22 protein-coding genes (2 of these 22 running past the window's edge) are annotated in these 57,671 nt (G+C 69.3%); 17 read left to right on the forward strand and 5 right to left on the reverse strand.

Translation table 11 applies throughout. The features are described 5' to 3' along the window. A protein-coding gene (locus NLX83_RS35290) for an amidase family protein (RefSeq protein ID WP_254239598.1) crosses the window boundary here: on the forward strand, positions 1 to 491 show its end. The gene continues 982 nt to the left of window position 1, outside the view; the window shows 491 of its 1,473 coding nt (coding positions 983-1,473); its start codon lies beyond the left edge, outside the window; the stop codon is at positions 489 to 491. A gap of 26 nt (positions 492 to 517) precedes the next feature. Then, positions 518 to 805: a hypothetical protein gene (locus NLX83_RS35295; RefSeq protein ID WP_254239599.1), complete on the forward strand. Its 288-nt coding sequence runs from the start codon at positions 518 to 520 to the stop codon at positions 803 to 805. 208 nt (positions 806 to 1,013) lie between these two features. On the opposite strand, the gene NLX83_RS35300 is transcribed toward NLX83_RS35295, so the two are convergent. Continuing rightward, entirely contained in the window at positions 1,014 to 1,937 is a 924-nt protein-coding gene (locus NLX83_RS35300) for an ornithine carbamoyltransferase (RefSeq protein ID WP_254239600.1), read from the reverse strand. A 200-nt stretch (positions 1,938 to 2,137) separates the two neighbouring features. On the opposite strand from NLX83_RS35300, the gene NLX83_RS35305 reads away from it, so the two are divergent. The 14 genes from NLX83_RS35305 (at position 2,138) to NLX83_RS35370 (ending at position 50,843) form a co-directional block, all read left to right on the forward strand. Further along, a complete protein-coding gene (locus tag NLX83_RS35305) occupies positions 2,138 to 24,394 on the forward strand; it encodes a non-ribosomal peptide synthase/polyketide synthase (RefSeq protein ID WP_254239601.1) in 22,257 nt (7,418 codons plus the stop codon). Continuing rightward, entirely contained in the window at positions 24,394 to 34,362 is a 9,969-nt protein-coding gene (locus NLX83_RS35310; RefSeq protein WP_254239602.1) for an amino acid adenylation domain-containing protein, read from the forward strand. Before NLX83_RS35305 ends, NLX83_RS35310 begins: the two co-directional genes overlap by 1 nt. 303 nt (positions 34,363 to 34,665) lie before the next feature. Continuing rightward, positions 34,666 to 35,442 carry a thioesterase II family protein gene (locus tag NLX83_RS35315; RefSeq protein WP_254239603.1) on the forward strand — a complete coding sequence of 259 codons (777 nt, stop codon included), beginning with the start codon at positions 34,666 to 34,668 and terminating at the stop codon, positions 35,440 to 35,442. A 12-nt stretch (positions 35,443 to 35,454) separates the two neighbouring features. Further along, positions 35,455 to 39,165, forward strand: a complete 3,711-nt coding sequence (locus NLX83_RS35320) for a non-ribosomal peptide synthetase (protein ID WP_254239604.1) — start codon at positions 35,455 to 35,457, stop codon at positions 39,163 to 39,165. Between the two features lie 14 nt (positions 39,166 to 39,179). After that, complete coding sequence (locus NLX83_RS35325; RefSeq protein WP_254239605.1) at positions 39,180 to 39,395, forward strand: MbtH family protein; 216 nt, start codon at positions 39,180 to 39,182, stop codon at positions 39,393 to 39,395. Positions 39,396 to 39,411: 16 nt separating this feature from the next. Then, a complete protein-coding gene (locus NLX83_RS35330) occupies positions 39,412 to 40,383 on the forward strand; it encodes an ATP-binding cassette domain-containing protein (RefSeq protein WP_254239606.1) in 972 nt (323 codons plus the stop codon). Then, the gene (locus NLX83_RS35335; protein WP_254239607.1) at positions 40,380 to 41,255 is read left to right on the forward strand and encodes an ABC transporter permease; all 876 of its coding nucleotides are present in this window, start codon (positions 40,380 to 40,382) and stop codon (positions 41,253 to 41,255) included. Before NLX83_RS35330 ends, NLX83_RS35335 begins: the two co-directional genes overlap by 4 nt. Positions 41,256 to 41,360: 105 nt before the next feature. Next, positions 41,361 to 44,483, forward strand: coding sequence for a non-ribosomal peptide synthetase (locus NLX83_RS35340; RefSeq protein WP_254239608.1), 3,123 nt, complete (start codon positions 41,361 to 41,363; stop codon positions 44,481 to 44,483). After that, the gene (locus NLX83_RS35345; protein WP_254239609.1) at positions 44,483 to 45,490 is read left to right on the forward strand and encodes a TauD/TfdA family dioxygenase; all 1,008 of its coding nucleotides are present in this window, start codon (positions 44,483 to 44,485) and stop codon (positions 45,488 to 45,490) included. The genes NLX83_RS35340 and NLX83_RS35345 overlap by 1 nt, the downstream gene beginning before the upstream one ends. A gap of 26 nt (positions 45,491 to 45,516) precedes the next feature. Next, the gene (gene sbnB / locus NLX83_RS35350) at positions 45,517 to 46,545 is read left to right on the forward strand and encodes a 2,3-diaminopropionate biosynthesis protein SbnB (RefSeq protein ID WP_254239610.1); all 1,029 of its coding nucleotides are present in this window, start codon (positions 45,517 to 45,519) and stop codon (positions 46,543 to 46,545) included. Between the two features lie 13 nt (positions 46,546 to 46,558). Next, positions 46,559 to 47,563, forward strand: a complete 1,005-nt coding sequence (gene sbnA, locus NLX83_RS35355) for a 2,3-diaminopropionate biosynthesis protein SbnA (RefSeq protein ID WP_254239611.1) — start codon at positions 46,559 to 46,561, stop codon at positions 47,561 to 47,563. Between the two features lie 20 nt (positions 47,564 to 47,583). Further along, positions 47,584 to 48,549, forward strand: coding sequence for a clavaminate synthase family protein (locus NLX83_RS35360; protein ID WP_254239612.1), 966 nt, complete (start codon positions 47,584 to 47,586; stop codon positions 48,547 to 48,549). A gap of 239 nt (positions 48,550 to 48,788) precedes the next feature. Beyond that, on the forward strand, positions 48,789 to 50,333 hold the full coding sequence (locus NLX83_RS35365) for a tryptophan halogenase family protein (protein ID WP_254239613.1): 1,545 nt from the start codon (positions 48,789 to 48,791) through the stop codon (positions 50,331 to 50,333). A gap of 3 nt (positions 50,334 to 50,336) precedes the next feature. Then, positions 50,337 to 50,843, forward strand: coding sequence for a flavin reductase family protein (locus tag NLX83_RS35370; RefSeq protein WP_308209437.1), 507 nt, complete (start codon positions 50,337 to 50,339; stop codon positions 50,841 to 50,843). Positions 50,844 to 50,868: 25 nt separating this feature from the next. Here NLX83_RS35370 and NLX83_RS35375 read toward each other — a convergent pair whose 3' ends face one another. Beyond that, positions 50,869 to 51,246, reverse strand: coding sequence for a winged helix-turn-helix transcriptional regulator (locus NLX83_RS35375; protein WP_254239614.1), 378 nt, complete (start codon positions 51,244 to 51,246; stop codon positions 50,869 to 50,871). 134 nt (positions 51,247 to 51,380) lie between these two features. Here NLX83_RS35375 and NLX83_RS35380 point away from each other — a divergent pair, with 134 nt between their 5' ends. After that, positions 51,381 to 52,226, forward strand: coding sequence for an SDR family oxidoreductase (locus tag NLX83_RS35380; protein ID WP_254239615.1), 846 nt, complete (start codon positions 51,381 to 51,383; stop codon positions 52,224 to 52,226). A gap of 3 nt (positions 52,227 to 52,229) precedes the next feature. Here NLX83_RS35380 and NLX83_RS35385 read toward each other — a convergent pair whose 3' ends face one another. The 3 genes from NLX83_RS35385 to hrpA form a co-directional block, all read right to left on the reverse strand. Continuing rightward, a complete protein-coding gene (locus tag NLX83_RS35385; RefSeq protein ID WP_254239616.1) occupies positions 52,230 to 52,817 on the reverse strand; it encodes an HdeD family acid-resistance protein in 588 nt (195 codons plus the stop codon). Between the two features lie 278 nt (positions 52,818 to 53,095). Next, the gene (locus tag NLX83_RS35390) at positions 53,096 to 54,664 is read right to left on the reverse strand and encodes an alpha/beta hydrolase (RefSeq protein WP_254239617.1); all 1,569 of its coding nucleotides are present in this window, start codon (positions 54,662 to 54,664) and stop codon (positions 53,096 to 53,098) included. Between the two features lie 162 nt (positions 54,665 to 54,826). Next, on the reverse strand, positions 54,827 to 57,671 hold the 3' portion of the coding sequence (gene hrpA / locus NLX83_RS35395) for an ATP-dependent RNA helicase HrpA (protein ID WP_254239618.1). It continues 1,028 nt past the right edge of the window; the window shows 2,845 of its 3,873 coding nt (coding positions 1,029-3,873); its start codon lies beyond the right edge, outside the window — the gene reads right to left on this strand; its stop codon occupies positions 54,827 to 54,829.

Consider the following 57,671-nt stretch of genomic DNA (forward strand, 5'->3'; position numbering starts at 1 on the left):
TGGAGCGCTACCTCGCCGACACCCCGGGCGACCACCCGAAGAGCATCGCCGAACTCGTGGAGTTCAACCGCAGCAATGCTTCCGTCGAACTCGTCCACTTCGGACAGGGCTCGCTGGAGATGCTCGCCGGGTTCGGCGACGTCGACCTGGACTCCCCGGCCTACCACGAGGCGCTCGCGACCGTGCGGTCCCTCGCGGGCGTCGACGAGGTGCTGCGCCAGCACGGCCTCGACGCGCTCGTGATGCCCACGTGCCCGCCCGCGTGGCCGATCGACCTGGTCGAGGGCGACCCCGAGCCGCGCGGCGCCGCGGTTCCCGCCGGGGTGGCCGGGTATCCGGCGGTGAGCGTGCCCGCGGGCTTCGCGGACGGGCTGCCGGTCGGGATCACCTTCACCGGCACCGCGTGGAGCGAGCCCACCCTGTTCCGCCTCGCCAACGGTTTCGAGCAGGCGCTCCCGGTGCGCAGGGCGCCTCGCCTGGCAGAGCGCTGATCCGCTGATCGGGAGGAGTCACGCCGGTGTCCGCACCCCCGCAGGTTGACCGTGGTTCCGTGCTCGCCGAGGTCCTCGGCCGCGAGCTGGCCGTGCTGCGCGCGACCGCCGACCGCGCCGATCCGGTGGAGGAGACGGTGTTGAGCCTCGTCGAGTGCGCGGCGCTCGCGGCGGAAGCGGTGCGGGAACTGCGGTCCGGTGTTCCGGCTTCACGGTCGGCCGAGCTGCTGGAAGAGGTGCTGGCGACCGCGCGGGCCGCGGTGCTGACCGCCTCGCACGCGGTGATCGAGTCACGCGGCGGACTCCGCTCGTAACCCCCTGGCCCTAGTCGCCCTCCCGGACCCACGTCCGTTTTCCTGTTTCGTACTCATAGCGGCCTATGGGAGCGCTCTATTTCCCGCTATGAGTACGAAACGGGATTGGTTTGGACCACGCGCGCCCGGGGATGAGGGGTACGGGGCGTGGAGGGCATGGGAGAAGTCTAGCTGGGGATGGAAATGCGGGGTGCCTTTGTGGTGGACGTCAGGCGATGCACCATTCGAGGACGGCCTTCGCGCTGTGGAACTTCGCCTCGGCCTGGTCGAAGGCGATGGAGCGGGGGCCGTCGAGCACTCCGGCGCTGACCTCTTCGCCGCGGTGCGCGGGCAGGTCGTGCATGAACACCGCGCCGGGACTGGTCGCCAGCACGGACTCGTCCACGTGGAACGGCGCGAAGATCGTCCGCCAGTCGGGGTCGTTCTTCGACGTGCCGGTCGTCTGCCAGCGCGTGGTGTAGACGACGTCCACAGGGGACGGTAGGTCGAGCACGTCGTGCCGCTCGGAGATCAGCGATCCGCTCTGCGCCGCGTAGTGCTTGGCCTGCACCAGGATCTCCGGTTCCAGGCCGAAGCCGGCGGGCGTGCGCAGGTGCAGCTCGGTGCCGGGGTAGCGGGTCAGGCCGAGCGCCAGTGCGGCGGCGGTGTTGTTGCCCTCGCCCAGGTAGAGCACGCGCAGTCCGTCGACGGAGCCGAAGTGGGCGGCCATGGTGGTGAGGTCGGCCAGCGCCTGGGTCGGGTGCTCGCGCGCGCTCATCGCGTTGACCACGGACATCCGGTCCTGGGCGGCGAGCGCGCGCAGTTCCTCGGTGGTTCCGGCGGTCCTGGCGACCAGGCCGTCGAGCATGCGGGACATCACCTCGGCGGTGTCCTCGATCGTCTCGCCCGTGTTGAGCTGCAGGTCGTCGGGGCCGTAGCTGATGATCCGCGCGCCGAGCCGGAGCGCGGCGGAGGAGAACGCGGTCCTGGTGCGCGTGGAGGTCTTGCGGAAGTAGACGCCGAGAACCGTGCCGGACAAGGGTTCCCCGGTCGCGACGCCTTTCACGTGCTCGACGCCCCGCGCGACGATCCGGCGCAGATCCGCGTCGGACAGGTCGGCGAGGGAGATCAGGTGCTTGCGCGTCGGGGTCATCTGCTCCGCTCCTGGCTTCGCGCGGGGAAGGGACCGCCAAGGTAACCGCGGGGCATATCGAACCGGCATCGCACGGCCACTGCCTCGGAAAATGCGGCAATAACGGGACGAAATTGCTGGTCTATAGCCTCCCTTTCAACGGTGGAGAACTCTGGTTCCCGACCGTGGTGCGGTTTTCGGTCTACACGGGAGTCGGTAACGTGGATGGTCTGGCGATGCGCGGCCCGCTTTCTCCGTACAGCGGCGGGGACGTGACCCCCGCGCCGATCCCGGTGCTGGTTCAGGAGCAGGCCAGCCGCACGCCGGACGCCGTCGCGGTGGTGTTCCGCGACCAGCGGCTGACCTACGCGGAGCTGAACGCGCGCGCGAACCGCTTGGCGCGCAAGCTGATGGAGCACGGTGTCGGGCGCGAGCGCACGGTGGCCCTTGCGCTGCCGCGTTCGGCGGACGTGGTCGTGGCGATGCTCGCGGTGCTCAAAGCCGGTGCCGCGTACCTGCCGATCGACCCGGACTACCCCGCCGAGCGCGTGGCGTTCATGCTCAGCGACGGCGATCCCGCTTGCTTGATCACCACCGCGGACATCGCGGGTTCCCTGCCGGTGACGACCGCCCCGGTGCTGTTGCTCGACACGATCGAGCCCGGCGACGAGTCCGATCTCGCTGCTGTGCCACTGGATCCCGCCAACGCCGCGTACGTCATCTACACCTCCGGTTCCACGGGGCGCCCGAAGGGTGCTGTCCTGCCGCACCACGGTGTGGTCAACCACATGCTGTGGCAGGCCGAGGAATGGGGCATCGGAGCCTCGGACGTGGTGCTCGCCAGGACCGCGTTCAGCTTCGACGCGTCGGGCTCGGAGATCTGGCTGCCGTTGCTGACCGGCGCGACGATCTGCATGGCGCCGGGCGATGTCACTCGCGAGCCGGAGCGCCTTGTCGCGTACGCGGCCGAGCACGGTGTGACCGTCGCCCAGTTCGTTCCGTCGCTGCTCGCCGTGACGGCTCCGGCGATCCGGGCCAATGCTGACCTCGCGCTGCGCGTCGTTTTCGTGGCGGGCGAGGTGCTTCCGACCGCGCTCGCCGAAGAAGTCGTTTCCCAGTGGGGCGTGCGGCTTGCCCACCACTACGGCCCTACGGAGGCGTCGATCGACGTCACTGCGTGGGATGTGGAGCCGGGCCTCGGGGATCGTTCGGTGCCGATCGGCACGCCGGTGTGGAACACGCAGGCCTACATCCTCGACGCCGCACTGCGGCCCGCGGATGAAGGCGAGCTGTACGTCGCGGGTGTGCAGCTCGCGCGTGGCTACCTGAACCGGCCGGGGCTGACCGCGGAGCGCTTCGTCGCCTCGCCTTTCGTTGCTGGCCAAAGGATGTACCGCACGGGTGACCTCGCGCGGTGGGGCGCGAACGGGCTGATCGAGTTCACCGGCCGGGCCGACGACCAGGTCAAGATCCGCGGCTTCCGCATCGAGCTGGGCGAGATCGAGTCCGTTGTGCTCGACGCTCCCGGGGTCACCCAGGCCGCCGTTCTCGCGCGCGAGGACCGCCCTGGAGACAAGCGACTCGTGGCTTATGTAGTGTCCGAAGTGGACAGTGTGGTGGTTCGGGAGCACGTTGCCGAGCACCTGCCCAGTCACATGGTGCCTAGCGCCTTCGTCGTGCTCGATGCGCTGCCGTTGGCGCCCAACGGAAAGCTTGACCGGCGAGCGCTTCCGGCTCCTGACCTCGGTGCCGCTTCGACCGGCCGCGCCGCGAGGAACCCGCGCGAGGAGATCCTGTGTGGACTCTTCGTCGACGTCCTCGGTGTGGAGCAGGCCGGGATCGACGACGGCTTCTTCGAGCTGGGCGGTGACTCGCTGCTGGCCGCGCGACTGATCAGCCGCATTCGCTCCACTATGGACGTCGAGGTCTCGGTCCGGGCCCTGTTCGAGGCACCGACCGTGGCCGAGTTGGCCGAGCGGCTGGACGAGTCCACGGGTGCGCGTCCCGCGTTGGTTCCCGCCGCCAGGCCCGAGCCGCTGCCGTTGTCCGCGGCGCAGCGCGGCCTGTGGTTCCTCCACCGCCTTGAGGGACCGAGCGCGACCTACAACATTCCTTTGGTGCTGCGGATGACCGGCACCGTCGACCACGAGGCGCTGCGTGCCGCGGTGCGGGATGTGGTCGCTCGGCACGAGACGCTGCGCACGATCTTCCCCGACGTGGACGGCGTTGCGCGGCAGCAGGTTCTCGACGCTACGCCCGATGTGTCCTTTGTGGACACCGATGACCTTGAGGGCGCGGTCGCCGAGGCGGCCCGCTACCCGTTCGACCTGGACAACGAAACCTCGTTGCGGGTCAGCCTGTTCTCCCGGGCGGACGGCGAGCACGTGCTGCTCCTGCTCATGCACCACATCGCCAGTGACGGGTGGTCGGAGCGGCCGCTGATCAACGACCTCGCCGTCGCCTACACCGCCCGCCTGGACGGTCGCGCGCCGGAGTGGCCCGAGCTTCCAGTCAGCTACTCCGACTACACCCTGTGGCAGCAGGCGGTTCTCGGAGCCGAGCACGACCGGCAGCTGGAGTTCTGGCGGACGGCGTTGGACGGGCTGCCGCAGCTCGTCGAGCTGCCGACCGACCGGCCGCGTCTGGCGACCGCAAGCCACCGCGGTGCGGAGCTGCGGCTGACCCTCGACGCGGAACTGCACCGCGGTGTCACCGAACTCGCCAGGAGCACCGGCAGCACCGTGTTCATGGTGGTGCAGGCCGCGCTCGCCGCGCTGATGACCCGCCTCGGCGCGGGCACCGACGTGCCGCTGGGCACCCCGGCCGCGGGCCGAGCTGACGAACAGCTCGACCAGCTCGTCGGCTACTTCGTCAACACGTTGGTACTGCGCACGGACACCTCGGGCGACCCGACGTTCCGCGAGCTGCTGGACCGCGTCCGCCAGGCCGACCTCGCCGCGTACGCGCACCAGGACCTGCCGTTCGAGCGCCTCGTCGAGGTGCTGAACCCGGACCGGTCGCTCGCGTACCACCCGCTGTTCCAGGTGATGCTGACCTTCGAGAACCTCGGTGAGGCGCGGCCGGAGCTGCCCGGTCTGCTCGCCGAGGTCGACGAGGTGCCGACGGGGGTCGCGAAGTTCGACATCGACCTCCGCCTCCAGGAGCGCTTCGCCTCGGACGGCGCGCCGACCGGTGTGGACGCGATCGTCGAGTACGCGACGGATCTGTTCGACGGTGCGAGCGTCGAGCTGCTGGTTCGTCGACTCGCGCAGCTGCTGCGCGGCGCGGTGGCGGACCCGGCCACGCGCATCGGTTCGCTAGATGTCCTGCTCTCCGACGAGGAACTGGAGCGCTTGGCCCGCACCGAGGACCAGCTCCTCGTTCGGGGTGTGCGAATCGACTCCGACCGCATCAGGTCCGTCCTCTGTGGACACCCGGCGCTTGTCGAGGCCGTTGTCGGAACTTTCGTCAGCGAAGGTCGCGAGCAGCTGGTCGGCTACGTGGTGCCGGAGACGGGTCGCTCAGTTCGCGCCGTGGACTTGCGGGAGCACGCGGCGCGGTCGTTGCCGGACTACTTGGTGCCACAGGCTTTCGTGGTGCTCGACGCACTGCCGTTGACCGCTGACGGGCAGCTGGACCGGGCCGCGTTGCCCGCGCCGGAACTCGTTTCGGGCGAGGACGTTGAGCCGCGCACCGTGCAGGAGAAGGTGCTGGCGGGGCTGTTCGCCGAAGTCCTGGGGCTGTCGGAAGTCGGCCTGAACCAGGGCTTCTTCGACCTCGGTGGCGACAGCATCGTTTCCATCCAGCTCGTCAGCCGTGCACGCAAGGCCGGTCTGCGGATCACGCCGCGCGATGTCTTCGAGCACAAGACCGTCGCGCGGATCGCGGCCGTCGCCGGTGTTGTGGAGTCGACTTCTCCTGCGACTCCGGACGTTGCCGTTGGTGCTGTCCTGCCGACGCCGATCATCGCTGATCTTCGTGAGCTGGACGGACCGATCGACGGCTACCACCAGTCGATGTTGGTCTACGTGCCCGCCGGGCTCGGGGTCGAGAACCTGACCGTCGCGCTTCAGGCGGTGCTCGACCGGCACGACGCGCTGCGGGCTCGACTGTCCGATGTGGACTGGTCGCTCAACGTTCCCGAGATCGGTGCGGTCGACGCGGCTACCTGTGTTCGTCGCGTTGCCGGGTTCGACGAGGAGGCCCTGCGTTCGGCAGCCGCACAGGCGCAAGCCGAACTGGACCCGTGGTCCGGTGCGATGGTCCGCGCGGTGTGGTTCGACGCGGGCGCCGACGAGCCGGGTCGCTTGCTGCTGCTGGTCCATCACCTTGTGGTGGACGGTGTTTCGTGGCGGGTGCTGCTGCCCGATCTCCGTGCCGCGTGGGAGGCCGTTTCGGCGGGCAAGGCCCCGGAGCTGGCCCCGGTCGGGACTTCGGTTCGTCGGTGGCGTGAACACCTTGGCGCGCAGGCGATCGAGCGCGCTTACGAGCTGGACCTGTGGAAGTCCGTTCTCGACACCGCCGATCCGCTGCTCGGTGAGCGTGCGCTCGACCGGACTCGTGACGTGCGGTCGACCACGAAGTCGCTGACCCTGTCGCTGCCGACCGCGATCACCGCTCCGCTGCTGGGCGCTGTCCCCGCTTCGGTGCACGGTGGCGTGAACGACGTGCTGTTGAGCGGCCTTGCGCTGACGGTCGCGGACTGGCGCCGTCGCCGTGGAGTGGACGAGACCGCGCTTGTGCTCGAACTTGAGGGGCACGGTCGCGAGGACATCGCCGAGGGCGTCGATCTCGCCAGGACGGTTGGTTGGTTCACCAGCGCCTACCCGGTTCGCCTCGATCCCGGCACGCATGAGCTTGGTGATGTGCGCGCTGCCGCGCGAGTGCTCAAGCGCGTCAAGGAGCAGCTGAGGTCCTTGCCGGACAACGGCATCGGCTACGGGTTGCTGCGGCACCTGAACGCTGAGACCTCGGCGGAGCTGGCCGCGTTCGCCCGCCCGCAGATCGGGTTCAACTACCTCGGCCGGTTCGCCGCGGCGGAGCGCGCCGACTGGGCCGCCGCTCCCGAGGCACCGGCGCTGGGCGCGGGCTTCGACGCCGACATGCCGCTGGGGCTGGCGTTGGAGCTGGACGCGGTCACCGAGGACGACGTCGACGGACCGCGTCTGGTCGCCACCTGGACGTGGGCCGGAGAGCTGCTGTCCGAAAAGGACGTTCGTGAGCTGGCCGATGGCTGGTTCACCGCGCTGGAGGCGCTGTCCGCGTTGGCGGCGCAGCCGGAGCTCGGCGGGCTCACCCCGTCCGACCTGCCGCTTGTCTCCTTGTCGCAGAACGACATCGAGAGCCTTGAGCAGGCCATGCCCGGGTTGGCCGACGCGTTGCCGCTCGCGCCGCTTCAGGAAGGTCTGCTGTTCCACTCGCTTTACGACGAGCAGGCCACGGACGTCTACTCCGTCCAGGAGGTCTACTCGTTCCACGGTTCGCTCGACGCGGGCGCACTGCGCACCGCGGCGGCTGAACTGCTTGAGCGGCACCCGAACCTCCGCGCCGGGTTCTGGCACGAGGGCCTGTCGCAGCCGGTCCAGGTCGTGCCCGGCGACGTCGACCTGCCGTGGGCGGAGGTGGACCTGTCCGGGCTCGACACCGCCGCGTGCGACGCGGAGCTATTGCGGGTCACCAGCGCCGACCGCGCGCACCGCTTCGACCTGACCAAGCCGCCGCTGCTGCGCTTCACGCTGGTCAAGCTCGGCGAGGACGACCACCGCTTCGTCATCACCAACCACCACATCCTCTTCGACGGTTGGTCGATGCAGCTACTGCTCGACGAGCTTTTCGCGCTCTACCAAGGGAAGTCGCTGCCCGCCGTGGCCGCTTTCCGCGACCACCTCGCGTGGCTGGGGCGGCAGGACAAGGCGGCCGGGGACGCGGTGTGGCGCGAGGCCCTGGACGGCCTCACCGCACCGACTCTGCTCGCCAAGGGCACTCCGGGGACTCAGCAGACGCCAGAGCAGTTGCTGCTCACGCTGCCCGCCGAGTTGACCGAGAGGCTTCAGGACCGCCTGCGGTTGAACGGCCTCACGCTGAACACGGTCGTCCAGGGCGTGTGGAGCCTGTTGCTGGGCAAGCAGACCGGCCGCGACGACGTTGTGTTCGGCGCGACGTTCTCGGGTCGTTCTTCCGCACTGCCCGGTGTCGAGTCGATGATCGGCATGTTCATCAACACGCTGCCGGTGCGCGTGCGACTGCGGTCGGACGAGTCCATTGTGGACCTCCTCACGCGCGTGCAGGATGAGCAGTCGAAGCTCATCGAGTTCCAGCACCTCGGCCTCAACGACGTGCAGCGGATTGCCGGGCTGGGCGAGCTGTTCGACACCCTGACCGTGGTGGAGAACTACCCGCACGACGACGATGACGTGTGGACCCCCGCACCCGGCCTGCGGGTCAGTGTGCTGGAGGACCACGACGCCACGCACTACCCGTTGACGCTGTCCGTGCTACCCGGCAAGAACCTCCGCCTGCGCCTGGAGTACCGGCCGGACCTGTTCTCCACCAAGGAGATCCAGCAGCTGGCCGACGAGCTCATGCGGCTGGTCGAGACCGTGGTAGAGGACCCGACGCAGCTCGTGTCGGTCTCCTCCACCGCGGGGGCGGTGGAGGAAGTCGTCGCCGAGGAGGACGGTCCCGCGCAGCTGTCCTGGCGTGCTCCGCGCACCCCTGAGCAGGAAATCCTTTGTGGACTGTTCTCCACTGTGCTCGGTGTGCCGACCGTGGGCATCGACGACAACTTCTTCGAGCTGGGCGGGCACTCGCTGACCGCGATCCGGTTGCTGAGCCGCATCCGGTCGATGTTCGGCGTCGAGCTGGCGATCCGGCACCTGTTCGAGGCGCCCACCGTCGAAGCCCTCGCGGAGCGGATGAAGGGCGCCAGCGAGGCTCGTGTCGCGCTCGCGCCGATGGAGCGCCCGGAGATGATCCCGCTTTCCGCCGCGCAGTGGCGGCTGTGGTTCCTGTACCGGCTTGAAGGCCGCAGCGCGACGTACACGGTTCCGTTGCTGCTGCGCATGTCCGGCGAACTCGACCGCGCTGCGCTTCAGGTCGCGATCGGCGACATCGTGGAGCGGCACGAGACGCTGCGCACGATCTTCCCCGAGGTCGACGGCACCCCGCACCAGCTGATCATCGACTCCGCCCGGGCGCGGCCCGAGTTCAGCTTCGTGGAGACCGACGAGGCCGGGCTCGCGGAAGAGCTGAAGACCGCGACGCGGCACGGCTTCGACCTCGCCACCGAGCTTCCGTTGCGGGTCACGCTGTTCTCGTTGGGCAACGACGAGCACGTGTTGTTGTTCCTGCTGCACCACATCGCCAGCGATGGTTGGTCGGACGCGCCGTTCGCTCGCGACCTCTCGGCGGCGTACGGAGCGCGGCGCAAGGGACTTGAGCCGTCGTGGCCCGAGCTTCCCGTGCAGTACGCGGACTACACGCTGTGGCAGCAGGAGCTGCTGGGCAGCGAGGACGACCCGGAGAGCCTGCTCTCGCAGCAGGTCGCCTTCTGGGGCAAGCAGTTGGCGGGTCTGCCGGAGCAGCTGGAGCTGCCGACCGACCGGCCGCGTCCCGCCGCCGCGAGCTTCAAGGGCGACGAGGTCCACTTCGAGCTGGACGCGCAGCTGCACCGCGATCTGCTGGAGTTGGCGCGCCACACCAACACCACGCTGTTCATGGTGTTCCAGGCCGCCGTGTCCGCGTTGCTCACGAGGCTCGGCGCGGGCACGGACATCCCGCTGGGCGGGGTGATCGCGGGTCGCACCGACGAGGCGCTGGACGAGCTGATCGGCTTCTTCGTCAACACCCTGGTGCTGCGCACGGACACCTCGGGCAACCCGACGTTCCGCGAGCTGCTGGCGCGGGTCCGGGACACCGACCTGGCCGCGTACGCGCACCAGGAGATCCCGTTCGAGCGGCTGGTCGAGGTGCTGAACCCGGTGCGCTCGCTCGCGCACCACCCGCTGTTCCAGGTGATGATCCTCTTCCAGAACAACGCCGAGGCCGAGCTGGACATGCCGGGCCTGCGCGCGAGCCTGGAGGACGTCGGTTCCGGTGTGTCCAAGTTCGACCTCGATTTCGACATGCAGGAGTGCCACACCGAAGCCGGCGATCCGGACGGCCTCAAGGGTCTCGTCGAGTACGCGACCGACCTGTTCGACCGGAGCACGGTGGAGCGGATCGTCGCGCGGCTGGCCCGATTGCTGCGCGCGGTCGTCGCTGACCCGGACAGGCCGATCTGGCAGACCGACATCCTGGAGCCGGTCGAGCGCCGGAGCCTCACCGAGGAGTGGGCCGCGTCGGTCGCCGAGGTCACCCAGACCACCGTGCCCGCGCTGTTCGAGGCCGCCGTCGCGGCCAACCCTTCGAGCACCGCTGTGGTCTACGACGACACTCGTCTGTCCTATGTAGAGCTGAACGAGCGCGCGAACCAGTTGGCGCACAAGTTGATCGCCGAGGGGGTTGGGCCGGAGCGCATCGTCGCGCTGGCGCTGCCGCGTTCGGCGGAGCTGGTCGTCGCGGTGCTGGCCGTGCTCAAGGCCGGTGGCGCTTACCTGCCGCTCGACCCGAACTACCCGGCGGAGCGCATCGCGTTCGTCATCGAGGACGCGCGGCCCACGGTCGTGGTGACCAGTTCCAAGGTGGCGGTGGAGCTTCCCGGGAATGTCACGCGGATCGTGGTGGAGGAGCAGGAAGGCGGCTCGGTCGAGAACCCGGTTCGCTCCGACCTGTGCCCGGACAACGCCGCCTACGTCATCTACACGTCGGGCTCGACCGGCAAGCCCAAGGGTGTGCTGATCCCGCACCAGAACGTCGTGCGGTTGTTCGATCAGACCGAGCACTGGTTCCACTTTGGACAATCCGACGTGTGGACGCTGTTCCACTCCTACGCGTTCGACTTCTCGGTGTGGGAGCTGTGGGGCCCGCTGCTCAACGGCGGCAAGCTCGTTGTTGTGCCGCACGAGGTTTCCCGCGCGCCCGCTGACTTCCTGGCGCTGATGGAGCGCGAGCGGGTCACGGTGCTCAACCAGACGCCGTCCGCCTTCTACCAGTTGGTGCAGGCCGATCTGGAGAACCCGGGCACGGACCTCGCGCTGCGCTACGTGATCTTCGGTGGCGAAGCCCTTGAGCTGTCCCGGCTTTCGGCCTGGTACGAGCGGCACGCCGACGACGCGCCGGTCCTGGTCAACATGTACGGCATCACCGAGACCACGGTGCACGTCACGCACCTCGCGCTCGATGAGGCCAGCGCCGCGGCGAGCGTCAACAGCACCATCGGCACGGCGATCCCCGACCTTCGGGTTTACGTGCTGGACCAGGGGCTCCAGCCGGTGCCGCCCGGTGTCACGGGCGAGATGTACGTTGCGGGCGCCGGTCTGGCGCGCGGGTACCTCGGCCGGGCCGGGCTGAGCGCTCACCGCTTCGTCGCCGATCCGTTCGGCCCGGCGGGTTCTCGGATGTACCGCACCGGTGACCTGGCGCGCCGGACCGGAGCACCGCTTGCGGGTGCGACCAGTGTTACTGCCAACGGCGTCCTTGAATTCTTCGGCCGCGCGGACGACCAGGTCAAGATCCGTGGCTTCCGCATCGAGCTGGGCGAGATCGAGGCCGCTGTCCTCGATGGGCCCGGTGTCGCGCAGGCCGCCGTCATCGTTCGCGAGGACCGGCCGGGCGACAAGCGGCTTGTTGCATACGTCGTGGGTTCCTGCGATGGGTTGCGTGAGCACGTCGCGGCGAACCTGCCGGTGCACATGGTGCCCAGCGCGTTCGTCGAGGTTGAAGCGCTTCCGTTGACGCCCAACGGGAAGCTCGACCGCAAGGCGCTGCCCGCGCCGGAGCTGACCGCGGCGAGCACCGGAAGGGCTCCGCGCAACCAGCGCGAGGAGATCCTTTGTGGACTGTTCGCGGACGTGCTCGGCGTCGACAAGATCGGCATCGATGACAGCTTCTTCGAGCTGGGCGGTCACTCCCTGCTCGTCACCAGGCTGATCAGCCGCATTCGGTCCGTGCTGGGCGCGGAACTCGCGGTGCGCGCGCTGTTCGAGGCGCCGACCGTCGCCGGGCTCGCCGAACGCATCGACGAGGCCAACGGAGCGCGGCTGGCACTTGTCGCGATGGAGCGCCCGGAGCGCGTGCCGCTGTCGTTCGGTCAACGCGGTCTGTGGTTCCTCAGCCGCCTTGAGGGGCCGAGCGCGACCTACAACGTGCCGCTGGTCATGCGGCTCTCCGGCCCGCTCGACCTAGACGCGCTGCACCTCGCGATGCGCGATGTCGTTGGCAGGCACGAGAGCTTGCGCACCCTGTTCCCCGAGGTCGAAGGCACGCCGTACCAGCACATCCTGGACATGGACCAGGTCACTGTGGACATCCGCGTCGTGGACACCGACGAGGAGAGCCTGACGGCGCAGCTCGAAGAGGCGTCGCAGTACCACTTCGACCTGGCCAACGAGCTCCCGCTGCACGTGACCCTGTTCCGCATCAGCGACACCGAGCACGCGCTCCTGCCGCTGATGCACCACATCGCCAGTGACGGCTGGTCGGAAACCCTGCTTGGGGATGACCTGTCCATCGCGTACGCGGCTCGCGCCGAGGGGAACGCTCCACAGTGGACTCCGCTGCCCGTGCAGTACGCGGACTACACGCTGTGGCAGCGGGAACTGCTCGGCCGGGAGGACGACCCGAACAGCGCGATCTCCCGCCAGCTGGTGTTCTGGAAGGAAGCGCTGAAGGACCTCCCGGAGCTCGTGCAGCTGCCCACCGACCGGCCCCGTCCTCCGGTGGCCACCTACGGCGGTGACGAAGCCCCGCTGCGGCTGGGCGCGGAGCTGCACGAGGGGCTGCTCGCCCTGGTGCGCCAGACGAACACAACGCTCTTCATGGCCGTCCAGGCGGGCCTGGCCGCGTTGATCACGAGGCTCGGCGCGGGCACGGACATCCCGATCGGCAGCCCGATCGCCGGGCGCACCGACGAGGCGCTCGAAGACCTGTTCGGCTACTTCGTCAACACGTTGGTGCTGCGCGCGAACACCTCTGGCGCGCCGACCTTCCGCGAGCTGCTGGACCGCGTCCGGGAGACCGACCTCGCCGCGTTCGCCCACCAGGACGTGCCGTTCGAGCGGCTGGTCGAGGTCGTCAACCCGGTGCGCTCGCTCGCCCGCCACCCGCTGTACCAGGTGATGCTGACCTTCGAGAACTTCGACGAGGTAGACGTCACCATGCCCGGCCTCCAGACCTCCCTGGTCGACGTGGTCGGCGGGGCGTCCAAGTTCGACATGGACGTCCGGCTCCAGGAGCGCTACAGCGCGGACGGGGCGCCCGCGGGCATCGTCGGCGAGATCGAGTACGCCACGGACCTGTTCGATCGGTCCACTGTGGACGGATTTGGGGCGCGACTGGTCCGCCTGCTGGCGAACGCGGTGGCCAACCCGGACGTCTCGATCTGGGAACTCGACCTGCTCACCGAGGACGAGCGCGCGACGGTCTTCGCCGACCCCGCGGTGACCGTGCTCGACGAAGGCGGCCTGCCGGTGCCACCCGGTGTCACGGGTCAGCTGCACCGCTTCGGGACCGCTACCGGTGAGCTCGCTCGCCGCACCGCGGACGGCTCGCTGGACATGCTGGGCCGCGTCGAGGACGTGGCGACTGTCCGCGGTTTCCGTGTCAACCCGGCCGAAGTCGCTGATCGGATCGCGTCGGTTGACGCTGTTGCGCAGGCTTTCGCGGTGATCCGCGACGGCCAGTTCATCGCGTACGTCGTGCCGACGTCGCGAATGGACAGTGCGTCCGCGCGGCAGATCGCGGAGGATGTGCTGCCGGAGTACCTGGTGCCGCACAAGTTCGTTGTGCTGGACCGGCTCCCGGTGGATGCGGACGGGCGGGTCGACCGTGCCGCGTTGCCCACGGAGGAGGCCGAGGCCAGCACTGCGTCTCGTGCTCCGCGCACGCCGCAGGAGGAAATCCTGTGTGGACTGTTCGCTGAAGTGCTTGGTGCTGACCGGGTTGGTGTCGACGACAGCTTCTTCGAGCTTGGTGGTCACTCGCTGTCCGCGATCCGCCTGCTCAGCCGTGTCCGGTCCGCGTTCGGAGTGGAGCTGCCGGTGCGCACGCTCTTCGCTGAGCCGACCGTGGCCGGGCTGGCCGCTCGCCTGCACGCCGGTTCGGCGGCGCGGGCCGCGCTGAGGCCGGTCGAGCGTCCCGAACGCATCCCGCTTTCCTTCGCGCAGCAGCGGTTGTGGTTCCTGCACCGCCTTGAGTCCGGCACGACCTACAACGTCCCGCAGATCCTGCGCCTCACCGGTGAACTGGACCGCGAGGCGTTGGAGGCGGCGCTGGGTGATGTCGCCGAGCGGCACGAGAGCCTGCGGACGGTTTTCCCGGAGGCCGACAGCAACCCGTACCAGCAGATCCTCGACACGAAGCCAGAGCTGCACGTCGTTCCCGTCGACGAGGCCAGCCTGCACGCTGAGCTGGACCGCGCTGCTCGCTACGAGTTCGACCTGCTGGTCGAGCCGCCGCTGCGGGCGACGCTGTTCCCGGTCAGTGCCGACGAGCACGTGCTCCTGTTGCTGCTGCACCACATCGCCAGCGACGGTTGGTCGGACGCTCCGTTCGCGAACGACCTCTCGACGGCGTACGGCGCACGGCGGCAGGGAAAGGCTCCACAGTGGACTCCGCTGCCCGTGCAGTACGCGGACTACACGTTGTGGCAGCAGGAAGTCCTCGGTAGCGAGGACGACCCGGAGAGCGTAATCTCCGCGCAGCTAGCGTTCTGGCGTGAAGCGCTGAGCGGCGTGCCGGAGCTGCTGCCGCTGCCGACCGATCGCCCCCGGCCCGCCGTCGCCAGCCACCGCGGCGACGAGATCCAGGGCGTGATCGACGTCGAGCTGCACAAGCGGTTGGCCGCGGTCGCGCGCCAGACCAACACCACGGTTTTCATGGTGTTGCAGGCGGCCTTGGCGACGCTGCTGACCAAGCTCGGTGCGGGCACGGACATCCCGATCGGCACGCCGGTCGCGGGCCGGGCCGACGAGGCGCTGGACGAGCTGGTCGGGTTCTTCGTGAACACGGTGGTGCTGCGGACGGACACCTCGGGCAACCCGAGCTTCCGCGAGCTGCTGGGCCGGGTGCGCGAGTCCGATCTGGCCGCGTTCGCCCACCAGGACGTGCCGTTCGAGCGCCTGGTGGACGTGGCGAAGCCGGTGCGGTCGCTGGCGCACCACCCGCTGTTCCAGGTGATGATGGTCTTCGAGAACAACGCCGAGGGCGTCTTCTCGATGCCCGGCCTCGAAGCGAGGTTCGCCGAGGACGTCGACATGGGCGCCGCGCGGTTCGACCTGACCTTCCACATCCAGGAGAACCTGACCGGCGACGGCGCGCCCGACGGCATCGGCTTCGACCTGGAGTTCGCCGAGGACCTGTTCGACCGCGGCACGGTCGAGGGCATCGCCGCCCGGCTCGTCCAGGTGCTCGACACGATCGCGGGCGACCCCGACATCGTGATCGACCGGGTGGCCCTCGCGGACCCGGACGTGCTGATGATCGGCGCCGATCTGTCCACTTCGGACACTTCGCTGCGCGATCTTGTCGCGGCAGTTCCGGGTGACGCGATCGCGTTGTCCTACGGTGGCACCGAAGTGTCCTATGCGGACATCTTCACCACCGAGCTTCCGGAACGGATCTCGGTGATCCTCGACTCCTGGCGCAGTGGCGAACCGTTCACGGTCACCACGGCGCGGGGGCGGAGTGTGACTGTGCCGCAGGCGGTTCTCGCCGCGCGGCTGGCCGCACGCCAGGCACAGCACCCGCTCACCAGTGCGGAACGGGTGCTGTGCCACTCCGCTCCCGGCTCGATCACCGAGCTGTGGGAGGTGCTGTGGCCGCTGACCACCGGGGCGACCGTGGTGCTCGGCGACCTGGCCAGCTCTGACGCGACCGTCGCGCACGCCACTCCTTCGCAGCTCGCTGCGCTGCTGCGTGAGTCGGTCCCCGCACAACTGGGCAAGGTGTTCAGCACGGGCGAGCGACTGCCGGAAGCCTTGCAGCAGGCGTGGTTCGAGGCCGTGGAAGTGCCGCTGTACAACAGCTACTCGGTCGCCGAGTGCGGCGGCGAGGTCGCTTCGTGGCGCTGTGACCCCGATTCCTGGGGCGGAGCCGTGCCTTTGGGACAGCCCGTCGCGGGAACTCGGATCTACGTCCTCGACTCGGGTCTGCAACCGGTTCCGCAGGGCGTTGTCGGTGAGATCTACGTGGGCGGCGCGGGGAACGTCGCCGATCCGTTCGGCGATCCGGGCTCCCAGATGATCCGCACCGGTGACCTGGGCCGCCGCAATACCGATGGTGACTTGGAGTTCGTCGACTCCGCCGTGAAGGTGCGCGGTTTCCAGGCGCGCCTCGCGGAGCTGGAGTCGGTGCTCGCCGACCGGTGGGACATCGCCGAGGCCGCCGTAGTGGTCCGCGACGACAAGCTCATCGGCTACGTGGTTGCCGTTCCAGGCAACGAGGTCGACGCCACGGCGCTGCGCGAGTACGCAGAGGCGATCGTGCCGGAGTACCTGGTTCCGTCGTCCTTCATGGTGCTCGACGCCATGCCGTTGGAGCACAACGGCCGGATCGACCGCGCGGCGCTGCCCGAGCCCACTGTGGACGGTGACGGTGGTCCCCGCGGTCCGCGCACTCCGCAGGAGGAGATCCTGTGTGGACTCTTCGCGGAGGTGCTCGAAGTCGAGAGCATCGGCGTGGACGACGGATTCTTCGAATGGGGCGGGCACTCGCTGCGCGCGACCAAGCTCGTCAGCCGCGTTCGTGCCGCGTTCGGCGTTGAGCTCCCGGTTCGGGTGCTCTTCGAGTCGCCGACCGTCGCAGGGCTCGCGCGGCGGCTTGGGAACGCCGCCGAAGCACGGCCGGAGCTGGCGCGTCGTGAGCGCCCTGCGGAGATCACGCTGTCCGCGGCTCAGCGGCGGCTGTGGTTCCTGCACCGTCTTGAAGGCCCGAGCGCCACGTACAACGTGCCGCTGGCCATGCGGCTGACGGGTTCGCTGGACCGCGAGGCGTTCGCGGCAGCACTGGGTGATGTGGTTGCCAGGCACGAGAGCCTGCGCACCGTCTTCGCCGAGGTCGATGGAAACCCCTGCCAGATCGTGCTTCCCTCGGCCAAGCCCGAGTTGCTGATCGTGGAGTCCACTGAGGATGGTGTGGCGGAGGCGCTCAACCGCGCGGCCGACTACGCGTTCGATCTGACGGTAGAGATCCCGATCCGGGTCACGCTGTTCCCGCTTGGCGGCGACGAGTACGCGGTGCTGTTCCTGATGCACCACATCGCCAGTGACGGTTGGTCCCTGGAGCCGTTGGCCAAGGACCTCGCCGCCGCGTATGAGGCGAGGCTTCAGGGGAACGCTCCACAGTGGACTGCGTTGCCTGTTCAGTACGCGGACTACACGCTGTGGCAGCAGGACCTCCTCGGCAGCGAGGACGACGAGCACAGCCTCGCTTCGCAGCAGGTGCTGTTCTGGCACGGTGCCCTTGAGGGCGTCCCCGAGCAGTTGGCGCTGCCGGTCGACCGCCCGCGCCCGCCGACTCCGAGCTACCGGGGTGCCGCGGTCGAATTCGGTCTGGACGCGTCGCTGCACGCCGATGTCGCCGAGCTGGCCAAGCGCACCGGGAGCACGGTGTTCATGGTCGTCCAGGCCGCGCTTTCGGCTCTGCTGAGCCGTTTGGGCGCCGGCACGGACATTCCGCTCGGCACCGTGGTCGCGGGCCGCACCGACCAGGCGCTCGACGACCTGATCGGGTTCTTCGTGAACACGGTGGTGCTGCGGACAGATGTCTCCGGCGACCCGACGTTCACCGAGCTGCTCGCCCGTGTTCGCGAGACCGATCTGGCCGCGTTCGCCAACCAGGACGTGCCGTTCGAGCGGCTGGTGGAGGTGCTGAGCCCGACGCGGTCGCTGTCGCACCACCCGCTGTTCCAGGTGATGCTGACCTTCCAGAACAACGACGGTGGCGACTTCGCGATGTCGGGCCTGCGCGCCGGGTACGCCGACGTCGACACCACGGTGTCCAAGTTCGACCTCACGTTCTTCGTCGAGGAGAACTACTCCGCTGACGGTGTGGCCGAAGGCATGAGCGGTGAGGTCGAGTTCGCCACCGACCTGTTCGACAGCAGCACCGTCGAGGCCATCGTGCGGCGGCTCAGCAGGCTGCTCGCCGCTGTGGTCGCCGCGCCGGACCAGCCGATCGGCCGTGCGGACGTGCTGGCGGAGGACGAGCGCGAGCGGATTCTGGTGCGGTGGAACGACACCGCTGCGCCGATCGAGCCCGCGACGCTGCCTTCGCTGTTCGCGGCTCAGGTGGCGGCGGACCCCTCGGCGACCGCGGTGGTCTTCGAGGACGTCTCACTGTCCTATGTGGAGCTTGACGCGCGGGCGAATCGTCTTGCGCGCCACCTCGTCTCGCTCGGTGTGGGGCCGGAGTCGATCGTCGCCGTCGCGGTGCCGCGCTCGGTGGACCTCGTAGTGTCCTTGCTGGCCGTGCACAAGGCCGGTGGTGCTTACGTGCCGATCGACCCGGACTACCCGGTCGACCGCATCACGTACATGCTCACCGACTCCGCTCCTGCCTGTGTCATCACGACTTCTTCGGTATCGCTGCCCTCGGTCTCGGCGCCTTCAGTGGTGCTGGACTCGCTCGACCTGGTGGATGAGGACTTCGTCCAGCCTTTGTTGGCGCCCAGCCACCCGGCCTACGTGATCTACACGTCGGGTTCGACCGGTCGTCCCAAGGGCGTTGTGGTCTCGCACGCCGGTGTGGCGAGCCTTTCGGTGGCGCACGTGGCGAACTTCGAGGTCGGTGCGGGCTGCCGGGTGCTCCAGTTCGCGGCGCTGAGCTTCGACGCCGCGGCCTGGGAAGTGATCATGGGCCTGCTTTCCGGCGCGACGCTCGTGCTGGCGCCTTCTGACAAGCTCCTCCCGGGTGCGGCCCTGGCTGACGTGGTGGCCCGGCACGGTGTCACGCACGTGACGCTGCCGCCGACCGCGCTGGCCGCGCTGCCGGAGAATGCGCTGCCCGAAGGGACGACCCTCGTGGTCGCGGGCGAGGCGTGCCCGCCGGAGCTGGTGGACCAGTGGTCCCGTGGCCGTCGGATGATCAACGCGTACGGTCCGACGGAGACCACGGTCTGCGCCACGATGAGCGCTCCGCTGTCCGGCGCGGTGACCCCGCCGATCGGCCGTCCAATTACCAATGCGCAGGTCTACGTGCTGGACTCCGCGCTCCGTCCGGTTGCGCCGGGTGTCGCGGGCGAGCTGTACGTATCGGGTGCCGGTCTGGCCCGTGGTTATCTCGGGCGCACCGCGTTGACGGCGGAACGCTTTGTCGCTTCGCCGTTCGCGGTGGGGGAGCGGATGTATCGCACCGGTGACTTGGCGCGGTGGACGGTTCACGGTGAGCTGGAGTACTTGGGCCGGGCGGACACGCAGGTCAAGGTGCGTGGTTTCCGCATCGAGCTGGGCGAGATCGAGTCGGTTCTCGTTCAGCACCCGGAGATCAGCGCCGCCACGGTGATCGTCCGGACCGATCGCGCCAACGATCCGCGTGTGGTCGCGTATGTTGTCGGGTCCACTTTGGACCTTCGCGAGCACGTGGCGGCGAGCCTGCCGGACTACATGGTTCCCAGCGCGTTCGTGGCGCTGGACACGATTCCGTTGCTGCCCAACGGGAAGGTGGACCACAAGGCGTTGCCTGCGCCGGAGGTGCGGACGGTTGTCTCGCGCGCTCCGCGCAACCCGCGTGAAGAGCTGATGTGCGGCCTGTTCGCCGAGGTGCTGGACGTTCCGGTGGTCGGCGTCGACGACAGCTTCTTCGACCTGGGCGGGCATTCGCTGCTGGCCACCAAGCTGGTCAGCCGCGTTCGCTCGGTGTTCGACGCCGAACTCGCGGTGCGCGCCGTGTTCGAGGCGTCCACGCCCGCCGAGCTGCTGGAGCGGCTGGCCGGGGCGGAAGGCGCCCGCGCCCGGCTCGTCCGGGCAGAGCGTCCGGCGGAGATCCCACTGTCGGCGGCTCAGCGGCGGTTGTGGTTCCTGCACCGTCTTGAGGGGCCGAGCGCTACCTACAACGTGCCGCTCGTGTTGAAGCTGACGGGCTCGGTCGACGCCGAGGCCATGCGGTCCGCGATCGAGGATGTCGTTGCGCGGCACGAGAGTCTGCGCACGGTCTTCCCCGAAGCGGACGGCGTTCCCTACCAGCTCATCCTGGACCCGGCCGAGGCGCGGCCCGTGCTGCGCGTCGTCGAGACCGAGGACCTGGAAGCCGCCGCGGAGGAAGCCGCACGGCACGCGTTCGACCTTTCCAGCGAGTTGGCGGTCCGCTCGTGGTTGTTCACCACGAAGCGGGACGAGCACATCCTGTTGTTGCTGCTGCACCACATCGTCAGCGACGGCGCCTCGCTGGAGCCGCTGTCCCGTGACCTGTCGGTCGCGTACACGGCCCGGTTGCGCAGTGAAGCTCCACAGTGGACGGACCTTCCGGTGCAGTACGCGGACTTCACGCTGTGGCAGCGCGAAGTGCTCGCCACCGAGGAGGAGCGGCAGATCGAGTTCTGGCGGGATGCCCTCGCCGGGGTGCCCGACCTGGTGGAGCTGCCGATCGACCGCCCGCGCCCGCCGACGCCGAGCTACCGGGGCGACGAGGTCGGCTTCACCGTCGACGCGGACCTGCACCGGAAGCTGGCCGAGGTGGCCCGCGAGACCGGCACCACGTCGTTCATGGTGGCGCAGGCCGCACTCGCGACCCTGTTCACCAGGCTCGGCGCGGGGACGGACGTCCCGCTCGGCACCGCGGTCGCCGGCCGGACCGACGAGGCACTGGACGAGCTGGTCGGCTTCTTCGTGAACACGGTGGTGCTGCGGACCGACACGTCCGGCGCGCCGACGTTCCGGGAGCTGCTGGGCCGGGTCAGGGAGACCGACCTCGCGGCGTTCGCGCACCAGGAGGTGCCGTTCGAGCGGCTGGTCGACCTGCTCAGCCCGGTCCGTTCGCTGGCGCACCACCCGCTCTTCCAGGTGATGCTGGTCTTCGACAACAACGCGGAGGCGTCGCTGGACCTGCCGGGCCTGAGCGCCCGCGTCGCCGAGGTGGACACCGGGGTCGCCAAGTTCGACCTCACCTTCCACCTGGAGGAGACTCCGTCCGGAGTGGACGGTTCGGTGCAGTTCGCCACCGACCTGTTCGACCGGAGCACCGCTGAGGCGCTGGGCGAGCGGTTCGTCCGAGTGCTGCGGGCGGCGCTGTCGGAGCCGGACCGGCCGATCACGGAGCTGGACGTTCTCGCTGCCGCGGAACGGGATCAGCTCCTCGGAGCGTGGAACTCCACCGCCGTGCCGGTGGCCGCTTCGACCTTCCCGGACCTGTTCCGGGCGAGGGTCGAGGAGACGCCGGACGCCACGGCTGTGCTGTTCGAGGACTCGCGGCTGACCTACGCGGAGTTGGACTCGCAGGCTGACCAGCTCGCGAAGTTCCTGCGCACCAAGGGAGTCGGCCCGGAGCAGATCGTCGCGGTCGCGCTGCCGCGGTCCGCGGAACTCGCGGTCACGCTGCTCGCGGTCCTCAAGGCCGGTGGCGCTTACGTGCCGATCGACCCGGACTACCCGGCCGACCGCATCGAGTACATGCTCACCGACTCCAACCCGGTGCTGGTGATCACCAACCGCGCGATCGCCGCCGAACTGCCGGGCACCTCGTTGGCGCTGGAGGACATCGACCTCACGGATCTTCCTTCGTCCGCTGAGCCCGTTCTGTCGCCGGAGCACCCTGCGTACGTGATCTACACGTCGGGTTCGACCGGTCGTCCCAAGGGTGTCGTGGTCTCGCACGCCGGTGTGGCGAGCCTGTCGCACGCGCAGATGTCGGCCTTCGAGGTCGGCGCGGGCAGCCGGGTGCTCCAGTTCGCAGCGCTGAGCTTCGACGCGGCGGCCTGGGAGATGATCATGGGTCTGCTGTCCGGGGCCGCGCTCGTCCTGGCCCCGGCCGACAAGATCCTCCCCGGTGAGCCGTTCGCGGAAGTCGTTGCCCGGCACGGGGTCACCCACGTGACGCTGCCACCCACGGCGCTGGCTGCCTTGCCGGAGAACGCGTTGCCGGAGGGTTCGACGCTCGTCGTCGCGGGTGAGGCTTGCCCACCGGAGCTGGTCGGCCGCTGGTCGCGGAACCGCCGGATGATCAATGCATACGGTCCGACGGAGACCACGGTCTGCGCCACGATGAGCGCGCCGCTGTCCGGCGCGGTCGTGCCGTCGATCGGTCGCCCGATCACCAACGCCCAGGTGTACGTGCTCGACTCGAACCTGCGCCTTGTCGCACCTGGTGTGCAGGGCGAGCTGTACGTGTCGGGTGCCGGTCTGGCTCGGGGTTACCTCGGGCGCACCGCGTTGACGGCGGAGCGGTTCGTTGCTTCGCCGTTTGCGGTGGGGGAGCGGATGTATCGCACCGGTGACCTTGCGCGGTGGACGGCTCACGGCGAGCTTGAGTACCTGGGACGGGCGGACACGCAGGTCAAGGTGCGTGGCTTCCGCATCGAGCTGGGTGAGGTCGAAGCCGTTCTCGCGCAACACCCCGCGGTTGCTCGCAACACGGTCATCGTTCGCGAGGACCAGCCCGGAGTGGGCCGCCTCGTTGCTTACGTCGTCGGGTCCACTTTGGACTTGCGAGACCATGTCGCGGCGAGCTTGCCGGACTACATGGTGCCGAGCGCCTTCGTGGATCTGGCCGAGATTCCGTTGCTGCCCAACGGGAAGGTGGACCGAAAGGCGCTGCCTGCTCCGGACTTCGCGTCCACTGCGGGCAAGCGTGCGCCGAGTACCCCGCACGAGCAGGTGCTGTGCGAGGCGTTCGCCGAGGTGCTCGGGTTGTCCGAGGTCGGTGTCGACGACGGCTTCTTCGAGCTGGGCGGCGACAGCATCCTGTCCATCCAGGTGGTCAGCCGGGCGCGCAAGGCCGGGCTCGTCGTCACCGCGCGGGACGTGTTCCAGCAGCGCACGCCCGCCGCGCTGGCGACCGTCGCGCAGGTCCTGCCGACCGTGTTCGCCGACCCGGACGCCGGGATCGGTGAACTGGCGCCGACGCCGATCATGCACTGGCTGCGTGAACTCGGCGGGGTCAAGGGCTTCAACCAGTCGATGGTCGTCCAGGTCCCGGCCGAGCTGGAGGAGCGTCAGCTCACCCAGGTCGTGCAGGCGGTGCTCGACCACCACGACGCGCTGCGGCTCCGGGTCGGTCCACAGTGGACTCTAGAGGTCCGGCCGCGCGGTGCGGTCGACGCGGCGAGCTTGATCGTGCGCGGTGAGATCGACGAGAAGACCGCTGAAGCGGCCCGTGCCGCACTCGATCCGGAGGCCGGGTCGGTGGCCCGGTTCGTGTGGTCCCCGGGCAGGCTGCTGATCGTGCTGCACCACCTCGTGGTGGACGGCGTTTCCTGGCGCATCCTGTTGCCGGACCTCGCCGAAGCGTGGGCGGCGGTCGCCGCGGGGCGGAAGCCGGAGCTGGAGCCCGTGGGCACTTCGGTGCGGGCGTGGTCGCAGCAGCTCGCCGCGTCCGCGCCGCAGCGGGCCGGTGAACTGCCGGTGTGGCGCGAGGTCGCGTCCACTGTGGACCCACTGCTCGGCGCTCGGGCACTGGACCCGGCAAGGGACACGGCCGCCACCGCGCGGGAGATCTCGCTGACCCTGCCGACAGAACTGACCGAGCCGGTGCTGACGAGGCTCCCGGCCTCGGTGCACGGCACGGTCAACGACGTGCTGCTCACTGGCCTGGCCATGGCCGTGGCGAAACGGCGGCCCGGCCCGGTGCTGGTCGACCTTGAGGGCCACGGCCGCGAGGAGATCACCGAGCACACCGAGCTGTCGCGGACCGTCGGCTGGTTCACCAGCCTGTTCCCGGTCCGCATCGACCCGGGCGCCGAGGGCGCGGCGACCGACGCGCTCAAGCGGGTCAAGGAGCAGCTGAGGTCCTTCCCGGACAACGGGATCGGCTACGGCGTGCTGCGCTACCTCAACGGGGACAGCGACATCGCGGTCTCGCCGCAGATCGGGTTCAACTACCTCGGCCGCTTCGGTGCTGACGGGGAGAGCCAGGACTGGGCCGCCGTGGACGGGATCACGCCCGCGCCGAGGGACCCGTCGATGCCGATGACCCACACCCTGGAGATCACCGCGGTCACCGACGACACGGTGGCGGGCCCCGTGCTCAGCGCCACCTGGGCCTGGCCCGGCGAGCTGCTGTCCGAAGTGGACGTCCGGCGGCTCGCCGAGGACTGGTTCGCCGCGCTCGGCGAGCTGGTCGCGGACGCCGATCGGGCCGACGCCGGTGGGCACACCCCGTCCGACCTGGGGCTGGACTCGTTGAGCCAGGACGAGATCGACGACCTCGAAGCCGAATTGGGAGACTGGTGATGAAGCCTTCGGGGCTTGAGGACGTCCTGCCGCTCTCGCCGTTGCAGGAGGGCCTGCTCTTCCACGCCCTCTACGACAACGAGGCGGTGGACGTCTACAACACCCAGCTCGTGCTGCACCTGCGGGGCGAGCTGGACGCCGGGCTCCTCCGGGCCAGCGCGGAGGCGGTGCTGCAACGGCACCCCAACCTCCGCGCCGGTTTCCGGCTGCGCAAGAACGGCCAGCCCATGCAGGTGATCCCGCGCGGGGTCCTCCCGGCGTGGGCGGAGCTGGCCCTGCCGGAGGAGGAGTTCGAGCGGTTCCTGGTCACCGACCGGACCACGCGCTTCGACCTCGCCCGCCCGCCGTTGCTGCGGTTCTCCCTGGTGCGCATGGCCAACGGCGACCACAACCTGGTGATCACCAACCACCACATCCTGTTGGACGGATGGTCGGCGCCGCTGCTCGTGCAGGAGCTGTTCTCGATCTACGAGCGCGGCGGCTCGGTCGCCGGGCTGCCGAAGCCGACCCCGTACCGGAACTACCTGGCGTGGCTGGGGAAGCAGGACAAGGCGGGCTCGGAGCTGGCCTGGCGGGAAGCCCTCGCCGGGCTGGAGGAGCCCACCCGCGTCGCGCCCTCGGTGCCCGGCCGGGAGCCGGTGCTGCCGGAGCGGATCTTCACTGAGCTTTCCCCTTCGGCAAGTGATCGCATCGCGGAGACGGCGCGCAAGCACGGCCTCACGCTGAACACGCTCGTGCAGGGCGCGTGGGCGACGGTGCTCGGCCAGCTCACCGGCCGCGCTGACGTCGTGTTCGGCGCGACGGTGTCCGGCCGTCCCGCCGAGATCCCCGGCGTGGAAAGCATGATCGGCCTGTTCATCAACACGGTGCCGGTGCGCGTCCGGCTCGACCCGGCGGCCGGGCTGCTGGACACGCTGACCCGGTTGCAGGACGAGCAGTCCCGGTTGATGGCGCACCAGCACCTGAGCCTCGCCGACATCCAGCGCCAGGCCGGGATCGGTGAACTGTTCGACACCATCACGGTGTTCGAGAACTACCCCTTCGACGACGGCGGCGAGCAGTCGCTCGGCGGTCTGAGCGTCGCGGGCATGGACGGCGGTGGCGCGACCCACTACCCGCTCAGCCTGATCACCGGCATGGCGGGTGATCGCCTTGTCGCCCGCGTGGACTTCCGGCCGGACCTCTTCGACCGCGCGCAGGGCGAAGCCGTTGCCGCGCGGTTCCTCCAGGTGCTGGAGACCCTTGACCTCGGTGAGCCGACCGGGCGCGTCGACGCCCTGCTGCCCGCCGAGCGCGCCAAGGTGGTCGTGGAGTGGAACGACACCGCGAGCTACCTGCCCAGCAAGACCCTCCCCGAACTCCTTGAGGTGCAAGCGCATCGTTCGGACGTCGCTCTGACCTTCGAGGGCGAGTCGCTGTCCTATGTGGAGCTTCACGAGCGGGCGAACCGGCTCGCGCACTACCTGATCTCCGAGGGTGTCGGGCCGGAGAGCGTTGTCGCACTGGCGATGCCGCGTTCGGTTGAGCTGATGGTCGGGCTCCTCGGGGTGCTCAAGGCCGGTGCGGCGTACCTGCCGGTCGACCCGAGCTACCCGTCCGAGCGCATCGCGTTCATGCTCGAAGACGCTGCCCCCGCGAAGGTTCTCAGCACCTCTGCGGTGTCCTTGCCTGCCTTGAATCTCGATGAGAACGACTTCGCCGAGTTCCCGTCGACAGCGCCGACCGGCGTCGATCTGCGGCTGGGCAACACGGCATACGTCATGTACACCTCGGGTTCGACCGGTCGGCCCAAGGGCGTGCAGATCTCGCACGAGGCTGCCGTGAACAGGCTCGACGGCATGCAGCGCGCCTACCCCCTCGACGCCAGCGACCGGATCTTGCAGAAGACCGCGTCGAGCTTCGACGTCGCCGTCTGGGAGTTCTTCTGGCCGCTGCTCCAAGGCGCGTCGATCGTCATGGCGCGGCCGGACGGCCACCGCGACCCGGCCTACCTCGCGTCGCTGATCCAGGACGAGAACGTCACCACTGTCCACTTCGTACCGCCGATGTTGCAGGTGTTCCTCCAGCACCCGTCTGCGGCCGGATGCACCAGCCTCCGCAGGGTGTTCTGCGGCGGTGAGGCACTGCCGGAGGAGCTGCACCGGCAGTTCCGGGACATGCTCGGGATTCCGCTGCACCACCTCTACGGCCCGACCGAGGCGACGATCGACGTCACCGCGTGGGACGGCGGCCAAAAGATCGGCCCCGGTAACGCGCCGATCGGTTTCCCGGTGTGGAACACCCAGGTCTACGTGTTGGACAGCGCGCTGCGGCCGGTTCCCCCCGGCGTCGTCGGCGAGTTCTACCTCGCGGGCGTGCAGCTCGCGCGCGGCTACCTGAACCGTCCGGGGCTGACGGCGGATCGCTTCGTGGCCAACCCGTTCGGGGCGCCGGGAGCGCGGATGTACCGCTCCGGCGACCTCGCGAAGTGGAACGCGGACGGGTCGATCCAGTTCGTCGGCCGGGCCGACCACCAGGTGAAGGTCCGCGGTCTGCGCATCGAGCTCGGCGAGATCGAGGCCGCCCTCACCGAACACCCCGATGTCGAGCAGGCCGTCGTCGTCGTGCGCGAGGACAACCCCGGTGACAAGCGAATCGTGGGATATGTTGTCCCGCAAGGCAACTCCGACGAGCTGCGGCAGCACTTGAAGGCTCGCCTGCCCGACCACATGGTCCCGCCCGCGTTCGTGGCGCTCGACGCGCTTCCCCTGACCCCCAGCGGAAAGCTCGACCGCGCCGCACTGCCCGCTCCGGAGGCGGCAGTGGCCACGGCCGGCCGTGCGCCCCGGTCCCCGAAGGAAGAGATCCTTTGTGGACTGTTCGCCGAAGTTCTCGGTGTCGGCCGGGTCGGCGTCGATGACGATTTCTTCGACCTCGGTGGGCATTCGCTGCTGGCGACGCGCCTGATCAGCCGGATCAGGTCGACCTTCTCCGTGGAGGTCGCGATCCGGGCGCTGTTCGAGGCACCCACCCCGGCCGCGCTCGTCGCCAGGCTCGACAGCTCGGCGACTGCCCGCCCGCCGGTGCGCGCGGTGGATCGGCCCGAGCACCCGCCGCTGTCCTTCGCGCAGCAGCGGTTGTGGTTCCTGCACCGCCTCGAAGGCCCGAGCGCCACCTACAACATCCCGATGGCGTTGCGGCTGCGCGGCGAACTCGACGTCACCGCGTTGGAAGCCGCGATCGGCGATGTCGTCGACCGGCACGAGGCGTTGCGGACGGTGTTCCCGGACATCGACGGAACTCCTTACCAGCACGTGCTTTCCACAGTGGACGTGCACCTGGACGTGCGCGAGACCGACCACCTCGCCGATGCGCTGGCCGAGGCCGCGGGCTACGCGTTCGACTTGGCGGGCGAAGTTCCGTTGCGCACCACGCTGTTCCGGCTCAGCGCCGACGAGCACGTGCTGTTGTTGCTCATGCACCACATCGTCGGTGACGGTTGGTCGACCGCGCCGCTCGGTGTGGACCTTTCGGTCGCCTACACCGCGCGGACGCAGGGCAAGGCTCCCGCGTGGACGCCGCTTCCCGTGCAGTACGTGGACTATGCGCTCTGGCAGCACGAACTTCACGGGGTCGACGAGCAGTTGGAGTACTGGAAGCAGACGCTCTCCGGTGCCCCCGAGCTGCTGGAGCTGCCCGCTGACCGCGCTCGTCCTGCGGTGTCCACCAACAAGGGCGCGTTGGTGAACCTGGCGCTGGACGAGAACACCCACCGCGGCATCGTCGCGCTGGCCCGGCAGAACCAGGCCAGCGTCTTCATGGTCGTGCAGGCCGGGATCGCGGCGCTGCTGACCAGGCTCGGCGCGGGCACGGACATCCCGCTCGGCACCGCCATCGCCGGTCGCACCGACGAGGCGCTGGACGAGCTGATCGGCTTCTTCATCAACACGTTGGTGCTGCGCACGGACACCTCCGGGGACCCGAGCTTCCGCGAGCTGCTCGGCCGCGTCCGGGAGACCGACCTTGCCGCGTACGCCAACCAGGACGTGCCGTTCGAGCGGCTGGTGGAAGTGCTGAACCCGGCGCGGTCGCTGGCCCACCACCCGCTGTTCCAGGTGATGCTGACCTTCCAGAACAACGCCGACAGCGACTTCTCCATGCCCGGCCTCGCGGTTACCGGCGAGCCGGTCGGCGCGGAGATCTCCAAGCTCGACCTGTCGTTCTTCCTGGAGGAGAACTACACCGACGACGGCCGTCCGTCCGGTGTGGACGGTGCGATCCAGTACGCGACGGACCTCTTCGACGCCGAGACCGCGCAGAGCTTCGCCGACCGGTTCGCCCGGCTGCTCGCGGCTGCCGTCGCCGAGCCTGACAAGCCGCTCGGCGACCTCGACGTGCTCTCCGCCCAGGAGCGCTCCGACGTACTCGACGGCTGGAACCACCCGGGCCGCGAGGTCGTGCGGACCACGGTTCCCGAGCTGTTCACCGCACAGGTCACCAAGACCCCGGATGCGATCGCGGTGGCCTTCGGGGACACCGAACTGTCCTATTCGGAGCTTGACGCGCGGGCGAACCGGTTGGCGCGGCACCTGATCTCGCTGGGCGCCGGGCCGGAGAAGTTCGTCGCGATCGCGCTGCCGAGGTCGGTCGACCTGGTCGTGGCGCTGATGGCGGTGTTCCAGGCCGGTGCGGCGTACCTGCCGATCGACCCGGACTACCCGGCCGATCGCATCGCATTCATGCTCGAAGACGTCGCACCGGCCCTCGCCCTGACCACCGACGAGCTGTCCGGGCTCTTCCCGGAAGCATTGCCGCAGGCGCGAATCGCCGATGCCGAGGGCTATCCGTCCACAGTGGTCACTGGCGTGAAGCGGAACCACTCGTCCGCCGCTTACGTGATCTTCACGTCCGGCTCGACCGGGAAGCCCAAGGGCGTTGTGGTCGAGCACTACTCGCTCAACGTGTACCTGGCGTGGGCTCGTGATGCTTACCGCAGCGTCTCCGGCCGGGTTCTCGTGCACTCGCCCGTGTCCTTCGACCTCACCATCACCGGGCTGTTCGCGCCGCTCACCTCGGGCGGATGCGCGCACCTGGTCCAGCTCGACGACGGTGCGCCCGGTGGTCCTCCGTCCGTTCGGCCGACCTTCGTCAAGGCGACGCCGAGCCACCTCGCGCTGTTGATGGCGCTCCCGGAGGAGTTCTCCCCGACCGAACAGCTTGTGCTGGGCGGGGAATCGCTGATGGGCGAACTGCTCGACCAGTGGCGGCAACGGCATCCCGCCGCGACGGTGGTGAACGAGTACGGCCCGACCGAGACCACGGTGGGCTGCACCGAGTACCGCATCGAGCCCGGGGACAGCGTGCCCGGCGGTGTGATCACCATCGGCAAACCGGTCTGGAACACCAGGATGTACGCGCTGGACGCCAAACTGCGTCCGGTGCCGCCAGGGGTGACCGGTGAGCTGTACATCGCCGGTGACCTGGTGACCCGTGGTTACCTCAACCGGCTCGGGCTGACCGCGACCAAGTTCGTCGCCGACCCGTACGGCCGACCGGGGTCGCGGATGTACCGCAGTGGTGACCTCGGCCGGTGGAACCGCTTCGGGCAGCTGGAGTTCGTCGCGCGCGTCGACCACCAGGTGAAGCTGCGCGGCTTCCGCATCGAGCTCGGCGAGATCGAGTCGGTCATCGGTCAGCACCCGGCGGTGGCGCACGCGGCGGTGCTGCTGCGCGAGGACCAGCCCGGCGATCAGCGTTTGGTCGCCTACGTGGTCGCGGACGCGGATGTCGATTCGTTGCGGGAGTACGCGGCGGAGCGGTTGCCGGAGTACATGGTTCCGTCGGCGTTCGTGGTGTTGGAGCAGCTTCCCTTCACCGCCAACGGAAAGCTGAACCGTGACGCGCTGCCCGCCCCCGAGGTGACCGGCTCCGGCCAGGCGCCCCGTACTCAGAACGAGAAGGTCCTTTGTGGACTCTTCGCTGAAGTGCTCGGGGTCCCGGATGTGGGCGTTGAGGACAACTTCTTCGACCTGGGTGGACATTCGCTGCTGGCGACGAAGCTGGTGTCGAAGATCCGCGCGGCGCTGGGTGCCGAGGTCAGCATTCGAGTCCTCTTCGAGGCGCCTTCGGTAGCCGCGCTCGCTGACCGCCTGGGACTGGCTGAGGAAGCACGCCCCGCCTTGGCCAAGCGCGAACGGCCTGAGCGCGTGCCGTTGTCCTCGGCGCAGCGCCGCCTGTGGTTCATGTACCGCTTCGAGGGTGCGTCGCCCACGTACAACGTGCCATTGGCGTTGCGGCTCAACGGTGATCTCGACCGCGAGGCACTGCGCGCCGCCGTCAAGGACGTGGTGGACCGGCACGAGAGCCTGCGGACGATCTTCCCCAGCGCGGATGGTCAGCCGTACCAACACATCCTCGACGACGCTTCGCCGGAGCTGATCGACGGTGAGATCGGCGAGCTGGACTCCGCGGTCCGCTACGCCTTCGAACTGGACTCCGAACTGCCGATCCGGTCCTGGCTGCTCAGGGACGGCGATGAGCACCTGCTGTTGGTGCTCATCCACCACATCGTCGGCGATGGCTGGTCCATGGGGCCGCTGGTCCGCGATCTGGGAATCGCCTACGCGGCGCGGCGCGAAGGCACGGTGCCCACGTGGCAACCGTTGCCGGTCCAGTACGCCGACCACACCCTGTGGCAGCAGGAGATCCTGGGCAGCGAGGACGACTCGGACAGCGCGATCGCCAAGCAGACCGAGTTCTGGCGCACCACGCTCGCCGGGCTGCCCGAGCTGATCGAGCTGCCCACCGACCGCCCGCGTCCGGCCGTCGTCGGGTACCAGGGCGCCACCGTGCCCTTCGCCATCGACACCGAACTCCACCGATCCCTTGTGGCGCTGGCGAAGCACAGCAACGCGAGCGTGTTCATGGTGTTGCAGGCGGCGCTCTCCGCGTTGCTCACCCGGCTCGGGGCGGGCACGGACATCCCGCTCGGCACCGCGGTGGCCGGGCGGACCGACGAGGCGGTCAACGACCTCATCGGCTTCTTCGTCAACACGTTGGTGCTTCGGACTGACACCTCCGGTCAGGTCAGCCTGCGCGAACTGCTCGGCCGCGTCCGTGAGGCCGACCTCAACGCGTTCGCCAACCAGGACGTGCCGTTCGAGCGCCTGGTCGAGGTGCTGAACCCGACGCGGTCGCTGTCGCACCACCCACTGTTCCAGGTGATGCTGACGTTGCAGAACCTCGAAGCCGCCGAGATCTCCTTCGCCGGGCTTGAGGCGAGGGCCGAGGACATCGGCACGGACGCGGCAAAGGTCGACCTGGCGTTCGCGCTGGAGGAGGACGACGACAACGGGATCGAGGGAATCCTCCGTTACTCCACGGATCTGTTCGACCATTCGACCGCCGAGCGACTGGCGCGACGCTTCGTCCGATTCCTCGCGGCCGCGGTGACCGATCCTGACCGTCCACTGTGTCTGATCGACGTCCTGGCTGACGACGAGCGGCGCGATGTGCTGGGGGATTGGAACGACTCCGCTACCCCGGTTCCGTCGTTGACCTGGCCGGAGCTGTTCGCCGAGCAGGTGCGGAAGACACCGCTGAACACGGCCGTCGAGTTCGAAGGCACCACTCTGTCCTATGTGGAGCTGGACGATCGGGCCAACCGCTTGGCGAACCGGCTCGTCGAACTGGGTGCGGGGCCGGAGAAGGTTGTGGCGCTGGCGCTTCCGCGCTCGGCGGACTTCGTCGTCGCTCTGCTCGCGGTGCTCAAGTCGGGTGCGGCCTACCTGCCGATCGACCCGGAGTACCCGGCCGAGCGGATCTCGTTCATGCTCGACGACGCCGAGCCGATCTGCGTGATCTCCGACGGTTCCCTCGCCGGTTCCACCGTTCCGCTGGTCGACCTGAGCGCGGTGCGGCTGGACTCCTTGCCCGCACAGGAACCCCAAGTGTCACGGAGTCTGGACAGCCCGGCCTACGTGATCTACACCTCCGGTTCCACGGGGCGCCCCAAGGGTGTCGTCGTGTCCCACCGGGGAATCGCGAGCCTGGCCGCCAACCAGGCGCAGCGCTACGACGCGGGACCCGGCAGCCGGGTGATCCAGTTCGTGTCGCCGAGCTTCGACGTGAGCGTGTCCGAACTGGCCCTGGCGCTGCTCTCCGGCGGTTGCCTGGTCGTCCCGCCGAGGACGTTGACCGAGCAACGCCTGGTGGACTTCCTGCTGGAGCACCGGGTCACGCACATCCACATCCCGCCGTCGGTGCTGGCCGGGGTGCCCAGGGTGGCGCTGCCGGATCTCCGCGTGCTGATCACCGGTGCCGAGTCGGCGCCGCCGGAGCTGATCGCGTTCTGGTCCACCGGTCGCCGCATGATCAACGCGTACGGCCCGACCGAGGCCACCGTGGACGTTGCGTCGTGGATCTGCGAACCGGGCTCGGAGCAGCCGGTCCCGATCGGTTCGCCGATCGCCAACGCCCGGGTGTACGTGCTCGACAGCGCGCTGCGCCCGGTCCCGCCGGGAGTGGTCGGCGAGCTGTACACGGCCGGTTTCGGCCTAGCACGGGGATATCTGCGTCGCCCCGGCCTGACCGCGGAGCGCTTCGTCGCCTCGCCGTTCGCGCCAGGGGAGCGGATGTACCGCACGGGCGACCTCGTCCGGTGGCGGGCGGGGAGCCTGGAGTTCGTCGGCCGCGCCGACAACCAGGTCAAGCTCCGCGGGCTGCGCATCGAGTTGGGCGAGGTGGAGTCGGCCCTCGCCGCGCATCCCGCCGTCGCGCACACCGCGGTGGTGGTCCGCGAGCAGCGGCTCGTCGGATACGTTGTCCTGACTGAGGATGTGACCGTCGCCGAGCTGCGTGCCCACGTGGCCGACTCGGTCCCGGCGCACATGGTGCCGTCCGCCGTGGTGGTGCTGGACGCGATCCCGTTGACCCCCAACGGGAAGGTCGACCACCGGGCGCTGCCCGTCCCCGGTGCCGTCGTCGATGAGGGCCGAGGTCCGCGTTCGCTGCGCGAGGAAGTCCTTTGTGGACTGCTCGCGGAGGTGCTGGAGCTGCCCAAGGTCAGCATCGACGGGAACTTCTTCGAGCTGGGCGGACACTCGCTGCTGGCGATGCGCCTGACGAGCCGGATCGCCGACGTGCTCGGCCAGGAGCTCGCGGTGCGCACGATCTTCGAGGCGTCCACTGTGGCCGAGCTGGCCACTCGCCTCGACGCGGCTCAGGACGAGACCAGCACACTGCTTCCCTTGCGCACCAAGGGCGATCGTGCGCCATTGTTCTGTGCGCACCCGTCGCTGGGGCTGAGCTGGTGCTACTCCGGCCTGGTCCAGCAGCTCGACGACAGCTATCCGATCTACGGCCTCCAGGCGCGTGGTCTGGACGGCTCCGGCGAGCTTCCGGAGTCGCTGCAGGACATGGCGAGGGACTACATCGAGCAGATGCGCACGGTCCAGCCGCACGGCCCGTACCACCTGCTGGGCTACTCGATCGGCGGCAACATCGTGCACGCCATCGCGACCGAGCTCCAGGACCAGGGTGAGGAGGTCGGGCTGCTCGCCGTGCTCGACGCCCGACCCGGCGACCCGGCCCAGCCGGAGCCGATCGAGACGCAGCGCCCGCTCACCGCGAAGGACGTGCTGTCGCGGATGAGCGCCGACGCGGGCGGCTCGGACGCCGACGACGAGGCGGGGCAGCGGGCGAAGGCGATGGGCCTGCTCGCCGAGTCCATGGGCGGCCGGGCCGACGAGCACCAGCTCGACGTGATGATCAACAGCATCCGGGTGGTGACGAGCCATCGGCCCGCGGTCTTCAAGGGCGAGCTGACCCTGATCGTTTCAGACCAGGGCGGCGACGTGCTCGAACGCGCGTGGGCGCCCTACGTGGGCGGCGACGTCGAGGTGACCGTGATCGACTGCGGCCACCACGACCTCCTCCTCCCCGCCCCGCTCTCCCGCATCGCGAAAACCATCGCCCACCGCATCACCTGACGCGCACGCCGGTACCGCGGTCTTCAAGTACCACGCACCCCCCTCCAGAACGTCGCCAACCACCACATACCCAAACGGAATGAGGCGGTTTGCGACCTCTGAGGCGGGGGTCGGGGGTACTTGAAGACCGGCGAACCCGCGCGGCACGAGGAGCGCGAGGGCGCCCGTCCACGTCTGCGCGGCGTCGGCGCCGTTCGCAGGGCTGCGACCAGCGAAACTGCGGCGATATAGCGGCAATAAGCCCGCCGAATAGCGTGGTCGGAGCACCGGGTCAGCTGTCGTGCGTGAGGCGGTACCGCAACCATGTTCGAGTCCGACAGGCTCCACGTCGAGTCCCCGTTCGTCCGGCGCGCGCGCCGCCCCAACCGGCGCGTGCGGCTGTTCTGCTTCCCGCACGCGGGGGCGGGGGCGAGCAGCTTCGCCGACTGGCCGAGCATGCTGCCGCCCGAGGTGGAGCTGATCGCCGTCCAGTTGCCCGGCCGCGAGGACCGCGTCGGCGAGTCGCCGTTCCTGCGCATGGAGATCACCGTGCGCACGGTCGGCTTGGCGCTGCGGCCGTACCTGCAGGGCCCGTGCGCGTTCTTCGGGCACAGCGGCGGCGCGCTGCTCGCGTTCGAGCTCGCCAGGGCGCTGCGCAAGCGCGGCATGGAGCCGAACCACCTGTTCCTCTCCGGCCAGCCCGCCCCGGATCTTCCGGCCGTCGTGCCGAACATCCACGGCCTGCCGGACGAGGACTTCCGCAAGGCGCTGCACCTGCTGGGCGGCATGTCGGCGGACGTCGTCAACGACGACGAGCTGATGAAGGTGCTGCTTCCCTCGCTGCGCGCGGACTTCACGCTCTGGGAGACCTACCGGTACCAGGCGCAGCCCAAGCTCTCCGCGCCGATCACCGCGCTCGGCGGCGACGCCGACGACCGGGCGCCGATCTCGACGCTGGAGGCGTGGCGCGAGCACACCACCGGCGCTTTCGCCAGCCGTGTGTTCCCCGGCGGGCACTTCTACCTCAACGACGTCGGCGTCGACCTGACCGAGACGATCGGTTCCGCGCTGCTGCGCCGCGAGTCGGCGCACGCCAAGTAGGAGGTTCGACGGATGTCCGGAGACGACGGCATCGGCGCCGACGTGCTCGCCGAGCTGCGTGCGGCGGTCGAGGCGGTTCCCGCCGTGGAGACCGCGATCCCGTTGCTGCGCCACGAGGCCAAGCTCGACCGAGCCCGGCACCTCGGGGACACCGAACGCCAGGAGTCGGCGGGCCCCAAGGCGGACGTCGAGAACTCGACCGTGCTCGCCGAGGCGTTCGGCGGCGAACTGGTGCTGGAGCCCGGATATCCCACCACGCTCCAGGAAGCGCTGCGGCTCGCGGCGGAACTGGCTCCGGAGAAGGGAACCCGCTACGTCTCCGCGGACGGCAGCGAGGTCTTCCAGAGCTACCCCCAGCTGCTCAGCGACGCGCAGAGCGTCCTCAGTGGACTCCGCGAGACCGGCATCCAGCCCGGCGAATCGGTGCTGTTCCAGTTCGCCAGCAACAAGAACTTCGTCACCGCGTTCTGGGCCTGCGTGCTGGGCGGCTACCTCCCGACCCCGGTCGGCGCCGCGCCCGGCTACGACAGGGACAACGCGGTGACGCAGAAGCTCCGCAACGCGTGGGAGCTGCTGGGCAAGCCGTTGATCCTCACCGACGAGCGACTCGCCGACGCCGTGCGCAAGCTGCCATCGCTGTGGGGTGTCGAGGACGTTCGCGTTGCGGCGGTTGAAGAACTGGCCGGTGCCGAGGACACCGACTGGTTCCCCGCCACCCCGGACAGCCCCGTCGTGCACCTGCTCACCTCCGGCAGCACCGGTGTGCCCAAGTGCGTCCGGCACCCCAGCCGCACAATTCTGGCCCGTACCAAGGCAACCGCGCTGGCCAACGGCTTCGACGAGAACGACGTCGCGCTGAACTGGATGCCGTTGGACCACGTGGGCGGCATCGTCATGTACAACGTGCGTGACGTGATCCTGCGTTGCCAGCACGTCAACGCCGAGATCGAGGCGTTCCTCTCCGAGCCGTTGCGCTGGCTGGACTGGACCGATCGCTACGGCGCCACCAACACATGGGCGCCGAACTTCGCGTTCGCGCTCGTCAACGAGCAGGCCGCGGCGATGAAGGGCCGCACGTGGGACCTGAGCACGTTGCGCCACATCTGCAATGCCGGTGAGGCCGTGGTCAGCCGCACCGCGGAGCGCTTCATCGAACTGCTCCGGCCGCACGGGCTGCCCAACGGCGCCATGCGGCCGTGCTGGGGGATGTCGGAGACCAGCTCCGGCGTCACCTACTCCACGATGCCCGCCGACGACCCCGTCGAGGGACGACTGTGGGTGGACAAGGACTCGCTCGCCGGGCCGCTGCGCCTGCTGGACGCCGGTGACCCGGAGGCGATCACCTTCACCGAGGTCGGCCCACCGATTCCCGGGGTGCGCCTGCGGATCGTCGACCACGAGAACATCGTGGTGCCGGAGGACCAGGTCGGCCGACTCCAGATCACCGGCCCGACGATCATGAACGGCTACTTCCGCAACGACGAGGCCAACGCCGAGGCGTTCACCGAGGACGGCTGGTTCAACACCGGCGACCTGGCGTTCCTGCACGAGGGCCGGTTGACGATCACCGGTCGCGAGAAGGACCTGATCATCATCCAGGGCGCCAACTACCTGAACTACGACCTTGAGTCCATTGTGGAGCAGGTAGACGGCACCGAGGTCACTTACGTCGCCGTGTGCGGATATTCGGGTGCCGGCAACGACACCGACAAGCTCGTGGTGTTCTTCGTCCCCACCGACGACGACGTGCACACCACGATCGCGGCGGTGAAAGCCCGGCTGGCCCAGGAGATCGGGCTCCAGCCGGACCTCGTGATCCCGGTGGAGCGCGAGCGCTTCCCCAAGACCAACAGCGGCAAGATCCAGCGCAACCAGCTCGTCACCGACCTCGACAACGGGGCGTTCGACGAGTGGCTGCGAGAACTGGAAATCGCCGAAGAGTCCGAATCCACACTGCCCGCGTGGTTCTTCGAGCGCACCTGGATTTCATCTGCCAGCCAGGTCGCAGGAGCGCTTCCCCCGGGCCCGTGGCTGGTCTTCGACGCGGACGGCCTGGCGGTGCGGCTCGCGGCGCACCCCGATGTGCCGGAGCTGATCGTCGTCGCCGAGGGCGAGGACTACGTCCAGGTGCTCGGTGAGCGGCGGGTCGGCGCGGTGCTGCACGGCTGGAGCCTCACCGACAACGACCTGGAGTCCGGTGCGCTGTCCGTCGCCGGGGTGCTCAGAACCCTTGCTGCCCAAGGAAGTCAGGCTTCCCTGCTGGTGCTGACCGGGAACGGTCTGTGGGCGCGGTCGGGCGACGGGGTCGACGTGCTCAAGTCCACGTTGCCCGGACTCGTCCGGACCGCCGCCATGGAGCGCGTGCTTCCCTTGGTGCGCCAGGTGGACGTCGACTCGGCGAACTGCGCCGACGCGATCGTCGCGGAGCTTTCCTCGCCGGACGGCGAAGACCTGGTCGCTTACCGCGATGGAAAGCGTCTCGTCGCGCGGCTGCGCCCGGTCTCGCTCGGCGATGCCGATGAGCAGCCCGCCGCGCTCAAGGCCGGTGGCCGGTACCTGCTCACCGGTGGGCTCGGCGGCATCGCGTACGAGATCGCCGAGTACCTGCTCGCCGCGTACCAGGCGAAGCTCGTTCTGGTCGGCCGCAGCGAGGTCGACGAGAACGGTGACGACGAGAAGGCGGAACGCCTCGCCGACCTCAAGATGCTCGGCGAGGTCGAGTACCACGCCGTCGATGTCTCCGACGCCGACGCGCTGAGGGCCGCACTGTCCACTGTAGAGCTTGATGGTGTGCTGCACCTGGCGGGCGCCGACGTCTCGCACCAGTGGAGCAGCCTGGAAGACCACGCGGTCGCGAACGAGACGACCGAGGGCTACCTGGATGCCTACCGCGCCAAGGTGAACGGCACCCTGGCCATCGCGGAACTGCTGCGCGACCGGCCGGACACCCTGCTGGTGCTGTTCTCCTCGGTCAACGGCGACTTCGGCGGAAGCTCCTTCGCCGCGTACTCCTCGGCCAACAGCTTCCTCAACGGTTTCGCCGACCACTGGGGCCGCGAGCTCGGCCGCCCGGTGCACTGCCTGGCGTGGAGCATGTGGACCGGCATCGGGATGAACCAGGGCAGCCCCGCGGCGGCGGCCGCCTCGCGCGGATTCCGTTCCATCAGCGGGGCGCAGGGCCTGGCGTCGTTCCTCACCGCGCTGTCGCTGGACCGCGTGCACCTGCTCATCGGGCTCGACGGCCGCAACGAGCACATCGTTCGCGTGCTCGATCCCGGAGAGCTTCGTGCCGCCGAGGTGATCGTCGCCTACACCGGGACTGCGGGGGCGCAGGACGTGCGCGCGGCGGTTTCCGCTGTGGCGCGCGGAGTTCCGGTGCCCGTGCGCTACCTGGCGGTGCCGGATTTCCCGGTCGGCGCGGACGGTTCGATCGACGCTGAGCAGCTGCTGGCCGACGCCGTCGCGGAGCTCGCGCGGGGCGGAAGGCGTTACGTCGCACCGGCTACGGACCTCGAACGGAAGCTCGCAGTGCTGTGGCGGGAAGTTCTCGGCAGCGGTGAGGTCGGGCGCGAGGACCGCTTCTTCGACCTCGGCGGCAGCTCGTTGCGCGCGGCGCAGCTGGTGGCGCGCATCAACGGGACGGTGTCCTCGCGGATGTCCGTGCACCACCTCTACGAGCACCCCACCATCGGCCAGCTCGCCGAGCTGCTGGAACAGAGCTAGAAAGGAAAACAGCCATGACGAATCCCTTCGAGGACCCCGAGGGCACCTACCTCGTGCTGGTCAACGACGAGGGCCAGCACTCGCTGTGGCCGTCCTTCGTGGAGGTTCCGGCGGGCTGGACCGTCGCGCACGACAAGGACTCCCGGCAGGCGTGCCTGGACTACATCGAGCAGAACTGGACCGACATGCGACCGCGCAGCCTCGCGGCCGCGATGGACGCCAAGAGCTGAGGACGGGACCACACCGATGACGATGGGGATCCAGGTCGAGCGCCTGGAGAAGCACTACGGCGACCACAAGGCCGTCAACGGTGTCGACCTCGAAGTTCCCGTCGGCACGGTGCTCGGCCTGCTCGGTCCGAACGGGGCTGGCAAGACCACCACGGTTCGCATGCTGGCCACGTTGATCCCGCCGTCCGGCGGGCGGGCCAGGGTGTGCGGCTACGACGTTGCCACGCAACCGCAACAGGTCCGCCAGCTGATCGGGCTCACCGGCCAGTACGCCGCGGTCGACCAGGACATCTCCGGCCGCGACAACCTGTACCTGATCGCCCGGCTGCTGGACCTGCCGAAGAAGCGGGCGTGGGCGCGGGTCGACGAGCTGCTGGAGCGCTTCGACCTGGTCGAGGCGGGCGGCAAGCTGGCGAGGGAGTACTCCGGCGGCATGCGCAGGCGGCTGGACCTGGCCGCGAGCCTGATCGGCAACCCGAGGGTGATCTACCTCGACGAGCCGACCACGGGCCTGGACCCGCGCAGCCGCAACGCTTTGTGGGACGTGGTCCGCGACCTGGTCGCCGAGGGCTCCACCGTGCTGCTCACCACGCAGTACATGGAGGAAGCCGAGGCGCTGGCGGACTCCGTGGTGGTGATGGACCAGGGGATGGTCATCGCCAAGGGCACCGCGGCGGAGCTGCGCGCCAGGGTCGGCGGTCAGACCCTGCGCGTGAAACCCATGCGCCCACAGGATTTGATGGCGGTGGCCACCACGCTGGCCCGCGCCCGGCTCGCCGGTCATGTCGACCACGAGGCGGGTCTGGTGCAGCTGCCCATCTCCGGCCCGAACGACCTGACCATCGCCGTGCGGGCGATCGCGGGCTCCGGCCTCGCCGTCTCCGGTATCGACACCAGCATCCCGAGCCTCGACGAGGTGTTCCTCACCCTGACCCAGAAGCAGCGCGGCGGGGTGGAGGACACGATCCAGTTCTGGAGGATCGAATGAGCACCGCGACCAGTGCTCCCAGCCCTGCGGGCCCCCAGGGACCGGGCAGCTCGCCGCGGCTGCGCCCGGTGACCGTGCCGCCGCCGCTGCCCCCGCTCTCCCCGCGGGTCGGCCTGCGAGCCACCGCACGGCACTCCTTCGCCATCGCGCGGCGGAACCTGTTGCAGGTCCGCAATGATCCGGGTCAGCTGCTGGACTCCACGCTGATGCCGATGATCTTCACCCTGATCTTCCTCTACGTCTTCGGCGGGGCGATCTGGGGCGGCCGCGAGGGCGACTACAAGCAGTTCCTGTTGCCCGGCATCATGGTGCAGACCATCATGTTCGCCTCGCGCGCCACGGGTTTCACGCTCTCGATGGACTTCGGCTCCGGGGTGATGGACCGGTTCCGGGCGCTGCCGATCGCGCGCTCGGCCGTGCTCTCCGGCCGGATCATCGCCGACGTGTGCCGCCTGCTGCTCGGTCAGGTGGTGATGCTGACCTTCGCGCTGGTCATCGGTTTCTCGGTGAAGACCGGTGTGCTGCAAGCGATCGCCGCCGTCGGCGTGGTGCTGCTCTACGGCACCGCCCTGGCCTGGGTGTCGGCGTTCATCGGCCTGATGGTCAAGAGCCCCAACACCGTGCAGGCCGTCGGCTTCCTGTGGATGATCCCGTTGCAGTTCGGCAGTTCCATGCTGGTGCCCACGGAGACCATGACGCCGTGGCTGCGCGCGTTCGCCGAGGCCAACCCGACCACCCTGGTCACCGACGCGTGCCGCAACCTGCTCATCGGCGGGCCGGTCGCCGGACCGCTCGCCGGCAGCCTGGCGTGGTGCCTCGGGCTGATGCTGATCGCCGTCCCGCTTTCGATCCGTCAATATCGCAGGCGCTGATCCGGCAGCGGTTGAACGGTGGCGATAACGCCGACGATAACGAGAAAAAATATCAGGCGGATACGTTTCCCATGAGGCCATACCTGATTCGAGCGGAGGGACCTCATGGGAGCCCGGGACTTCTGGCAGAGCGTGCTCGGGGCAGCCGGGTTCACCGCGCTTCCCCGCTGGACAGCGCTCGTCGACGCGCCCGCCGGGATCGCGGAGCACGAGGTCGCGCTCACCGCGCCGCCGTCCCCGGCGCAGCTGCTTGCCGCGCACGCCAAGGTGATCAGCGCGCTGAGCGGTGAGTCCGAGGTCCTGACCGGTTACGTCCCCAGTGGACACATCGGAGCACCCCTGCCCTGCGCGATCGCGGTCGGCGGCACGTGGCCCGAGTTGGTCGCCCAGGCGGACAAGGCCGCCAAGGACGTCGCGGCGCACGCGGCGGAGCCGTTCACCGGTGACGCCTTCGAAGTGGTGCTCGGCGAGAGCGCTGAGCTGCCGGAGAACGTCGTCCTGTGGGTGTCCGAAAAGGACGGTCAGCTGCGACTCCGCTACCGCACAGAGGCTTTCGACGCCGACCACGTCGCCCGGATCGCCGGGTACTACCGCACCGCGCTGGACCTGCCCGAAGCCGTGAGCCTGCTTTCCCACGAGGAGCTGGACTTCCAGTTCGACGGTCTCGCCGGGCCGGAGCGCGAGCTGCCCGACCGCCGTTTCCACGAGCTCTTCGAGGACCGCGTCCGCCAGCACCCCGACACGATCGCCGCGGTGCACGGTGACCGCAGCTGGACCTACGCCGAACTGAACGGCCGCGCCAACCGCATCGGCCGAGCCCTGCGCGCGCGCGGACTGACCTCGCAGGACGTCGTCGCCGTTGTCACCGAACGGAACCTGGACTGGCTGGCCTCGGTCCTGGCGATCTTCAAGGCGGGCGGCGGGTACCTCCCGATCGAGCCGCACTTCCCGTCCGACCGCATCGCGAAGACCTTGACCAGGGCCGGGTGCACGTTCGTGCTCACCGAGCGGGGGAGCACCGCAACCCTCGACGGCGCAACGGAAAACAAGATCTACCTCGACGAGGTCTACGCCGAGGACCACGACGACAGCGACCTCGGTATCGCGGTCGGCGAGGACGACCTCGCCTACATCTACTTCACCTCGGGTTCCACCGGCGAACCCAAGGGCGCCATGTGCGAACACGCGGGCATGCTCAACCACCTCTACGCCAAGATCGACGACCTCGGGATCACCGAGGGCAGCGTCGTCGCGCAGATCGCGCCGCAGTGCTTCGACATCTCCTTGTGGCAGCTGGTTTCCGCGCTCCTCGTCGGCGGTCGCACGGTGCTCGTCGAGCAGGAGGCGATCCTGGACGTCGAGCGCTTCGTGCGCCTGGTCTCCAACGGCGTGGACGTCATGCAGGTCGTTCCGTCCTATTTGGAGGTTGTCCTCTCCCACCTGGAGGAGCACCCCGGCGACCTCGGTCGGCTGCGCTGCGTTTCGGCCACGGGTGAAGCTCTCAAGAAGGAGCTGACCGAGCGCTGGTTCGCCGCGTTCCCGGGCATCAAGCTGGCCAACGCCTACGGGCTCACCGAGACCTGTGACGACACCAACCACGAGGTGATGGACCGCGCGCCCGAGCGCGAGCGGGTTCCCTTGGGGCGCGCGGTGAACAACGTGCGCGTGTACGTGGTGGACGACAACCTCAACCCGGTTCCGCTGGGTTCGCCCGGCGAGATCGTCTTCTCCGGCGTGTGCGTCGGTCGCGGCTACATCAACGACCCGGAGCGCACCGCGGCGGCCTTCCTCACCGACCCGCACCGGGAAGGGGAGCGACTCTACCGCTCCGGTGACTTCGGCCGCTGGCTGCCCGAGGGCAAGCTGGAGTTCCTGGGGCGCCGCGACGCGCAGGTCAAGATCCGCGGTTTCCGCATCGAGATCGGCGAGATCGAGAACCGCCTGCTGGGCGTCGCCGGGGTGCGGGACGCGGCGGTCGTCGTCGCCGAGTGGCCCGATCGCGGCAAGACCCTGGTGGCCTACTACTCCACCTCCGAGAACTCCACAGCGCTTTCCGCGGACGAGCTGCGCGAGCACCTCGCCGCCGAGCTGCCGGAGTACATGGTGCCCAGCCACTTCCACTCGCTGGAGTCGTTGCCGCTGACCGGAAACGGCAAGATCGACAAGAAGAAGCTGACCGCCGCCGCGTCGGAGCTGAAGGTCGACGACATCGTCGAGGCGCCGCAGAGCCCTACCGAGCTGCGGATCGCCGCGGCGTGGGCCGACGTCCTCGGCGTCGCACCGGAGAAGGTCGGCCGGGGCAGTCACTTCTTCAACTCCGGCGGCACTTCGCTGTCCGCGGTGCGCCTGGTGGTCAAGCTGGAGCGCGCGGTCTCGCTCAAGGAGCTGACCCGGACGCCGGTGCTCGCCGACCTGGCCGCGTTCATCGACGGCAAGCGGCAGGAGAGCACCGGCCTGCTCCAACCACTGTCCACTGTGGATGGAGCGGCTACCACACTGATCTGCTTCCCCTACGCGGGCGGCAACGCGGTGAACTTCCAGCCGCTGGCCACCGCGCTGGCGGGCAGCGGGATCGCCGTGCACGCCGTCGAGCTGCCCGGCCACGACCTCTCCGCGCAGCGCGAGCCCTTCGCCGAGGCCGACCAGGTCGCCAAGGCCGTCGTCGCCGAGATCGCCCAGCGCGGGATCGGCCCGGTGCTGCTGTGGGGCCACTCCTCCGGAGCCGCGCTCGCGGTGCTCACCGCGCGCCTGCTGGAGGAGCAGAACCACGACGTGCGCCAGGTTTTCGTTGGCGCGCAACTGGTTGGCGAGATCGGCGACCGCGAGAGCTTCACCGCGACGATCACCGCGCTGAGCGACCTGGAGATCACCGCGCGGCTCAGCGGCGACAGCGCCTACACCGAGCTCGGCGGCCTCGACACCGAGCGCGCCGCACTGGTCGGCGCCGCCTACCGGCACGACGTCGTTGTGGCGAACCGGTTCTTCGTCGCCGCACACGAGGAGAGCACGAAGCTGGCAACGCCGCTCACCGTCGTGGTCGCCGCCGACGACAAGGCGACCGAGGGCCACGGGCGCGAGAGCGGGAAGTGGCCGCTGCTGGCCGAGAACGTCGAAGTGCGCGAGCTGGCGGAGGGCGGGCACTACTTCCCGCGCACCCGACCGGCGGAGACCGCGGCCGTGATCAAGGCCGTAAACGAGTTGTGCAGCAACGGGAAGGGACGACTGTAATGGTGTCGCCGATTGACACGGACGCCTTCGCCGGTCTCAACGGCCGCGCGGAGGAGGGCAAGCCCGCCATCGTCGAGGTGAGCGGTGTCGCCGACGCGGCCGAGTGGGCCGCGCAGAACCGAGGGGCGCTGCACCACGTCGTCGCCCAGCACGGCGCCGTTCTGGTGCGGGGCCTCGGACTTCGCGACGCCGCGGGCGCCGGGGCGGTGCTCAAGGCGCTGGCCACCGACCTGATGGCCGAGCGCGAGGCGTTCGCGCCGCGGTGGAGCTACGAGGAGGGCGTGTACTCGTCCTCGAAGTGGCCGCCGAACCAGCCGATGTGCATGCACCACGAGCTCAGCTACGCGCTGGACTTCCCCGGCATGATGCTCTTCGCCTGCCTCAGCGCGCCCACCGACGGCGGTGCCACCGCAGTGTCGGAGTCCGCGAAGGTGCTCGCCGCGCTGCCCGCGGACCTCGTCGAGCGCTTCGAGCGCGAGGGCTGGCTGCTGACCCGCAGCTACAACGACGAGATCGGCGTCCCGTGGTCGGAGGCGTTCGGCACCTCCGACAAGGCCGAGGTCGAGAAGTACTGCGCCGACAACGGGATCACCTTCGAGTGGACCGCCGACGGCGGCCTGCGCACCACGCAGCGCCGCTCCGCGGTGATCAGCCACCCGGCGCACGGCGAGAAGCTGTGGTTCAACCAGATCGCCTTCCTCAACCAGTGGACGATGGCCCCCGAGGTGCGCGAGTACCTGGTCGACGTCTACGGCCAGGACGGCCTGCCGTTCAACACCCGCTTCGGCGACGGCGACGAGATCACCGAGGACATCGTGCAGGTCATCAACAAGACCTACGACTCGGTGACGCTGCGCGAGCCGTGGCAGGCCGGTGACCTGATGCTGGTCGACAACCTCCGGATGGCGCACAGCCGGGAGCCCTTCGACGGCCCCCGCGAGGTGCTGGTGGCGATGGGCTACCCGGTCCGGCTCGCCGACTGCTCGCCGACCGCCCCGCTCGCCTGAGCCACAGAACCCCTCGGAGAACCCTGATGTCCCAGCACGTCCCCACCTTCTCGGTGATCTCCGGTGGCCAGGTGCAGCGCGCGCTGGCCGGCCAGGAGAAGCCCGTCACGGAGCTCATCGAGGCCGCCTACAAGGTGCACGGCGCCGGAGACACGGTGAACCCGCCGTCGTACTTCCTGCGCTTCCCCGACCGCCCGTCCTCGCGCATCATCGCGCTGCCCGCCTCGATCGGCGGCGGGGTCGGCGTCGACGGGATCAAGTGGATCTCCAGCTTCCCGGAGAACGTCGCCGCCGGGCTGCCGAGGGCCTCCGCGGTGCTGATCCTCAACGATCAGGCGACCGGATATCCCTTCGCCTGCTTGGAAAGCTCCATCATCAGCGCCACCCGCACCGCCGCGTCCGCGGTGCTGGCCGCCGACTGGTTCACCAGGGAGCGCGGCCGCCCGCCGCGGATCGGTTTCATCGGCACCGGGCTGATCGCCCGCTACATCCACACCTACTTCGCCGGGACCGGCTGGTCCTTCGACGAGGTCGGCGTGCACGACCTGTCCGCCCAGCACGCGGAGGGCTTCCGCGAGTACCTGGAGCGCTCCGGCGAGACCGGCCGGATCACCCTGCACGCGGGCGCGGAGGAGCTGATCCGCTCCTCGGACCTGGTGGTGTTCGCGACCGTGGCGGCGACCCCGCACGTGACCGACCCCGCCTGGTTCTCGCACAACCCGTTGGTGCTCAACGTTTCCCTGCGGGACATCTCCCCGGAGATCGTGCTGGCGTCGACCAACGTCGTCGACGACGTCGAGCACTGCCTGAAGGCGAACACCTCGCCGCACCTGGCCGAGCAGCTGGTCAGGAACCGCGACTTCCTGCACGGCACCCTGGACGACGTGATGGCGGGCCGGGTGGACCTGCCCGCCGATCGTCCGCTGGTGTTCTCGCCGTTCGGGCTCGGCGTGCTCGACCTCGCGGTCGGCGCGCACGTCTACGAGCAGTTGCGCCGCGCCGGTGAGCTCACCGTCGTCGACGACTTCTTCCACGAACTGCGCCGCTACGGCTGAGGAGGTGGGGAGCGTGCCGATCATCTCCGAGCCGCAGGACTTCCACCAGGACGACCTTTTCGTCGACCTGGAGGGGACCTTCGGCCGCAGGCTCTACCTCAAGTGCGAGGGGTTCAACTTCGCCGGCTCGATCAAGCTCAAGGCCGCCAGGGAGATGATCGAGGCGGCCGAGCGCAGCGGCGCGCTGCGCCCCGGCACGATCCTCGTCGAGTCCTCGTCGGGCAACCTGGGTGTGGCGCTGAGCATTCTGGCCGCCAGCAAGGGGTATGAGTTCCTGTGCGTGACCGACGCGCGCTGCAACCTCGCGACCAAGCGGCTGATCGAGACCCTCGGCAGCCGGACGCACACGATCGTCGAGCCCGACGCCGACGGCGGTTTCCTCGGCGCGCGCCTGCGGTACGTGCGTGAGCTGTGCGAGTCCGACGACCGCTACCTGTGGCTCAACCAGTACGCGAACCCGGCGAACTGGAAGGCCCACTACCGGTGGACCGCGCCCGCCATCGCCCGCAACTTCCCCGACCTCGACGTGCTCTTCCTCGGGGCGGGGACCACGGGAACCCTGATGGGGTGCGCGCGGTACTTCAAGGAGCACCACCCCGGTGTCACCGTCGTGGCGATCGACGCCGTCGGCTCGGTGACCTTCGGGTCCCCCGCGTTGCCCAGGATGATTCCCGGCCTGGGCACCGGAGTTCGCCCACCACTGCTCGATGTGTCCTATGTGGACCATGTAGTGCACGTCCCGGAGATCGACACCATCCGGGCGTGCCACCGCTTAGCCCGCAAGGGTTTTCTGTTCGGCGGCTCCACAGGGACCGTGGTCAGCGGCGCGATGCGCTGGCTGGCGGAGTTCGCGCCAGGTGGTGACCCGACCACCGTGGCGATCGCCCCCGATCTCGGGGAGCGGTACCTGGACTCGGTGTACCAGCGCGGTTGGGTCGAGGAGATCTACGGACCCGAAGCGCTCGACCTCGACCACGAGGAGACAGTGACGATGCTGCAATCGATGGGTAGTGCGTGATGTCTGTAACCGTTGACGTGATGAGTGCGGCGCCGCAGGTGGTGTCGCTGACAGAGACCGAAGCCGCCGCGGTGACGGAGATCGCCATCGGCCTGCTGGGGGTCGCGGGCGGCGTGATCGACGATCCCGAGTGGGTCGCGGCCGCCCGGGAGGCGTGGGACGAGCTGCCGGTCACCGTCCGCAGGTCGATCCGCCGGTTCCGCAGGGACTCCGGTCCACAAGGGACTCTGCTGCTGCGTGGCCTGCCAGTCGGCCTGGACACCCTCGGTGACACGCCGATGGTCGCGGGCTCGGTGCAGCGCCAGGCCACGGTCGGTGCCGCCGTGCTGGCGATGGTCGCCTCCGGCCTCGGTGACCCGGCCGCGTTCCGCCCGGAGAAGACCGGCGCCCTCGTGCAGGACGTGGTTCCGGTGCCCGGCAAGGAAACCTTCCAGGGCAACGCGGGTTCGGTGCTGCTGTCGTTCCACAACGAGAACGCCTTCCACGAGCACCGCCCGGACTACGTGATGCTGCTGTGCCTGCGCTCGGACCACGAGGGCATCGCGGGCCTGCGCACCGCCTGCGTCCGCCAGGTGCTCGACCTGCTCAGCCCGCGCAGTCGAGAAGCCTTGTCCCGCGCGGAGTTCATCACCGAGGCGCCTCCGTCCTTCGGTGAGGGCAACAAGCCCGTCGCGCACGCCGTGCTCTCCGGTGCGCCGGACGATCCCGACCTGCGGGTGGACTTCGCCGCCACGCAGCCCCAGACCGAGGCCGGTTCGGCCGCACTGGTGGAGCTCGGCGAGCTGTTCGAGCAGACGTCGACCAGTTCCGCTCTGACGCCGGGGGATCTGGCGATCGTGGACAACCACGTGACCGTGCACGGGCGGACCGCGTTCACGCCGCGCTACGACGGACGTGACCGGTGGCTCCAGCGGACGTTCTCCCTGACCGGGCTCCGGCGTTCGCGCGCGTCCCGGCCGGAGGACGGCTACGTCCTGGTGGACTAGGGGTCTCACCGTGAGGTCGGCTTGCCCAGACTCGGGGCAAGCCGACCTTTTTCTTTTGCCCCAAGGGTGACATAAATGCTCAGCTCGATCTTGTTGGCATGAGTGGAAAAGTGGAGATCCCGTCCACTGTGGTCACAATGCAAACCGTTGCGCGCCAATAGTAAAGACTTTGATAACGCGGCAAAAGAATCCCTGCTTACGGTCGCGCCAGAGGGCTGGACGATCCGAGGAGCGTTGGTGTGATCAAGTCAGTGGTCATTGTTGGCGGTGGCACGGCGGGCTGGATGACAGCCACGTACCTGAAGGAGGCGTTCGGCGACCGCGTCGACGTGACGCTGGTGGAGTCCAAGCGGGTCGGCACGATCGGCGTCGGCGAGGCCACCTTCTCCACGGTCCGGCACTTCTTCGACTACCTCGGGCTGGACGAGCGGGAGTGGATGCCGGAGTGCTCGGCCTCCTACAAGCTCGCCATCCGCTTCGAGGACTGGCGCCGCAAGGGGCACCACTTCTACCACCCCTTCGAGCGCCTGCGCGTCGCCGACGGCTTCACGATGGCCGACTGGTGGCTGCGGCTGGGCGACGGCGGCGAGCACTTCGACCGGGACATCTACCTCACGCCGACCATGTGCGAGAACAACCTCTCGCCGCGGCTGCTCGACGGATCGCTGTTCGTGTCCAACCTGGACGGATCGCTCGGCAAGTCCACTTTGGACGAACAGCGGGCGCAGTTCCCCTACGCCTACCACTTCGACGCCGACCTGCTGGCGAAGTTCCTGGCGAAGTTCGGTGCCAAGCGCGGGGTCAGGCACGTCATCGACGACGTGGTGGAGATCGGCCAGGACGAGCGCGGCTGGGTCAGCCACGTCACGACCAAGGAGAACGGCGACCTGCACGGCGACCTGTTCGTCGACTGCACGGGCTTCCGCGGCGTCCTGATCAACCAGACCCTCGGCGAGCGGTTCGAGTCCTTCACCGACGTGCTGCCCAACAACCGCGCGGTGGCGCTGCGGGTGCCCCGCGAAGGCGAGCTGGCCAAGACCATGCAGCCCTACACCACCGCGACCGCGATGGACTCGGGCTGGATCTGGACCATCCCGCTCTTCCAGCGCAACGGCCACGGCTACGTCTACTCCGACGAGTTCTGCTCGCCGGAGGAGGCCGAGCGCACCCTGCGCGAGAAGGTCGCCCCCGGCCAGGACCACTTGGAGGCCAACCACATCCGCATGCGGATCGGCCGCAACGAGCGCTCCTGGGTGAACAACGTGGTCGCGATCGGCCTGTCCTCCGGCTTCGTCGAACCGCTGGAGTCCACCGGCATCTTCTTCATCCAGCACGGCATCGAGCAGCTGGTGAAGCACTTCCCGGACGAGCACTGGGACCCGCGCCTGGCCGACGCCTACAACAGCAAGGTGGCCCACGTCATCGACGGCGTGAAGGAGTTCCTGGTCCTGCACTACCGGGCGACCGAGCGCGACGACACCCCGTACTGGAAGGCGACCAAGGCCCGCGCCATCCCCGAGGGCCTGGCCCCCAGGCTGGAGCACGCGCGTTCGCTGCTGATCGACGAGTCCTCGATGTACCCGCACTACCACGGGTTCGAGTCCTACTCGTGGATCACCATGTCGCTCGGTCTCGGACTCCAGCCGGAGCGCCCGCGTCCCGCGCTGGCGCACATCGACCCCGTCAACGCCAACGAGGAGTTCGCCCGGCTGGCCGCGGAGGCCAAGGAGCTGGTGGAGAACCTGCCCACCTGCTACGAGTACATCAACTCGATCAACGGCTGAACCGTGACTGCCGCACCGGTTTCCCGCGACGTCACGGCGGCGGGGCAGTTCCGCGACCTGATGAGCGCCTTCCCCAGCGGGGTCTCGGTCATCACCGCCGTTGACGCGGACGGCGCACCGCACGGGATGACCTGCACGTCGCTGACCAGCGTCGCGGCCGACCCGCCGACGCTGCTGGTGTGCCTGAACCTGCGCAGCGGGACGCTCGCCGCGATCCGGGACAGCGGTGGCTTCGCGGTGAACCTGTTGCACAGCAAGGGAAAGCGCGCCGCCGAGCTGTTCTCCTCCGCGGCGCCGGACCGGTTCGGCCGCCTGCCGTGGCGGCCCTCGGCCCAGGTCGGCGCGCCGCTGCTGGTGGAGGACGCCTTCGCCACGGCCGAGTGCGTCGTCGCCGACACGCACGTCTCGGAGGACCACGCGATCGTCATCGGCAGGGTGGTCGACATCGTCCAGCGCGAGGACGATCCGCTGCTCTACGGCTTCCGGAGCTTCTCCTCCTGGGAGCGCTGAACGCGAAGGGCTGGGGCCGGGGGTCTCAGCCCTTCGCCTTGTCGTGAGCCTGGCGCGCGACCATGATCTCCGGCAGCCGCTCCTCGACGAACAGGACGAGCGCGACCAGCTTCTCCGCGGTCTGCTCCCCGAGCGGGGTCAGGCTGTACTCCACCTTCGGCGGGATCACCGGCTGCGCCTCGCGGTGCACGAAACCGTCCCGCTCCAACGCTTGCAGCGTCTGCGACAGCATCTTCTCGCTGATCCCGTCGACGCGGCGGCGCAGCGCGTTGAACCGGAACGTGCCTTCCGTCAACGCCATCATCGCCAGGATTCCCCAGCGCCCGGTGACGTGCTCCAACGCGTCCCGCGAGGGGCACGCCCTGTCGAAGACGTCAGCGATGAGCTGCTGGTGGGCGTCCATGTCCTTGACAGTACCCCTGGGTCCAGCACAACCGAATGTGATAGTACTAACTAGCAGTTGGCACTAACCAGAAGTTAGTACACTCTGACTGGTGAGCGCGGGACCGCCCCGCGCCGCACCGCGAGGAGATCACCATGATCGTCATCACCGGAGCCACCGGCGGCCTGGGCGCGCTGGTCGTCGAGTCCCTGCTCGAGAAGGTCCCCGCGGACCAGGTCGCCGCCGCCGTCCGCAGCCCGGAGAAGGCCGCTGGCCTGGGGGTCCAGGCGCGCGCCGCCGACTACGCCGACCCGGCGAGCCTGGAGCGCGCGTTCGCCGGCGCCGACGTGGTGCTGCTGATCTCCGGCAACGAGTTCGGCAAGCGCGCCGAGCAGCACACCAACGCCATCAACGCCGCGGTCAAGGCGGGCGTCGGCAGGCTCGTCTACACCAGCGCCCCGTTCGCCGACTCCGGCCGGATGGCGCTCGCCGACGAGCACAAGGCCACCGAGGAGGTCCTGCTCGCCTCCGGGCTGACCTACACGATCCTGCGCAACGGCTGGTACCACGAGAACTACGCGCAGGCGATCACCGGCGCCGCCGAGTCCGGCGTGATCACCGGGAGCGCGGGCGACGGCCGGGTCTCCAGCGCGGCGCGCGCCGACTACGCCGAGGCCGCCGCGGTGGTGCTGGCCACCGAGGGGCACGACAACAAGATCTACGAGCTCTCCGGCGACACCGCGTGGTCCTTCGCCGAGCTGGCCGAGCAGATCTCCCGCGCCTCCGGCAGGGCGGTGGCCTACCAGAACCTCACCACCGAGGAGCACATCGCCCAGCTCACCGGCGCGGGCCTGCCCGAGCCGGTCGCGGGCATCTTCGCCGACGTGGACGCCAACATCGCCAAGGGCGGGGTCCTCGACCACACCCCCGGCGTGCTGCGCGAGCTCATCGGCCACCCCACGCAGCCGATCTCCGACTACGTGGCCAACCTGCTGAAGTAGCGGTCAGAGCGCGGCGGTCGTGCCCTCGGCCAGCTCGGCCTCGGCGGCACGGCGCTTGCCGATGGTCCGCAGCCTGATCCCGACCAGCGTGAGCACGATGCCCCACAGCAGCGCGAAGGCCGCGATCGTGACGATGAGCGCGATCGCGCCTTCGCCGGGGCTGATGAACAGCGCCAGGCCGAGCGCGAGGGACAGGCCACCGCTGACGAACAGCAGCCACTCGCGGGCGAGGACCTTGCGCAGCCGCCACGCGACCACGATCTGCAGCACGCCCGCCACCACCGACCACGCGGCGATCACGTACAGCAACGTGAGCGCGGTGATCTCCGGCAGCGTGACCGCGACGATCCCCGCCGCCAGGCTCACCACGCCGAGCAGGCCGGTCATCCACCGGTCGGCCGAGGGAACCACCTTGTCGGCGAGCGCGACCGCCACGGCCACCAGGCCGTCGATGAACGCGTAGACGCCGAACACCAGGACCAGTGCCAGCACGGTGATGCCGGGCCAGGCGAGCGAGACGATCCCGAACAGGATCGCGGCCACCCCGCGCACGACCACGAGCCACCATCGACGCAGCAGGAAATCACCCATGCGCACATGGTCAACCCGGAGTGCTACCGCTGCCACTCGGAGTGCTCACCGATCCGGTGGAGTCGCGTCAGTCTGGCGGCGGTGTCGACTCATGCGTGATCACGCATACCGTGGAGTTTCCGGGGCTCCCACGAGCGTGGAGGTAACAATGGAAGAGATGTCGGCCGCGGGCGGCTGCAGCTGCTGCAGCAACTGCACGGGTCCTGGCTGCGGTTGCTGCGGAGGCTGCTGACCCAAGACACCCAAGACGCTGTGACCGGGTGTGCCCGTCGGACCTTCTACGGCGGGCACACCGTCGCGTTCGCGGGCATCTTCCCGTCCACCAGGTAGTCCTTCAGCGCGGCGCCGACGCAGCCGCTCCCGGTCAGCGCCCCGTGCCCGCTGCTCTGCCAGGTCACCAGTGCCGCCCCGGGCAGCTGCTCCGCGGTCCGCTTCGTGCCCTCCGGCGGCGTCACCGGGTCCGCCGCGGTGTTCAGCACGACCATCGGCCCGGCTCCGGCCGCCCGCACCGGCGGCAGCGGCTGGCTCGGCACCGGCCACGGCCCGCACCACATCAGCCGCTGGCTGAACACCGGCCCGAACAGCGGGCTCCGGCCGTTCCACTCCTTGATCAGCTGTGCGGCCCGGTCCGGCGGGATGCGCACCGTGGTGTCGTTGCACGCGGTGATCAACGACCCGTCGAAGCGCGAACCCACCGTGCTCTTGTTCTTGATCACCGGCGCCAGCAGCGCCGCGATCGGGGCCGGGTCCCCGGCGGCGGCCTTGCCGAGCGCCTCGCCGAGCGCGGGCCACGCCGACCGCTCACCCAGCGCGGAGACCAGCGTGAACATCGCCGAGCCGCTGTTCACCGCGATCCCGTCGGAGCTGTTGAGCGACTTCTCGTCGAGCTTGGCCAGCAGATCGGTCACCGACTTGCGCGGATCGGAGCCCAGCGCGCAACCCCGCTTCACGCAGTCCGCGGCGAACTCCGCGAACGTCGCCTCCGCCGCGGCGGCCTTCGCCTGCGCCAGCCCGATCCCGTCCGCCGCGGGGTCCGGCGAACCGTCCAGCACGATCCGGCCCGCCTTGTCGCCGAACCGCTCGGCGAACACGGTCAGCACCCGTGAGCCCTCGCCGCTGCCGATCGCGTGCAGGTGCTGCATGCCCAGGAGCTCGCGGACTTTGTTCAGATCCGAGGCGGTCCGCCAGGTGTCGTTCGCGGGCAGCTGTTCGTCCAGGTCGAGCATGCACTCCTGGGAGGCTTCCCTGGCGATCTCCAACAGTTCGTTGATTTTCGCCCCGTCCTTGGCGGCGGGGTCGAAGCCGATCAGCCGCTGCCGGATCGACTCCGGCACGCACTGCAGGTGCTCCGACTCGCCCGTGCCGCGCCGGTCGACACCGATCAACGAGAAGGTGCCCATCACCTCCGGCCCGAGCTTCTGCGCCAGCCGCGCCGCGAACAGGGTGCCCGGCTCGCCGTTGATGTCGTTGACCACCACCAGCGGAACCGGCCCGGTCCCGGCCTTGAGCACCGCGATCCGGGTCGTGCCCCGCCCCGGGCGGCTCGGCGAGTCCAGGTTGTTGCTCACCCTCGCGCACTCGAAGCGCATCGTGGTGCCCGCCGCGTCACCGAGCCGGAACCGGGTCTGGCTCGTGCAGTCCGACCAGCTCATGCGCGCGCCCTCCGGCGCACCCAGCGGCCGCACCGCGGCGGGCGGCGCTCCAGGAGGTGTGGCGATCACCGGCGGGGCGTCCCCGTCGTGCACGACCGCGGGCCGGTTCGACGGCCCCACCGTGCACGCGGCGCCGACCGCCGCCACGACCAGTGCGACCGCCGTGGTGCTGAACGCGGCCCTACCTCGTGGCACGCCAAACCCCCTCGCTCCGCGATACCCCCGCACCCTTTCACGCCCCCCGTGAACCCCAGGTGAGCGCCCCCGCCCCACCCCCACGCGCCGACGTACCCAATGCGCCATTCGTAACGTCAGACGTAACCAATGCCGCATTGGTTACGCACCCCCGGCCCCCGGTCAGATCTGGTCCATGGCGCGGTAGATGCGCTTGTCGGAGACGGGGTACGGGGTGCCCAGCGTCTGCGCGAAGTAGCTGACCCGCAGCTCCTCGATCATCCACCGCACCCGCCGCACCTCCGGGATGTCGCCGACCTCGGCGAGCAGTTCGCGGTACTCCTGCTCCACCGCGTGCACGGCGCGCATCGAGTCCAGGTCCCGCTGTGCGTTCGTGGACAGCTTCCCGATCCGTTGCTCGATCGCCTTCAGGTAGCGGGGGAGCTGCGGCAGCTGCGCGGACCCCGTGGCCGCCACGAAACCCGGACCGACCAAAGTGGACAGTTGACCTCGGATGTCCGCCAATGCCGCACGGGAAGCCGGGAAGTCCGGCGCGTCGGACAACGCGCGCTGCACGGCCTGCCACGCCCCCACAATCTGCTGCACGTGGCCGAGCACGTCCATCATCACGTTGCCGAGCTCCGCGCGGACCTTGTGCCGCAACGCCCCGAAGCCCTCCGCGTTCCACGCCGGACCGCCGCCACCGGCGATCAGCTGGTCCACCGCGCAGTCCGCGCAGTCCGCGAGCAGCGCGCCGACCCCGCCGTGCGGACTCGAGCTCAACGTCAGCTTGGCCTGGTTGGACAGCCGCCCGTGCACGAGCTTGATCGGCGACGGCGTCCCGAGCAGCAGCAGCCGCCGCGTGCCGAGCCACATCGCGCGCCGCTGCTCGTCCTCGGTCTCGAACATCCGCACCGCGACGCTCGAACCCTCGTCCACCAACGCCGGGTAGGCGGTGACCGCATAGCCCGCGCGCTGCTGGGTGAACGTCCTGGGCAGCTCGCCGATGGTCCAGTCGGTGAGCCCGGACCGCTCCACCGCGTTGCCCGCCGTGGACAGCTCGCGCTGCACCTTCGTCTTCAACCGGGCCTTCAGCGCGGTGAGGTCCTTGTCCTCGGCGACCTTGGCGCCCTTCTCGTCGACCACCCGGAACGTGATCTTGAGGTGGTCTCCGACCTTGTCCAGCTCCCACGCGTCCGGCGCGACCGCGACCCCGCCCAGCGCCTGCAACTGCGTCTCCAGCTCGGCCAGCAGCAGCGCGTTCGACGGCTTCAACCGCGCCAGCAACGCGTTCACGTAGTCGGGCACCGGGACGAAGTTGCGCCGCAACGCCTTCGGCAGCGACTTCAGCAGCGCGGTCAGCAAGTCCTTGCGCAGACCGGGAACCTGCCAGCTGAACGGCTCCGGCTCCAGCTGGTTGAGCGCCGCGACCGGCACGTGCACGGTGACGCCGTCCGCGTCCGCGCCCGGCTCGAACTGGTAGGTCAGCCTCAACCGCAGGTCGCCGTAGTGCCACTCGTCGGGGTAGTCGGCGTCGCTGACCCCGCCGACCCGCTCGTTGATCAGCATCGAGCGGTCGAAGGTCAGCAGGTCCGGCTGCTCCCTCCGCGTCTTCTTCCACCAGGTGTCGAAGTGCCGCGCGGAGATCGCCTCGGCCCCGACCCGCTTGTCGTAGAACTCGAACAGCGTCTCGTCGTCGACGACGATGTCCCGTCGCCGCGCCCGGTGCTCCAGCTCCTCGACCTCGGCGAGCAGTTCGCGGTTGGTGCGGAAGAACTTGTGGCCGGTCTCCCAGTCACCCTCGACGAGCGCGTGCCGGATGAACAGCTCGCGGCACAGCTCCGGATCGACCTTGCCGTAGTTCACCTTGCGCCCGGCCACGATCGGGATGCCGTAGAGCGTGACCCGCTCCAGCGCCATCACCGCGCCCTGCTTGCGCTCCCAGTGCGGTTCGCTGTAGTTGCGCTTGACCAGGTGCCCGGCCAGCTTCTCGATCCACTCCGGTTCGATCTTCGCCGCGACCCGGCCCCACAGCCGCGTCGTCTCGACCAGTTCGGCCGCCATCACCCACCGCGGCTGCTTCTTGAACAGCGCCGAGCCGGGGAAGATCGAGAACTTCGCGTTGCGCGCGCCGAAGTACTCGTTCTTGGCCGGGTCCTTCATGCCCACGTGCGACAGCAGCCCCGCGAGCAGGGCGGTGTGCACCTTCAGCGGATCGGCGGGCTCGGTGTTGAGCGTGATCCCGAGCTGCTTGGCCACCTGGCGCAGCTGGCTGTCGATGTCCTGCCACTCGCGCACCCGCAGGTAGTTCAGGAACTCCGCCTTGCACAGCTTGCGGAACCTGTTGGAGGACAAGGCTTTCTGCTGCTCGCGCAGGTAGTTCCACAGGTTCAGGTAGGTGACGAAGTCCGAGTCCTTGTCGCGGAACCGCGCGTGCTGCTGCGCCGCCGCCTCCTGCTTCTCCACAGGGCGCTCGCGAGGGTCCTGAATGGACAGTGCGGCCGCGATGATCATGACCTCGCGCGCGCAGCCGTTGTCCTCCGCCTCCAGCACCATCCGGCCCAGCCGCGGGTCCACGGGCAGCTGCGCGAGCTTGCGCCCGATCGGCGTGAGCGACTTCTCCTTGGCGTCCAACGCGTTCAGCTCCTGCAACAGCTGCACGCCGTCGGAGATGTTGCGCCGGTCCGGCGGCTCCAGGAACGGGAATCCCGCGATGTCGCCGAGCCCGATCGAGGTCATCTGCAAGATCACTGAAGCGAGGTTGGTGCGCAGGATCTCCGGCTCGGTGAACTCCGGACGGCTCTCGAAGTCCTCCTCGGAGTACAGCCGGACGCAGATGCCCTCCGACACGCGGCCGCAGCGGCCCTTGCGCTGGTTGGCCGAAGCCTGCGAGATCGCCTCGATCGGCAGCCGCTGCACCTTCAACCGGTGGCTGTACCGGGAGATCCGCGCGGTGCCAGGGTCCACGACGTACTTGATGCCCGGCACCGTCAGCGAGGTCTCCGCGACGTTGGTCGCCAGCACCACA

The sequence above is a fragment of the Allokutzneria sp. A3M-2-11 16 genome (assembly GCF_024213555.1).
In the GTDB taxonomy this organism is placed as follows: domain Bacteria; phylum Actinomycetota; class Actinomycetes; order Mycobacteriales; family Pseudonocardiaceae; genus Allokutzneria.

What these genes read in the sequence shown, in the direction of transcription:
- NLX83_RS35320 (WP_254239604.1), top strand. Translation starts at nt 35,455, where the DNA reads ATGTCCGGAGACGACGGCATCGGCGCCGACGTGCTCGCCGAGCTGCGT.
- NLX83_RS35300 (WP_254239600.1), bottom strand. Translation starts at nt 1,937, where the DNA reads ATGACCCCGACGCGCAAGCACCTGATCTCCCTCGCCGACCTGTCCGAC.
- NLX83_RS35315 (WP_254239603.1), top strand. Translation starts at nt 34,666, where the DNA reads ATGTTCGAGTCCGACAGGCTCCACGTCGAGTCCCCGTTCGTCCGGCGC.
- NLX83_RS35385 (WP_254239616.1), bottom strand. Translation starts at nt 52,817, where the DNA reads ATGGGTGATTTCCTGCTGCGTCGATGGTGGCTCGTGGTCGTGCGCGGG.
- sbnB (WP_254239610.1), top strand. Translation starts at nt 45,517, where the DNA reads ATGTCCCAGCACGTCCCCACCTTCTCGGTGATCTCCGGTGGCCAGGTG.
- NLX83_RS35325 (WP_254239605.1), top strand. Translation starts at nt 39,180, where the DNA reads ATGACGAATCCCTTCGAGGACCCCGAGGGCACCTACCTCGTGCTGGTC.
- NLX83_RS35380 (WP_254239615.1), top strand. Translation starts at nt 51,381, where the DNA reads ATGATCGTCATCACCGGAGCCACCGGCGGCCTGGGCGCGCTGGTCGTC.
- NLX83_RS35375 (WP_254239614.1), bottom strand. Translation starts at nt 51,246, where the DNA reads ATGGACGCCCACCAGCAGCTCATCGCTGACGTCTTCGACAGGGCGTGC.
- NLX83_RS35330 (WP_254239606.1), top strand. Translation starts at nt 39,412, where the DNA reads ATGACGATGGGGATCCAGGTCGAGCGCCTGGAGAAGCACTACGGCGAC.
- NLX83_RS35335 (WP_254239607.1), top strand. Translation starts at nt 40,380, where the DNA reads ATGAGCACCGCGACCAGTGCTCCCAGCCCTGCGGGCCCCCAGGGACCG.
- NLX83_RS35360 (WP_254239612.1), top strand. Translation starts at nt 47,584, where the DNA reads ATGAGTGCGGCGCCGCAGGTGGTGTCGCTGACAGAGACCGAAGCCGCC.
- NLX83_RS35340 (WP_254239608.1), top strand. Translation starts at nt 41,361, where the DNA reads ATGGGAGCCCGGGACTTCTGGCAGAGCGTGCTCGGGGCAGCCGGGTTC.
- NLX83_RS35310 (WP_254239602.1), top strand. Translation starts at nt 24,394, where the DNA reads ATGAAGCCTTCGGGGCTTGAGGACGTCCTGCCGCTCTCGCCGTTGCAG.
- NLX83_RS35345 (WP_254239609.1), top strand. Translation starts at nt 44,483, where the DNA reads ATGGTGTCGCCGATTGACACGGACGCCTTCGCCGGTCTCAACGGCCGC.